The following is a 55892-nucleotide window of genomic DNA, read 5'->3' as shown; positions in this document are numbered from 1 at the left end:
CGCGATCTATCCCGGCGGCATTTCCTCTGGCACGAGCTTTTACGACCGCGCCTCGACGGTGTACTACCCGTTCGATCTGGAAGGCGCCAAGGCGCTGCTGGAGAAGGTCGGGTTGAAGGACACGGATGGCAACGGCGCCGTCAACTTCCCGGCCGGTACAGCTGGCGGCTCGGACGTACAGATCGTGCTTCTGGTGAATTCCGACTACAGCACCGATCGCAATCTCGCGGAAGGTCTGGTCGGCCAGATGGAACAGCTTGGCCTCAAGGTCGTGCTCAACACAATCGATGGCGCGAAGCGCGACGCAACCCAGTATGCCGGGCGCTTCGACTGGCTTGTTCGCCGCAACGAGCAGGAACAGACCTCAGTTGTGCAGAACACGACCCAGCTTGCCCCGACCGGTCCGCGCACGAGTTGGCATCACAGGGCAGGAACGGACGGCACGGTCGATCTGATGCCGTTCGAACAGGAACTCGTGGACGTCGTCAATAAGTTCATCTCCAGCAACGACAATGACGAGCGGGCTGATCTGATGAAGCAGTTCCAGAAGGTCTCGACGACGAATCTCGATACGATCGGCCTGACAGAATATCCGGGTGCGCTCATCATCAACAAGCGCTTCTCCAACATTCCGGAAGGCGTGCCGATCTTCATGTTCAATTGGGCGGAGGACACGATCATCCGTGAACGGGTCTTCGTCGCGGCCGACAAGCAGGGCGACTACGAGCTGTTCCCCGAGCAGCTTCCGGGCAAGCCCGGTGAAGGCGGTCCGATCAACTGACCGCAGTCGATTTCCCTCCGGCGAGCATCCGCCGGAGGGGGAGGTTGCGAACTGAACCGTGGAGATACCGCGCCTCGTGAAGGAGCAGATCGCCACGAGCCACAAGAGAAGCAAACACGATCATGTTCAGATTTCTGCTTGTGCGTATCGCCTCGGCGATTCCTGTCCTCTTCGTCCTGAGCGTCGTGACGTTCGCGATCATCCAGGCCCCGCCGGGCGACTACAGCGACTATGTGCGCTCGCAACTGATCAACCAGGGTGGCGCATCCTTCGAAAAGGCCGACGCCCAGGCGCAGGCCTACAAGATCGCGCATGGCCTCGATAAGCCCTTGCCCCTCCAGTACGTCAACTGGATCACCGGCATCGTCACCCGCGGCGATTTCGGCCACAGTCTCTTCTACAACAAGCCTGTCGCCGATGTGGTCGGCGAACGTTTGCCCCGTACGCTGGCGCTGGCGCTCGTCTGCCATATCCTGGCTTCGGTGATCGGCATCACCTTCGGCGTTTTGGCGGCAACCCGGCAATATTCCTGGGTGGACAGCGTGCTGTCGGGGATCTCGTTTCTCGGCATGACGGTACCGCGATTCCTGATGGCGCTGATCATCGTCTATATCCTGGTGTTCCACTTCAATGTCACTGAGATCAACAGTTTCCATTCCGCCCGCTACGGCGGGGCGCCCTGGTCGTGGGGCAAGTTCGTCGATCTGGTCAAGCATGTCTGGCCGGTCATCGCGATCGCTACTTTGGGCGGGCTCGCCTACAACATGCGCGTCATGCGGGGCAATCTTCTCGATACGCTGAACGCCCAATATGTCGAAACGGCTCGGGCCAAGGGCTTGAGCGAGCACACGGTGGTCATGCGCCACGCTGTGCCGAACGCGCTGCATCCGCTCGTTATGTATCAGGGCGTCGTGCTGCCCTACATGCTGACCGGCGAGATCGAAACCGCGATCATCTTCGCCCTGCCGACGGTCGGCCCGGCCATCGTCGGCTCGATGTGGATCGGCGACGTCTATGTCACGGCGACCTTCATGTTGGTTCTGTCGGTGACCCTGATCGTCGGCAACATCATCGCCGACATGCTGCTTGCAGCGCTCGACCCGCGGGTTCGCCTTGGGGGAGGGGCCGACGCATGAAAGCCGACGTCCAATCCATAATCTGCGCCTCCGTGCCGCCGGCCAAAGGCAATGGCAACGAAACCTATACCGCGCTTGTCTGGCGCCGTCTGAAGCGATCCTGGACCGGCATGATAGAGCTGATCCTTGTCTGCCTCCTGATGATCATGACGATATTCGCGGAGTTCTTCGCACCCGTCGATCCGAAGCTGACCGGCGTCGGTTTCGCGCCGCCTCAGACAATCATCATGACGGATCGGGGCGGGAACTTCGTCTTTCCGCCGCGCAGCTATCCGATTCGTGAAACAGATGAATTCGACCCCGTCACGTTCCAGCCGATCGTAGGCCCCGACTACGAAAACCCGCAGACGCTCGGCTTTTTCGTCGAAGGGTTCGGCTACAGGCTTTTCGGACTGATCCCGGCGCAGCGGCATTTCTTCGGCGCCACCGACGGAAGCCCGGTCAATTTCCTCGGCACCGACAAATTCGGCCGCGATGTGCTGTCGCGCATCATCTACGGCTCGCGCATTTCGCTGATGATCGCCCTGACCGTGGTGTTCATCATCACGGTAGTCGGCACGACGGTCGGCATGGTGTCCGGATATTTCGGCGGAAGGTTCGACGCGTGGGTACAGCGCTTCGTCGAACTGGTGCTCGCCTTTCCGCAACTGCCGCTTTATCTCGCGCTCACCTCGCTGATTCCGGTGACGGCGCCGACCAATGTCTTCCTCGCGTTCGTCATCGTCGTCATGTCGGCGCTCGGCTGGGCACAGCTGTCGCGCGAAGTTCGAGGCAAGACGCTGGCGCTGGCGCGGATCGACTATGTGCGGGCGGCGATGGCGATCGGCGCGACCGACCGCCGGATCATCTTTCAGCATATTTTCCCCAACGTCATGAGCCACGTCATCGTCGCCGTCACGCTGGCGATCCCCAATGTCGTGCTGCTTGAATCCTTCCTCGGCTTCCTCGGTTTCGCGGTGAAGCCGCCGCTGATCTCCTGGGGGCTGATGCTGCAGGATACCGCGACATACTCCGTCATTGGGTCCTATCCCTGGATCCTTGCCCCCGTGGGTGTCGTGCTGGTCACCGTCTTTGCGTTCAATGCGCTGGGCGATGGTCTTCGCGACGCCGTCGATCCCTATTGAGAAGGCCGGCACCATGGCTCTGACGGAAAAAACCTCGATTGCGCCGGACGAACGTCACGATCATGCGGTGAGGACCGGCAGTCCGATCATCGACGCCCGCAATGTCGCGGTGACCTTCAAGGTAGAAGGCGGAACCGTCGACGCGGTCAAGGATGTCTCGTTTCAGCTCTATCGCGGCGAGACCATCGCTGTGGTGGGAGAATCCGGCTCCGGCAAGTCGGTGACGGCGCGCACGGTCATGGGCCTGCTCACCAAGCGCGCCACCGTGGCCGTGCACTCGCGGATCGAATATGATGGGAAGAATGTGCTGAAATTCTCCGACCGGCAGCGCCGGGCGCTGCGCGGCGACCGCATTTCGATGATATTCCAGGAGCCGATGAGCTCGCTCAATCCGGTCTACACGGTCGGCGCCCAGATCATCGAGGCGATCCGCGTTCATCAGAAGATGAGCCGCAGGCAAGCAGCGGAGCGTACGCTGGAGCTGTTGCGGCAGGTGCAGATTCCGGACCCGGAAAGCCGCTTCAACCAATATCCGCACCAGCTTTCAGGCGGTCAGCGCCAGCGCGTCATGATCGCCATGGCGCTCGCCAATAATCCGGATGTACTCATCGCCGACGAACCCACGACGGCACTCGACGTCACCGTGCAGGCGCAGATCCTCAACCTCATCCGTGATCTGCAGCAGAAGCTCGGTATGGCGGTAATCCTGATCACTCACGATCTGACGGTCGTTCGCCAGTTTTCCGACTACGTCTATGTCATGAGCCAGGGCGAGGTGAAGGAGCACAACACCACTGAAGCGCTCTTCAAGAACCCGCAGCATCCCTATACGCGCCATCTTCTGGCGTCCGAACCAAAGGGCATGGCCAATCCGACGCCGGTGGACTCAGCCGTCATTCTCGAGGGCAGCAATGTGCGGGTGTCGTTCATGCTGAAGCATGGCGGGTTCTTCAAGCCGCGGCTCAAGGAACTCGTCGCCGTCGACAGCCTCAGCCTAAAGCTTCACCGGTACGAAACGCTGGGGCTGGTCGGCGAATCCGGGTCCGGCAAGACGACGTTCGGGCAGGCGCTGGTGAAGCTCCTGACGGCCGACGGCGGCGAAATCTTCTTCGACGGCGAACCGATCCACGCAAGGACACGTGACCAGATGCGGCCGCTCAGATCGCGGATGCAGGTTGTCTTTCAGGATCCGTTCTCCTCGCTCAATCCGCGCATGTCGGTCGGCCAGATCATCGAGGAGGGGCTGATCGTCAATCGGCTCGGCGACAACAAAAGTGATCGGTTGCAGCGCGTGGAGCAGGCGCTTGTCAGCGCCGGGCTTCCGCACAACATCCTGTCGCGCTTTCCGCACGAGTTTTCCGGCGGACAGCGCCAGCGCATCGCTATTGCGCGGGCAATCGCACTCGAACCGGAATTCATCCTGCTCGATGAGCCGACATCGGCGCTCGATCTCTCCGTTCAGGCCCAGATCATCGACCTCCTGCGCAAACTGCAGGACGAGCGCGGCCTGAGCTATCTCTTCATTTCCCACGATCTCAAGGTCGTACGCGCGCTTTGTCATCGGGTCGTGGTGATGCAGCACGGTAAAATCGTCGAGGAGGGACCCGTCGACGAGGTTCTTTCCCATCCGAGGACCGCCTACACCGAACGGCTCGTCAAGGCCGCGTTCGAGGTAGCCGCGTAAATCGCAGACAAGAGGCGCAATTCATGACGAGACAACCCAAAATCACGTTCATCGGGGCCGGTTCCACCGTCTTCATGAAGAATGTCATCGGCGATGTGCTGCAGCGGCCGTCTCTTTCGGGCGCTACCATCGCGCTGATGGACGTCAATCCGCAGCGCCTGGAAGAAAGCGAGATCGTCGCCGGAAAGCTGGTCAAGACGCTTGGCGCTGCGGCGACCATCGAGACGCATTCCAGCCAGCGCAAGGCCCTGGAAGGCGCGGATTTCGTCGTCGTTGCCTTCCAGATTGGCGGCTACGAGCCCTGCACGGTCACTGATTTCGAGGTGCCGAAGAAATACGGCCTGCGCCAGACGATCGCCGATACGCTCGGTGTTGGCGGCATCATGCGGGGTTTGCGCACCGTGCCGCATCTCTGGAAAATTTGCGAAGACATGATGGCAATCTGCCCCGACGCCATCCTCCTGCAATACGTCAACCCGATGGCGATCAACACCTGGGCGATTGCGGAAAAGTATCCGCTCATCAAGCAGGTCGGTCTCTGCCATTCGGTGCAGGGAACGGCTTTCGAACTCGCCCGAGATCTCGAAATCCCGCTCGAGGAAATCCGTTACCGTGCCGCCGGCATCAACCACATGGCCTTCTACCTGAAATTCGAGCATCGGCAGGCCGATGGCAGCTACCGCGACCTTTATCCGGATCTCGTGCGCGGCTACCGCGACGGGCGATTTCCGAAACCCAGCCACTGGAATCCGCGCTGCCCGAACAAGGTGCGTTACGAGGTGCTGACCCGCCTCGGCTATTTCGTCACCGAAAGCTCGGAGCATTTCGCCGAATACACGCCCTATTTCATCAAGGACGGCAGGCCCGATCTGATCGAGAAGTTCGGCATTCCGCTCGATGAATATCCCAAGCGCTGCATCGAGCAGATCGAGCGTTGGAAAGGGCAGGCGGCCGCCTACCGGAGCGCCGAGAACATCGAGATCGAGGAGAGCCATGAATATGCTTCCTCGATCATGAACTCGGTCTGGACCGGCGAGCCCTCGGTTATTTACGGCAATGTCCGCAACAATGGCTGCATCACCTCGCTGCCGGAAAATTGCGCGGCGGAAGTGCCGTGCCTGGTCGATGCGTCCGGCATCCAGCCGACCTTCATCGGCACCTTGCCGCCGCAACTGACGGCGCTCATTCGCACCAATGTCAATGTGCAGGAACTGACTGTCGCGGCCTTGGTGACGGAAAACCGCGAGCATCTTTATCACGCGGCGATGATGGATCCGCATACCGCCGCCGAACTCGATCTCGACCAGATCTGGTCGCTGGTCGATGACCTGCTCGCCGCGCACCGCGACTGGATTCCGGAGTGGGCGCGGATCTCGAAAAACGTGCAGGCAGCGTAAGGACGGAACGGTCCTGGTTTGGAGCCTCGATTCTCATCTCAAAAGGCAGACGTCCGGAAAGTGTAGCCGAATGGTCTTTGGCGCCTGGATAAACCGCCTGTCAGCCAACGAAGAGTACCATCGCAGGATGTAGTTTTTTGAGATTTGGGAGCGATTTCGACTGCCAAGGTATTTCCGAGCTTCCCCGGACAATGAGTTGGATCTCTGGATGCTTTCTGACCTCTATGGTAAATTTGGCCAATAAATTGATGCCCGACGAGTTAAGAAACTCCAAGTCTGATACATGTATCGTTATAGTAGTAGGATTGGAGGTAAGGACATTCATCATTAGCTGCAAAATAGGCGCATAGGCCTCAGAACTGGACAACCTCATTACGCCGTCAAAATAAACATCGCTTCCTTCGTTCCACACGCGATAATTTGTCGTTGTTATGTCCACGATTTTGTCTTCATTTCGTTTTAGTTATAAGTTTCTGATGATACCACAATTGAAGCATATGTTTCCAGGCGAACCTGATCCCTTTCGTCGGCGGGGCTGAAGACCCAAGCCAGGCTCGCGCCATAGTCGCTCATCAACGTCAGCAATCCAAGACCGGAATTTGTTGTCTGAGGGTCCGCGGCATTCTCTTCGATTCGCTGGATCAGGAGCTCACCCGGATCGCCGGCTGTGATCTCCGACAGAAGATTTTGAAATTTAGCCGTCGTTTCGACGTCAACAACATTCGAAACCTTGATTTTAAAACTTTCCGATTCTATGGCCGCCTCGATCGTGATCTCGCCTGGCGCACGAAACTTGACCGCATTTTCAATCAGTTCGTTGACTAGATAGCCAATGCTGTGTCGCACTTCCCTGTAGTCGTTGCGAGAAGACTGGAAGCGCAGGGCAAAAACGTCCGCGATGAAGTCCGAAGTAGTAGCGCAATGATGCCAACTCAGGTCGAGAGGTCCATCGAACAATCGCACGCGGCTGACGCTCTCTCTCATTCCAATTGCAAAGTCGGCTGTTCCGAACAGTGTTGTCATTCCTACTTGTGCCTCATGATCACGAGCGTGATGTCGTCGTGGATTTTCTGTGTTCCGATATGCGCCATCAGGTCCTCAATAATTCCAGTTTTGATCTCCTCGGCGCTCCTGCGATGATAGTGGCGCGCACTGTTGGAGAGGCGTATCAAACCGAACAATTTTCCCTCCTGATCTTCCGCCTCGGTCACACCATCCGTGTGGAGCACGATCACATCGCCGCTGTTGAACGGAATGTCGCGCGTTGCGATAAACGGCAAGATGTTGCGTTCGAGGCCGATCGGCAGACCAAGATTGGCGGTATCGATACGCTCGATCTCTCCATTTGCACGAACGACGAGAACCTCCTCATGCTGCCCTGACAGGGTCACCCTCCCATTCTCAAAGTCAAGAAAGGCCAGCGAGAGATGCTTGTCGGTGTTGGTCCGTTCGATATTTTTATAGATGGCTCTGTTCAGTCGATCGAGAAACTGACGTGGATTGTCCTCGCCAGTCTCCTGCAGTGCGCGTGCAACGGATTGAACCATCAGCATCAGCACACCGCTTTCGAGCCCGTGGCCTGTGACATCGCCGATCCCGATCTTGACCCGCGATCCCTCTTGCAAGACGTCGTAGTAGTCGCCGCCGACCTCGTCGGCCGGCCGCATATAAGCGGCGATTTCGACCCCGTGGATGGCTTCGAGTTCGCTGGCTCTCGGCAGAACCATCATCTGGATATGTTTGGCAACTGCAAGCTCTGCACCAAGGCGGAGGTTCTCATCTCGCAATTTGCTGTTGAGGGCGGAAATCTCCTGATTTGCGTCTTCAAGCTCCTTCGTTCTTTCATCGACGATTTGCTCGAGATTTTCCGTATGGAAGCTGATCTCCTCCGCCATCCGGTTGAACGCGATCCCCACCTCTCCCACTTCGTCATGCGTCGGAATGCTTACTCGAACTGAATAGTCTTGTGCCTGGAGCCGCTTTGCGGCTGCTGCAAGCGCGCTGAGGCCTGCGGTGATCCGCTTTGAGATTCCGAAGACAGCCGCAAAGACAATCAGGAGCGAAATGATAATTGCGATGATCTGGGAGACCAGGATCCGGTTGGTCGCGCTGGAAATGCTCTGTTGCGCTGCAAGCAGAGAAGCATAGATTTCCCGCTCCGGGACGACGAAGCCGAGCATCTGGTTTTCGGCTGTGATGGACCCCGTGCTATTCCAGAGATTGACTGCCTCCAGTCGGCGAAGCGCGACGATGTGAGGTTCGGCTTCGCCATCCTCCCAAATCGAAATATGCTTGATGACCGTCTTGTCGTCGGCAGGAAGTTCGAGCGCCGCAACGGCCGAATGCGTACTCTTTTTGAGCGAGCGATCGAGTCCGGTAACGCCTTGACCCGCCGCACCGCTTGCAATCTTGAGCCCCAGCGTTTTCTCGCCTTCGGGCTTGATCGCGAGCACATTGCCATTCGACATGGTGAGAAAACCGAAGCCCGTCTCAGCGACCTTCACGCTTTCGACGATTTCAGCGAGTTGATCGAGCGTTACGTCGGAAGCGACCATGCCGGCGACATCCTTGCGGTCCTTCGTCCAGAGCGGATGGAAGAAACTCACTATGAGCTTGCCGGTAATCGCATCGATATATGGGGCAGTCGCCGTGATGTCATCGCCTTTTACGGGGCGCGAATTCGGGTCCCTGATCCACCCCTGCCAGCGCTCATAGACGCCAGGAAAGAAGAAATCCCAGAAATTTGCGTTGTTGTGGCCCGGATAGAGCTTGTCGAAGGTTTGCGCCTGATCGGAGTAAGGAGTCGTGCGCATGATAGGTGCTGCCTTCGGTCCAACGTAATAGACCTGCAACTTCCTGGCGCCTGTTGCCATTTGGCTTGGGCCAAAAATGTCGAACGCCGCACTCTCCTGAATTTTGTGGAGAATTTCGGGCTTCGGTCGGCCATCGGGGGAGAGAAGATATCCCCAGATACTCAAGACCGAAGGCGACCCTTGTGGGCTCTGCATCCAGTTTCCCTTGGGGTCATGTATAAGCGGCGCATTGAAATAGGAGTCCGTCGCCAGCGCGTTGCCGATTGCCTCCTTCGCCTCTGGATGATCGATCAGTCTCTGCATGGAGCCTGCAAGTGCGGTAACCTCGGAGTGCATTTGGTCGAAGAGGAGATCGGCGCGCAGAGCAGTCGTCTCGATATAATTCTGGAGGTATTCCTGGCTCGCCTTGGTGAGGCCGCTCTCGATCTGGTACGTCGCGTCGCGGGAAAGCCGGTTGACGTTCCACAGGGCGACGCTCCCACCGACCAGGAGGTCGAAGAGCACCGCCCCGCCTACAACGATTATGAATTTCGCGCGGAAGCTGTTAGGCCGGAAAACGGACCAGGGTTTGGGGGAAATGGCATGCGACTCGCTCACAGTGGCTTACGTCCCGATGCAACCCAGATTGGCCAGCCGGCATATCCCTTGGGGTGGAGCGCAGCGAAAATGTGATCCTGGAAACCCTGTCGGAACCGCCTGATGAACGCCGGCGGGTCACCTCGCTTTGTCGCCATCTCGCCTGCATAGACGTTCTCCCATGCCGCGACGACATCTGCGAAGTCCTGCGGATCGCCGTCGTGGTTGGTGACCACGAAAGACTCGACTCGAATGTCTTCGAACCCCGCTTCGACCAGGTATCGACGGCTTTTGGGGCCGAGCTCGATATCCATCTGGAAGTGCGCCCAAAGCTTGGCGACTTCATTATAGGTCCACTGGATGCTATCGGCGCGCGGTTCGCCCAGACAGTGCGAGTTCTTTTCATTCGTGATGTAGACGCGTCCGCCCGGCTTGCAGATGCGAAAGAGTTCCTTGAGAATCAGTTCGGGCTTGTTGAACACCTGCAGGGAGTGTCGGCATGTGACCAAGTCAAACTGATCTTGGTCGAGCAGCATTTCTGACGCGTCGCCATAGGTATATTCGATTCCTCCGATATCGAACGCCGCAGCCACGCTTCGCGCATAAGCAAGGCTTGATCTGGAATGGTCGAGAGCGACAATCCGTGACGGCTGAAATTCTTTCTGCACGAGCACGGCGAAGTCACCAATTCCGCAACAGATGTCGGCCATGATGATACCGGATTGCATGCCGTGTCGCGGCAAGATTGTGCGCTCGTGGCGCCAAGTCATCTTCGTCTGTGTGCGGAGGATCGGAATGAAGCCGCCTTCTTCGAGGAAGCTCTGCCCCGGATAGAAATCACTGTCATACTCTTGAACCGTGATGTTCGCTTCGATTCCGTTCAAGCGCCCGAATTTTGTGGTCGTCCACCCGACAACGCTTGACGTTACGAGTACGAACCTGAGATCTGGTCGAGCACGACAGGCGTCAATAATGACCCGCGAGAAAGCATGAAATGCGGTGTTGTTCATTTGCGTCAATCGTTTGACGTTTACGTACAGGGTACCGCGTACACGAGCGATTGATTCCTTCAACAGGGCAATGCTGGGCGCAAGCTCATCGATCGACTGGGGCCGCAGTATTCCCGATATCGAGAACTCCTGATCGTTTACATCGTATTGCGCTCTGAAACGCGGGAAAAGGTTGTACGCGCTCAACTTGGCATGCCCTCAAGCGGAAGATCGACGACAAGAGTGATGATGTCAGCGCCGACTTGCTCGACTCGAAGGGTCGCGTTGTAGTCGATGGCGAGTTCCAAGAGAACGACTTCACGACTGGGCGCGAGGTCTCCGGACACTGAGTTGAGATAGCGCTCCATTGCCTCGGATCCCGTAATTTGAAACACCGCTTCTTCAAAGAATTGTCGTTCTTCGGGCATGCAAGGGAATGTCAGTTCGATCCTGTCCGTCTCACCCCGGCGGGACACCCTACAGGCTATTTCACCGCCGTAATGCCGCGTACGAAAGGCGACCTCCAATAATTCGTTCAACGCAGAGGAAAAGAGGTTTGAATGCCGTACGGAGTCAGGTCTGTTATGGCTGATCATTCGCGCCGAGTAGGTCGAGAGTTGATCGCAGAGTATCCAATCAGACATAAAGGTTTTGACGTCCAAATCGATCTGGATCATTGTCTCAAAGACTGCTTCGCCATCTTCGTCATGAGAAGCAATATTCATCGGCGTTCCTCACTCGTTTCTGGCTGCATTTTAGTCGAGCGATGCGACCCCTCAATTTCGTCCACGCCGCTATGCATGGGGCCGGACGCTGGATCGCCAGATTTCGTCCCCGCTTTCGCGTATTAGTTCCTTGGAAGATCGCCTGATGAAATCGCGCGTTGCCTCGGCTCCGAGTGGCCGTCCCAGGAAGTCGCCCTGGAGGTAATCACAGTCTTCCCTGATCAGCCACTGTGCCTGTCCCGGCGTTTCAACTCCCTCCGCGGTGACGCTTATTCCCAAGCCGTGCGCCATGCCTATGATCGATCGCACGATCGTCTGACTTTTTCGATCGGTTTCTATGTCTTTTATGAAGTATCGGTCTATCTTCAATGTGTCGAACGGGAAGTTCTTAAGGTAACTCAACGAGGAGTAGTAGGTGCCGAAATCGTCTAGCGCGATCCTTATCCCGAGGACATTCAGGGTATTCAGTGTGTCAATGTTGTCGACGGTTTGCTCGAGAAGAACGGTTTCGGTAATCTCGAGCTCAAGCCGGTCGGCGCGGATTCCGACTGCGTCGACGATCTGAGCAACCGTGTCCGTGAGCGAACCGCTCAGGAACTGCGCCGGCGACAGGTTCACGGCGACCGTCAGTGAAGACGGCCATCTCGTTGCTTGGCGGCAGGCTTCTTCGATCACCCATCGTCCAATCTCGTCCATGAGGCCGTCGGCTTCGGCGATCGGTATGAACACGCTCGGAGGAATGGTCCCGACTTCGGGATGCCGCCATCGCAGCAGCGCTTCGAAGCCCACGACCGATGCGGGAGCCCGAATGAGCGGTTGATATTCAAGATAAAGCTCGTTCCGGTCCAGCGCCATTCGAAGACTGCGCCTCAGGTTTTCACGCTGTTCGAGCAGGAGCTGCATCGAGCGATTGAAAATTCGCGCACAGCCGCGTCCGTCTCTTTTGGCTGCATAAAGGGCGATATCCGCGGCCTTCATCAACTGCTCGCCCTCGGTCGCGTGTCCCGGTCCGAATGCAATTCCGATGCTCGCGCCGACGAAGACGGGGATGTCGTTGATCATAAACGGCGCCTTGAATGCTTCAATTAACGCCCCCGCGAGGCGTTCCGCTTCGGCGGGCTGTCCCGTACGCGATTGAATGACGGCGAACTCGTCTCCAGCTAACCGGTATGCGAGTTCGCCGTCCTGCAGCGTGTCCCGGATCCGGCCTGCTGCCAGTTGAAGCAACGTATCGCCCGTGCCATGGCCGAGTGTGTCATTGACCGCTTTGAAACCGTCAAGGTCGATTTGCAGCAGGGCAGTGGCATTTGGCTCATCGACCACCGACAGAGCTTGTTGCAGGTTTTCGCTGAACCGCCGCCGGTTCTGCAATCCGGTTAATGCGTCGTGCGTCGCCTGATGAAGGAGCATCATACGCTCTTGCTCTTCCGGTGAGCCTCGCCCGCCCTGCTCCCTTTCTCTGGATTCAATGATTCCAATTCCATTCGCAGCGCCGAAAACGACAGCGGAACGGGGCGCCTCCCCCAGCGATCGCTGGAGATTGACATTTATTGGAGTGCCGCCGCGCAGCACGCGAACAAATTTTTCGATGAGCTCAGTGTCGACGTTCGGATAAATCTCCCTCAGAGCGACGCCCGCAACTAGCGGGCGGCTGTGGATGCTTTTGAGGTTGGTTGCGTAGTGCGTCAGGCGGAAGTCCTGATCATAGAACGACACACCATCAGTCGTGTTCGCCAAAAAGTCCAGGAGACGTGCTTCGCTGATGGAGGACGGATGACTCGGTGAAAGCTCTTCCCTGTTCGCTCCGGCACCCAGTGCTTTCGGACGTAAGAGCCACTTCCAAAGGCGGTACAAAATCCGCATCTCCTCATCCCTACGGTGAAGCTAGCAAACCATAAGGCTAGTTGCAAACCTATAGGTTGCGGCGGTGCTTGCGGGCAAGTCATAGAAACGCCATTGGCGGAACCGTTGGCGGAAACGCAAAGATTGTGCCCGCGGATGGGCTGGACCGAAGATCCAAAAGGCTCCCCAGCTTCGGAGAATGATGGACATTCGGAGAGCAGATTGAATGGGAAGGTTGTTTCCGCTCTCCCCAGCTTTCGGCCGCACATCCCGCAAACGCTGGGCTTCCGGGAGCCATGAAGGCCGGAGAATTGTTGGGCAATTTTGAAGCTGGTAGCGGGAGGGCGCTACCGCCTTTCCCCACATTCAGAGAACGGCCAGTTCAGGCTTCGCTGCACTGGCTGAGCAATTTGCGCCGTTCATTCTAAGGCAGCCGTTGGCCTTGCGCTGCAATGCGCGAGGCCGACGGTGTCCTGAAATGGACTTGGCGCACGCGTGATCATGCTGGCCGCGGCAGGGCTGCACTATCCCGGCGACTATGAGTTTGCCCTGGCCGGCATTCACACCAAGCGGTGGGAGGCGCTGCAGGCAGGCGAAATCGACTGCGCTCCGCAGCCCGCACCATGGAATTTCCTCGCGCAGAACCAGGGCTACAATCTGCTCGGGGAAGTCAGCGCCGCAATCCCCGAGATCGTCTTCACCGCTGTCATCGGCAAGGCATCCTGGCTCGCAGCGAACCGGGATCTCGTGGCCCGCTTCCTCAAGACGCTGATCGAGGCGCATTCGGTTACGAATGAAGCGGCCAACCATGGCATCACCCTGCCGATCTTCCAGCGCATTACCACACCCGAAAGCGAATCCCTGGCGCGACGGGGCCTGGAATATATGCGTGGCATGGGCATGTGGCCGCAGGGCCTGGCCATGCCAGACAAGGCGCTCAAGACGACGATCGACCTGATGGTCAGGGCGAACCTGCTCGACAAGTCGAAGTGCGATGTTGCCGAAGGCGTCTTCGACAGGCGCTATCTGGAAGGCGCCGCCTGATCACCAGCGGCCGGCGAAAATCTTCCACCGGCAGGCGCACGATGTTGTCTTTTATCGTGCAGCCCTTGCTGATCGGATCAAGCGCGCTTTCAGGGAGGAGTAAAACGCGTGCTGCTCTTCCTCGACTCTGAAATCACCTGGCGCTTGAAAACGAGGGCGCCACGTTACTTCTTGATCAGTTTCAAACGGAGGCGCTACCATTTTGCATAGATTTTTTCGATATATCAATGATTTAAGGAGTTTTGGTAGAGGGAGAGGACCTGAAATCCAACCTTCTCCGCGGATTTGCGATCACCTTCGTAATCGGGGTGTTCGGCTGATGCTGTTCAGTCGACGTGTTCAATCTGCGGACCTGGGTCAACCGGCGGAGCCGGCGTGCAACCTTGCCCCTTGCATTCCTCGACTGGGTCGTCGGCTGGTGGGAGGCAGTTTAGCCCCTCGCAATGAACTGGCGGCTGCTCAGGCGCTGCGTCGCCGTTTGGCGGAACAGGCTGATCCTCAGCGCGAACGGCCGGCATTACCAAGCCGATCAAGGCCGTGCACAAAAGCGCAACCCGAAGAAAATTCATTTCCGCCTCCTCGACTTGAGATCGGGCGGCACAGTACACTTTCGACCTGTGGCCGACATCCTTTCAGCCGCCAACGGCGTTAACACCGAGTTTCGGGGCTGGCCGGAAGGGCGGGCCGAATGATCAGCTCGTCACATGTTGGACCGAGGCCGGAGAGGAGCGCCGATCACGCTCTAGATCGGCGCGTCATCGCTATGCGATCGACGAGACTGCCGCACTCGGCGATTCGGATGAAGGTGCGCAAGCGCTTAGTATGATGTCCGAATTAATCCATAATCTGCCCCTCGGTTTCGATCGGCCTGTTAAGCGCTTATCAGCGCAGCGCGCCGGTCCCGGTCGTGCGTCATCATCGAGAAAGGGCGCACGTTCAAAACCTCCGAAAACGCCTCGTGAGGCCCGGACGTCCGGTTCGAATACCTATTGCGAGAAATCAACCCGCTCCTTCCGATTCCGCAATCGATAAAAATAACCGCATGTCGCCTTACGCCCCCATCATTGTTTCTGGCGTTTTAGATGGCAGAAATGCATAATCACCGTGATGATTGACTGGAACGACTTACGCTTTTTTCTTGCGGTTGCGTCGGCCGGGAATACGGCGGCCGCAGGGCGCCACCTTGGCGTAAATCAATCCACAGTGGTCCGCCGCATAACCGCCATGGAGGAGGCGCTCCGGCTTCGGCTCTTCAACAGGAAGCGGGACGGCTATCGCCTTACGCCGGAAGGCGAAGCGTTGTTGCAAGAGGCAACCGCCGTGGAGGCGGCTGTGCAGGCATTGACCCGGCGCGCCGCCGCTTTGGACAGCGCCTTCACGGGATCCCTGCGAGTGACGACAGCAGAGGGGATGGCTTTGGGTCTCGTGCCGCAACTGCTCAACGAGTTCCACCGCCAGTATCCGGGAATAAGGGTGCATCTGCTGATTGAGGACCGCTACAATGACCTCAGTGATGGGCAGGCCGAGATAGCGCTGCGCGCCGGTCCCCCTGGCAACGGTTCGCTGGTAGGGCGCAAATTGTCAGACCAATCCTGGGCGATCTACGGGAGCCGCAGCTATGTGGAACGGTGGGGTAGCCCGACGAAACCCCACGATCTCAATGTTCATCGGCTGATCGGTTTCGAAGGCTCGATCGAGGACATTACTCCGGCGCGCTGGTTGCGTGCCGTGGCTCCTGATTGCGAGATCGCCTGCCGAAGCAATAGTGTTCTCGGCTTGCTGTTGGCCGTACAATCGGGGTTTGGGCTGGCGCTGTTGCCCTGTCAGATCGGCGATGCGGAAGCGGACCTCGTCCGCGTCATCGATCCGCAGCCAGAGCTTACCAGCGGCTTCTGGATCCTCACGCATCCAGACCTACACACGCGGCCGAAGATCCGGGCGTTCTTTGATTTCATGGTGGAGGAGATCGCGAAGCATCGAGCTCTTCTACTTGGCCAGACGCGGCCCTCGCGCGCCAGTGCGGAGCAACCAGTGATGGCCGGCAGAACCTCTGCCGACGCAGACTCAGCAGGGTCCATCCGATCCGTTGACGCGGACCGCCTCACTTGAGCAGCATAACTGCCCGGATAGCTGATCGTGAGGACCGCTTATCCTGCTCGCTCAGGTGGCAACCGTGCCTAGCGATTGTTGATGAGGGCCGAGCGTCCTGCCCTATTGGGTAGTTGGCATTGGCCGGGCCCTGATTCCAACGTGTGGAGGTACGACAAACCGCGGTCGATTGACGGGTCATCGGACGCTTCCACGACGACTATACCCTGCGCTGACTGCGTTTCAGCCTGCGGTGGCCGGACGGCTTCGTGTGCCGAAGAAAGCTTGGCGTCCGGCATCCCGGCCGCCTGCTGCTGGTGTGCGGATCATATCGGAACCTCAACTTGGACGCAGCCCAGATATCGGGCTTCGTGGCCGTTTATCCATTCGTCAGCTTTGGCACCGAGCTGCCTTCCCGGTCAGTAGAAGACGGAGGGCATATAGGTTCCGATTGGCGCACGGTATTTGCCGATCGACATGAGCGTCATCGGCTTCACCGTTTGCATGCGGTGTTGGAGACACCACCGAAACAGTCCCGTTTGCCGGATCGGCAGCAGGAAGGAGAGGGGTTCGGAGTGCGCGGCCACAGCGCCGAGGAGGAGGTCCGTCATCCCGGCTTCGCTCTCTGCAACGCCGTGATTGGCAATCCAGAATGTCGGCGCCGTCATGTATGCCGCGATGCGACCCGCACGCTCAGCGACGAGAGGCGTGAGAGATCGCAACGCCTCCACCAACTCGCCGTGCCGAGAGATGCCGTGCACCTGACGAGAGAGTGCGTCGCAGGCGTCCAGGTCGTGCTCGCGCATCCGGCGGACGATGACGTCGGCTGTCGGCTTCCCGGCCGGACGGCCGGTCATCACAAGCACAGGTTCCCGAACTTCGAAGCCGATCGAGGCATAGAGCGCGATCGAACGCATATTGAAGGCGTCCTGAAGCAGGCGGATGCCCGTCGCGCCGTTTGCATGGTCAAGAACGGCCTGCATCAGCTGCCGTCCGATGCCGGCGCCCTGGGCAGTCGGATCGACGGTGATCGGGCCGACGCCGCGGATCGCGTCCGCCTCCGAGAGGAAATTGGAGCCGACCACGCGACCCTCCTCTTCGGCGACGACCCCGAATACCGATGGGTTCGTGGTGAGTCTTCGGGCCAGTTCAATACCGGCCTCAACGGCTGGGAAATCAGGCGGGAAGCCGTGCCGCGCTGCAATGCCTTGAAAAGCCTTGTAAATGATGTGGCCGCATGCCTCCGCGTCGGAGGGTGCAGCCAGGCGAATTTGTACGGTCATGATTGTTTCTCCACGGTGCCACGTCCTGTTGCTGCCGATGGGCCAAGAATCACTGCAGCGGGCGCCGCAGTTGGCGCCGCGGCTCGGTTGCGCCCGGCGCAGCCGGGCCAGCGCAAACCGTGAAGTCCTTAAGGCCGGCCGTGACTTGCCCGCCGCTGGGTTTGGTGCGGATGCTCGGCGCCGTTCCGGTGGTGCTTGCACGTCACCGCAGGGTTAAACGGAGCGAAGACGCCGTTCGGGTTTTCGCGATAGATCCAGACATGCCGGTCGTGGTGCGGCTCGAAGAGGTGCGCCTCATCCGCCGGCGTGGCGGGATCGTCCGCCATGGTGTCATACGGCACGCCTTGGAACGTCGGCGGAGCGTCGTGCCCAGCCTCCTTCCAAGCGCGCGCGAAGACCAGGTTCTCAACCGCCACGAGTTCGAGCGAGCCGTCGGCCTGTGGTTCGTAGATCAAAATCGACGGTATTAGAAAATTGGTGTGTATGCCGTTTCCATCCACGCGGGGATTGGGCGGGGCTGAGACCCCGAGCAGATCGAAACGGGCAAAGTGAATGCCCATGGCTCCGAGCTCGGCGGTATAGCCCATCATCTCCGCCGTGTCGCACAAGTTCAGCGGATCTCGGACGTAGCCCTCTGCTAGGGCTACTTTCACGTCTCTAAACCGTTCCGTTGCCGCCTTGACCTCGGCGACACTTGGTTCACCGGGTCCAGGCGATGATGCGGCGGGTTCGGCGGCGATCTCATAGCCACCCGCCGCGGCGGTGGCCGAAATGGCCGCCGCCGTGATTGCAGCGACCAAGCGCGCGGCAGTACCCGCGCCACGAATGTGACGTCCGTACATTGTCTTATCCTCTGGTGTGGTGGCACCGTGGGCGCTGCGCCCCGGTGGCGGTTTGCCGATCGCAGCGGGGCTGGCCGCACCATAGTCTGGAGCGGGCAGATGCCCGCCCATCAGATTTTCACACCGCTGCTCTCGATAACACAAAGTATACGGCTCGACCGCCGCGCAATCCATCAGCGCCTTTGGCCGTTTGATCGGCAAAAATGCATAATGGCAGCGCGATCGACCGGAACACCTTCGCCGCCAATGTGAAGCATTTAAGGGGCGAGGAAGACCGGGGGCAGGGTGACGGAAAAAATAACGTCAACCTCAAGAACCTAGCGCCTCGGTGTCATGCTCGGTCGAAGCGGACGGGTTGCCAGTGTCGATCGCCAGCGGTGAGGGGCAGCGCAGTCTGTCGCATGCACGGTGCGGGCGGTGGCGCACCTGGGGGCAAGTGGAACGGCAACTATCGCAACGGAGGCAGGACCAAACGCACATTGGCAGCCTTGGCGGTGGTCCAGGCAATGACGCGGATATGTCGGCAGACGATCGATGATCTATCGGATTAAATGGGAACTAGTCGCCATCCTGCTCGCCGCAGGAAGCCATACCGGACACCCACCACCGATTAGCAAATCAGCATCGACGAGTGGGTGAAATGCTTCGCGCCGAGCGCGTCGACCCCGGTTCGAACTATCGGTTTGCATAACACCTGCTATCCGTGCAGCCGATGTCCGCAACTGCGCCGCTACTGACCAACGTGCGACGCTGCCGACATTAGCTCCTGCATATTCGGAGCGCCGAACAGGCCGCCATCGAGAACCTCGGTGGAGGTCCAGCGAACGACACCGTCGCGGTCGAGCAGGAACTGGCCGACGAGCTGCCCCATGCCGGTGGCCATCATCTGTTGATCCGCTTCCGTGATATCGTAGCTGTCCTTCTTGTTCAGATACTCGAGCGCCGCAAACGGGTCCATCGGCTCCGGCATCTCGCCCGGCAAGTCGACCCGCATCGACTTCGCATCGCTCATCGAAACCTTTTGCGGCCATGCGCTCTCGTCTTCGGTGATCTGCATATTCGGCAATCCAAAGGCGCGATGTGAAGTCCGCTCCGGATCGGATGCCGCGAGCAGGCCGAGCATCGGGTGGTACCGCAGATAGAGGCGCGCCCGCTCGATGGGCGTGTTGACCACTGTCAGGCTTTCGATGCCCTTCTCGTTGAGGGCTGGGGTGAGCTGCGAAATCGTCGCGATATGACGCCTGCAAAAAGGACAATGGAGACCTCAACCAGCACTGGTTTCTCGCCACGGAAATCGTCGATAGCGATTGTGCCCTCGCGGGTAATCGCGTCGAGGACGAAATTGGGCGCCGTTTCGCCCAGATGCAGAGGGCCTACGTCGGTGCGGTCAGACATGCTTGATCCTCCTCGCGGGTCAATCCACTAACGGAAGCACGGCGGCAGTTCCGGCTCCAGCCCGTGTTCGGCACACACTTCCTGTGCGTGTTGAAATTGCAATGTAGCACAGAACTGGGCGGCGTTGGCGCGCTACCTTAGTGTCGCCACTTTCCGAGCTTGATTTCCGGTCATTTTCGCGCCTCGAGCCATCTCTATGGCATTGGTATCGTTTGACGTTATCGCCTTGCCTTACGCCAGCCGGCCGCGCGCGCCTCGGCATCGCTGCGAAACCAGCGCTCGCCCTTCGAAGGGCTGATGCGGGTTTCCGCATAATACTCCTGACCGGGGACGTGATAGATCTTGTCGCCGGTTTGACTGGCGAGGAATATGTTCCTTACTTCTGACTGGATCGACCAGGAAAAGGGCCATGAAAAAGCGCCAAAACGAGCCGGCCGGCGAAGATATGTCCGAATTGGAACTGTTTGCTCAGGACGCCATAGCTGCGGCAGGTGGCGATGCCGTGATTGCCCTGCTGAACGTGCTCGTCAAAAATGTCGAACTTGAGCGCGAACTTGCCTTGTCGCGGGCAGCAGTCTCGAATGGCTTTTCTCGCGGCTGGCACAAGGCCCGACCCTAGCCATGGCAAACACGGGGGAAGACAATTTCCGGATCGAAGTTTGGGATCGGGAGGAGAAGACGCTGATCGAGACCATCTGTCGATCGCCGGACTCATTTGTCAGCCAAGCGGCCTGGCAAACCGCCATCCGGCGTCGACCCGGCCTGCTCCTGATCCACTACAACAGCGGCATGTGATGGAAAAGATCATCACGCCCGGCGAGCCGACAGTGCCGCCGCAGACCATCGTAGAGGGCAGCATACATGCCGGGCTGGACGTATCGCTGAGCGATCTCCGCAAATGGCACATGTTACGGGCCTGGTGCAGAAATTGCTCGCACCATGCGAGGTCAAGGCGCCGGCCCTCATCAGGCGCTATGGCAGGGACGCGCTCTTCAGCACGGTCGCTGATATCAGCGTCCGATGAGGCGCCTGATTTTGGTTGCGCGGGTCACCGTTAGTGCACTCGCGGGAACAAAGGTCGTGTCCGCCTGTTAGATCACACCTCGAACAACAGGAGACTGCGATGCTCACGAAATCTCTATTAGCCCTCATGCTGGCTATCAGCTTAACTGCAACAGCAGTACCTGCCCTTTCGCAAGAGACGCCAACACCTACACCGCCTGCCGCAGCCGATGACGCTCGCGACGACTTCGACTGGGGTTGGTTGGGCCTTATCGGCCTACTGGGTCTGGCAGGTCTAACAGGCCGCAGGAGGCGGGACGACACTCTCGGTCGGACGAACGTCAGGTAATGAGATACGGCGGGAGCGCCGACCGCCGCTCCGCCATCCTCGCCGCCCCTATGTAGCGCTCTGCCTCAGATGTGAGATGCTGAGCACCTCACGTGCGACTACTTCTTACGCTGAGTCGTCTCGCCCGCGAGGCGAAATGTGCGGCGGGCTTCGGCTCAAGAGGGAGGGCGACTCGGAACATCTACGTGAGGCTCTCGCGTCCCGGACCCTTGCAAATCATACGGCCTAAGTTGACGCACACAACTTCGATCCCGGGCCAATGGGAGGGCTCATTCAAGCTTGGAACTGTGCGGAACCGTACGAAGCGGATTGCAAGCAACCAACCCGGTTGCCAGGCATTAATTTGGAAGCATTGGGAGGAAGGCCATGCTCCACGTTAACATGCCTCGGGAATTTGAGGTCGGCGATGAGGTTGCGCTGCCAAGTACCGTTATCACGATTCTCCCTAGCGGCCGCGCCAAAGTGAGCATTCCATCATATGACCATCCGTATTCGATTGATCCGCCGCCCAAAGCCCGGGCCGGAGACCGAGTGGTTCTTGTTGGGGACGTCACCCGCATAGATCGCGGAGCGAATAAACTCACTGTGCGGATTGACTGCGGCGGGGCAATTACGGTCGACAAGTCGGCGATCACTCGGCTGAGAAGGCACCGCAGGACTTCAGCGGGTTGACGCTACGGCGATACAACAGCCGCGCTTGCGTTGCGCAGAGCCTGGCGTTTCTCGAGGAAAAGTTCGTGAAGGCTGGCCGCACTGTTACTAGATCGCCCGCGGTCGCGGATCACCGCAGTGCCCCGGTGAACGCTCTGAGCTACGGGCCTTGATGCCCGACTTCACTCACTGTGTGGCTTGCCATGATGCGCGCAGGAAAGGCGTTCTAGGCACAGGATCGGAGAAACAAATCCGCTTGGCCCACGTTGCGCTTGATACGATCGCGCAGCCAGGAGGATCAAATGGGCACGCCGGAACGGGATTTTTCCGAGAAGCTCTGCGAGCGCATTAGGGAGAATGCTCCTAACGATCGCGGTGAACGGGCCGGTCTACAGCTAGTTCGCATGGCTATTGAAATGACGTGTCCCGCCGGCGTTCTGCCGAGCGAGGAAGCCGTCCTGCTGCTCTACGGGCCTGAACCCGTCCACGAGGGCGAAGCCCTGGCCAAGGCGATTATTGAGATTGTCGAGCGGCTAACCGAACGCCCAGACGTGGCTACTCCTCGTCACTGAAACCCAGCAGTGAAGCATGGCGTATGAGGCTGTGATCGCCACGGAGATGCTTGACCCGCAGCTTCACGCCGGGCCCGACCCACTGCGTCGCCGGCCGTTTCTTCATGCCCTCCGGCGGCGGTCCAGCGTGCTCTCGAACCCGCTTCAACAGCCTCTCCTTCATGTCGCGGCCCAGGGTGATGAACGCCGAACCGACATACTTCCCGGTGCCTGGCTCAGCCAAAAGGGCGAAGGCTGCCTTGCCAAGGCTCGCGCTCGACTCCCATCAATTCGAACTCGTCGACCGTTCTTCAGCCAGTTCGACGTCGGGCCGCTGCGATATCGACTACCGAGACGCTTCGACACAATGCCCTCATGCCCTGCCTGGTCGGCCACGGGGGCCGGAAATCAAAGAGACGGCTCGAAGAAGAAGTGATCAACGCGCAGGAAAGCGAAAACTGCATGACCTCCGGCAAGTAAGCCTTAACCACGCCGGCAAGGTACCTTTTTCAGACAGTCGACCTAAGCCCATAGTGCGCTTGAATACAAAGATCGCAGATCAGACATGGGTCATATTCGTCTCGGGAACCTGCCCACCACAAAGAAGTGGAAAGAAGTCGTAGCGCTCCTCGACGAAAGCGACTCCCGCATCGCTTGTATTGCCCAGGCCGTGGAGCGAGCGGCCGACAGGTCACTTGCGGAAGCGGTGAAGGACCCTGCTTTCGTTGAAGGGTTCTGGCTCCTGCTCAAAATTCCGCAGGCAGCCAAGGACCCAGATTTCCAGGCCGCTCTCGCGGAGATCGGTATTCAGGTTCCTCCTGATCCGTCCCTGACAGATCTCCTTTCCGGATTTAACGACGCTGTGGAGCGGGCGCGTCGCAACAGGGGGCGAGACATCACCGATTCAGTCTTATTGCCCGCAATGCCGCGATCTCCGCACTGAATAGCCACCGTAACGCGCCCCGGTGGCAGTCATTCCTGCAGTCGCGTCCACTCGCCCAAAGCAGACACACACTTGATAGCTGCTGGGTTAAACGCGATTTCCGCCGGGCACCAATCACAGTGAAATCAGTTCGCGGAAGCAGCGCCTTTTAGATAGCCCTCAAGAGCCGCCGCATTTGCCGAACCTTTGCGTATGAACAAAGCCGGTTTACCCAGAGGCGCAGGCATACGCGCCCATTCTCCTGAATACGCTATGTCGCTGCCGGTCCACGCATCAATCCACGCGCTGCCCTGAGGAAAATAAGCGTCGACCTCATCGGCACCCTTGTCGAGAACCGGCGCGACCATGAGGTCTTCGCCCAAAAGGAACTGATAGCGAATATCATGCGTGTTGGCGTCGTCCGGATAGTGAAGGAACAGATGCCGGACAAGCGGCAGACCCCGGGTATTTGCGTCGACTTCGAGTGCCTTGCGATAGGGAGCGAGCGCTTGGTAGATCCGTCCAAAACGGCTAAGATGAGCCAGCATCTCCGGGTTGCTGTCGGCCTGGACCGCGAGTTCGGGAACGATCCCTTCTTGAGTACGCATAACTGCTGTGAACGCGTTAAGCTCCATCCAACGCATCATCAACTCGGCCGTGCGATTGATGACGGGGATTTCCGTTCCGGCGATGTCGATCTTGAGGAGCACGTAACCGCCGACATCGCTATGCATCAGACTAAATCCGGAAATGCCTCCGGACAGGATACCGACGACGGCGGTCTTGATGCCGTCATACTCATCCCAACTCATCAATTGATCACCAAGCCAGAACAGCGTGGAGATTCCGGGGCTCTGCGTAAAGCCAGACCGGGCAAAGAAGACCATCCCATCGCCGTGACCTGTTTCGTCGATCACTTCGCGGCTTAGGCGCTGCCATTCTTCCGGATATTTGTTGTGCCAGACCCATGGATCAGCACCGTCATAGAGTTTGGCGTCAAGCGGCAATGCTTCGCCGAAGTCAAGCATCCATCCCCCGACATTCAGGGGCACCATATTCAATTTCATTACGCCTTTGATCCAGGATCTTGCGTCGGGATTGCTCAAATCGATCATGCCAACTTGGAAATTGGCGTTTTGGATGAGGTATGGTGATCCGTCAGCGCGCTGGACAAGATAGCCCTTGGTCTTTGCTTCCTGGTACAGCTGATCGTGCCCGGGAACCGTGGCGAGAAACGGATTGATGTAGATCAGTATCTTGCCGCCGTTCTTCCCAATGTCGTCGACCAGCTGCTGCCAATGAGGGTAATAGCTGCTGTCGAAAAACCAATTCCACCAGAGCTGGGTTCCGGCACTGGTTGGGTGAGTACCCTCCCAATCTTGCAACCAAAGACCTGCAACGGGAACGCCCGCGTCCCTTGTGCGAGCCAGACGTTCCCGAACCTTCTCTGTGCCACCCATGATGCCAAGAATGACACCGTTGTGCACCCAGTCCGGCAACTTACGCATGCGACCGGTGTATTCGGTGTAGGCTCCGAGCAAGTCGACCGGGGTTTCGCCGTAGAGGATGCGACCGGTCATAATGTTCGACCACAGCTTGATTTCGATCGCATCAGCCTTTCGCATGTCGAAAGCGCTATATTCGTAATTCTCCAGGAACATGGAGCGAACCCGGCTTGTCATGATATAGGGCGCGGGATTGCCTGTATGATAAGGGTTACCCCCGCTATTTCGATCTAAAATATCGACCAGTTCCGTCACGATCGGCTTGCCCCGTCCGATACCATGCTCTTCAACAAGGATCGGGATAAGCTTGCCCTTCTGGTTGAAATGGGTGAGTTGCGAACCGCAGCCGAAAATAGCTTCGTCCTTGGCGGAATCGACAGTAAGCAAAATTCGATTGAGCGAAGGCGCCTGAGCTCCGAAAAATTTGATCACGAAGCGTAGATGCGTTTCTGAAAGTGCTTCGAATGCGAACGCATAGGCAACCTTGCCTGCTTCGCCGGTAAGACTTCCTGAAACGGTGGCTCTGTTGCCATTGACTTCAATATTGTCGATGGTCGGCGAATCGTAGCGTGCAGCTATCGTGTCGCTGATTTCGAACGTTCCCTCCGGGGACCCAAATTCCTTTGTCTGTACAAACGCTTCCTGCGCCGCGAGGAAATCGCCATTCGATGGCGTTGCCCAGATCACGCGATCCAAGTTTTTTTTATGCGAAACGCTCAGTCGATTTTTGGTGTGGGATAACATGAAATCGCCGACCGGATAAGTTGTCGCACCAGGAGTTGCTGCTGCGCCTTGTCTTGACATTGCGGGCACTGCTACGACTGCAAGCCCAATGGCAAACAGATCTCTGCGCTTCATATCCATCGCTCGTTGCCTCATGTGGTAGGCGAATGACCGCCCATTACAGGCGCCGGCAAAGGACGGCCATGAGCCATTGCCGGCTCTACAATATCACCGCAGAATACAAACTGAACTGGCGAAAAAGCGCTCGCAGCGTGCTTCGATATACGCGTTTGCTTCGGAACCCTCGTGTTAGACAATGTCCGGTTGTCGAGATCTGGAGCCAGGAACTGACATTCCGTTTTCGTGAAGAGTTTCGGGCGCCGGCAGGCGTACGAAAGTCCCCGAGGAAGGAACCCGCGGGCCACGGGCGGTGGGCTATGGGGATTTCGATTTGCGACCGGTGTCGGCGATGGTGCGACTGCCGCGAGGAAGCGCCACGATGGATGCGGACAGACCGCTTCGTTGCGCCTCCGTGCGGTGTTGTCGGCCCGGCGCGCGGCTGGGCGCGGCTCTGTCGGCCTCGATGATCACGATGGGCACATGTGGATCCTTGCCAACTACTTGGCTGGTATCACCAATGAGGACGAGCTTGTCTCGGTTTCCAAACTGCCGCTGGGGCGGTGAGCTAGTTGTGAGCTTTCAATAGGTTGTCCATCCGGTCCGAAGCGAGGATGCTGAGGTTGTCGAAGCTTCAGAGTCCAAGGAGGGACCGGATGAACATCCACAAAAACGCGTGAAACACCTCAGGGGCGAGGCAAACCTCCGGAACGCCTCGCTGCAGGATTTCTGGGATGAGAGCTAACATGGCCGAGCGCTGATGGAACCGAATTGATCCGGTGCGACTTATCTGGCCCATGAGCACACGCGGAACAAACTTTCTTCATCAATGGCTTGCGAACACCGTGCCCGAGGCGGTGGGGGCGGATATTATCTCGGTTAGCGAATTGGCCCAAAAACTATTCGCCGACGCCAAGGCCCTCGGAATCAGCACCACGGAGATAGAGGAAGATACCGGCAGCGCCTATGAGACGATCCTGGACGCGATCGTTCATCATGACGCCGGTGTAGCTAGCTGATTATGGTCATGCAATCAGAGCATCAGACCGACCCTCGAGACGAAGGCCTCGACGCCTATTGCCTAGGCATGCCGCGCTCAGCGTGCCCATATCCACCATGGAAGCCGCAGCGCTATGCATGGCTGCTTCGATGGGATGAAGCCAAAGAGATAGACGAGCACGAAGAAGAGTAATTCAACCACGCCCAAACCCGCTGGCGTTGGAGGGTAGGGTGCGGGATGCCATCTTGATACTCTAGCAGATCATAGCTTCAGCCGCGCGAACTCGAGCTCCCGCTCGATGTAGACGCGGTTGGCCGTGCGGGTGGAGCCTCGCCGCGTGGGGCTGATTGAAACGAATCCTTTGGCCTGCAATCTCTACTGTGTCGCCATCGAGCACGGAGGCGCGGCCTTTCATGGGGCCGGGCAATGGTTCTGTCCAGTTTGTTATCGTGCTTTGGAGCCCAGAGGTGTTCTGTTGGCCGGCGGTGCTGGATCGCGAATTGGGTGACTGCGGCGGCAAGCGTGCCGACACCGAGGAAGATCAGCCCTAAGAGCGGTCGCGGCAGCCGTCGTGACGGCATTCTTCTGCCGGCGCGCTTTCGCCAGCTGTCAGCCTGATTGGCGCCTTGATAACGGTGGCCTTTGCCCACGCCCGCTCTCCCCGAAGAGAGAATGCGTCCATTGCGGAGCAGAGTCCAGCTTTGCGGCGTGGCTTATGCGGCCTGTGTCTGTCCGACAGTCTTTCTGCCTGGCATCGCTATCAGATAAGCCTAATGTAATTCATGATCTGGCCATTTAGGGGGCGCGGCTGCGCATTCGGGTTAGGCGCTAGCATCGCCGCAGCCTGCGCTTTCGGAATTCCTTTGGCATCGGCACATGATGACTGGTACGAAAAACAGTGCTGCCATGACCAGCATTGCGAGCCGATGGCAGACGGTGCCGTTCGGGAAACAAGCGAGGGCTTCAAGGTGCCGTCAGGCGAATTGCTGCCTTACGCCGACGGCAGGGTGCGTCAGTCGCACGACATGCGTTTTCATTGGTGCCATGCCCAAAAAGTAACGGGAGGCCGGCATCGTGAATTCCCATCTGGCAACCCTGACATTACGATCTGCCTGTACGTGCCGCCTAGGTCATTCTGACGTTCGGTCACGGGCTCGCTGCTGCTCCGCGTGTGTAGCGCAGGTTATCCTGGTTGGAGACGCACAATCCAGCCAGCTTCCCGAAGTAGTGATGCACGATCGGTGCCGATCAACTCGATCAGTTCGCGCGCTTGAGCTTCAGTTATTCCGGCTTCCTTGGCGAGGAACTGCGCCTGGAAATCCGTCATTTGGTCGCGCTCGGACTTTTCTTCGCCCATGGTGAGCCTTTTGCACTTGGATTGAACCGGAACGCCGGCGGGAGGGTTTTGTTGCGATCAATGGCTCCACTTTCCAGGCATTTTTCGCTTTCTCTGGAACACATGCTTGAGATGAAAGTTCGGGCAGTGCAGCAATCTTGTTCCCTCCCAACGATGGGCTGCAGATCGGCGATGCACCGATCGGCCCGCGTCCTTTCCTCATGGGGCGCGGGCTTTATTGCCCGCACGGAACATCAGGCGCGGGTGTGCGTTTCGCCGGCATGAAGCAACTTCTCAGCGAAATGGCCGTTTTGGCAGATCCAGGCTTTTGGGTCGCGCTGGCGCTTGTTCTGGTACCCTACGCCATCGGCGTCGCACTGCTGGTCTGGGTGGCTGGTTGACGGTTGATTGTGTCGCTCCCCGACAGCCGCCCTTTCCCTTCCCGCGCCGTTGGGGTCGGGTCTTGGTCAAAATTTACATTAGAAGCTTGGAACATAAGTGAGGCAGAGAACATTGTTGGCGCCATGGACAAGAACGATGGCGACAAACTTCCTGAGTGGTTTCCGGGCAAACCTGCCCGAGGATCCAGTGATCCTAGCCGATATCAAGAAAAGAATTTCGAGAGAGACCGAAGGTAAAATTGGGCCGGACGGTTTGGCGGTCACGGAGGCCAGGCGGGATCGCAATCTGGTTGAGGAATGGGAAGAAGCTGACGCCGCCCTCGACAGCCATCCGTCTGTGGTTCCGTCCGTGGTGCCGTTCCTGGTTCTGTATGTGCTCTCAATGTTGGGCTTGGCATGGTACGCCCTCGCTGGCAGGTATTTTCTATAGCGCCTTGAGTTTGCTTCTTTCATTTAACTTAGAGGCGGCAGCTCCCTGAGGGAGCTGATTTTCCTTCTTGGTCAGCCTCGCCATGGAACAAGCCCCGCTGCCTCACGGTGGCGGGCTACTACCTTGCAGGTCGCTAGTCAGAACTCTAACGCGGCCGATCTCGTCCAACTGCCCTTCATCGTATTTTTTAGATGCCATTTCACGGACGGCATCCAAGCCGAAGTCTTCGATCGCTTCGGTCGATGTCACTACCAGGACACGCTCTGTTCCATCAAAGGCTTCAAGCCACAGCTCGAACCGCTCAGTGGTTCCATCTTCGCCCGTAAAAGCTAAACCCATATGCCTCTCCCTAGCAAGCTAGCGATTCAGCCATGTGCCATGTTGCGGAGTTTGGAGGCGCGCGCTCCTGCGAGTTGCCCAATTAAGCGGCTGATGTAGCGGCTTGGCATGATGGAACACTTGCCATCGCGCGCATCGAACGCCTGCAGGCAGACCAGTAGATGAAGTGTTCCGATTCATCGTCTGCGGGGCTAGCGTGCGGCTTGCCTTTGCAGCCGGTCCCGATGTTGTCGGTCCTGATCCGCTTCATCCGTCCCATCTGGCGCCGGCTTGGCTACCGTCAAGGCCGGCGGTGCGCATCTTGGCGCGTGCTAACGCAATCTGCGCCTCGACCTTGGCGATTCCTTTTGCGTCATGTCTTCGGCGGCGATCAGCCGGCGTAGGGAGCGCATGATCTCCCCACGCGCCCAGCCGGCCTCCAGCATGCAATCGACGATCGCCTGAGGGACAAAATCACTGGGCGAAGGGGGCTTATAATGCCGACCCATCAGCAAGCTGAGAGAGCGGGTGTTGTGTTCCTCCCTTTGAGTTGGCGTTGTTGGGCCGCGTGTTCGATCGGCTGAAGGTCGGGGCTCAATCTGACAACCAACGTGGAGCGCTCGCATCTCGGAACATCGCAAACTACATGGCCGGCGTGTGGGACGAGCAAGAACTTCGGGTGCAGTCTTCTGTCCGGCCTGTTCATGCAGCCGTCGAAGCTGCTGGCCCTGATGGATCGGCGAACAAGGCCTCAATCTGCTTTGCAGAGAAGATCCGCGCGAGGTCGACTTCCTGTTTCAGGACCGCCGGTAGGCGACAAGCTTTCAGCTTCATCTGAGCGCATACAAATAGGCCGCGACGTCGCGAGCCTCCTGCTCCGAAAGGCCGGTCGAAGGCATTGCCGTATGTGGAACGATCTGTCTGGCGGCGCGAATCCAGCGGATCAGGTTCTCCGGATTGTTGGGCAAAAGCCCGCCGACATAGACCTTGGTGGCCAGGGTGGCGTCCAGGCTCGGGCCAACCAGCCCATGTGCGCCGGGGACGCCGGTGATCGTATGGCAACCGGCGCAACCATTGGCCATCATGATCGGTATGGCACGGGCAGCGATGCCACCGGTTGCATTGTTCGCTTCCCGTTCGACCCTGTCGGTGCGTTGCGACCACCATGTCAGCGCCGCTAAAATTGCAAGTGCAACAACGGTGCTCGTGGCGAAAATCAGCCTAGACAGGTTGGAATGCAAGCGACGCCTCCCGGCTTCTCTGTCCGCTCGAGCGGATCCACAAGCCCGCCAACAACAAGGCAGCTCCGCCGTAGATCAGGCCGGCCGGAACCCACATTACCAGGCCGGCGAGTTGCTGGTCTTCGAGCGGACTGAGGTGCCACAGTTTCGCGCCGGCGGCATTTTCGGGGTACCAAAGTCTCGTCGAGACCAGGAGCAGCACACCGAGCAGACCGGTGTGCAGCGAGGTGAAGAAGAGGTGCAAAACTGCGCTGCCATAGGCTTGTTCATGGCCTGGGCGCGGCCGCATCGCCCACCAGAACAAGACGCCGGTGCCGAAGAAGCTGGCATGCTGGGCATAATGGAGGAAACTGTGTTTGAGCGCAGCCTCGAACAGCGCCGGCACGTGCCACGCCCAAATCGCGATGGCGTGCAGGATGGTGGCGGCGATGGGACTGCTGGTCGAGGCCCAGACGGCCCGAAGCATTTTCGCGTGCCCGGCTGCGCCAAGCGTGTGCCGTAGCCAGATCGGCAGTGCCCACACCATTGCAGCCCCCGGACGGGAAGCGACCAGCAGAGGCGCTGCGACCGCCATCAGCAACTCGTGCTCGATCATATGTGCGGTGAACATGCGCTCAGCCAAAGCATGAAGCGGGCTGACGAGCGCAGACACCAATACGGCCCAGCCGGCAGCGAACAGCAGGGCCTGTCGCAATCGCAACGGGCGGCTGCGCCGGCTCCTACGCCACAGTCGAACGGAGCCTGCCGCATAGAACAATGCGATGGTCGCCAACGGCAGCGTGATCGGCAGCGCCAGCGTCCATCCTGGGGCGGTGCCGCCATAGCAGATCGAGGCCGAGAAGGGCGCATCAAAGCTCATCGCAGGCACTCGTCGAGAATGAGCGAGGCGGCGCCTTGCATGATTATGACCAGCGCAAACAGCACAGCGACCAGCATGCCCAGATTGGCGACAAACGCCTCAGTGTCGCGCGTGCGCTCTGGTTTGAAGGATGCCCCGCCCTGTTGCCGCGCCCGCCACGATAGCGCTCCGCCAACCAGAGACATTACGGCAAGCACCAGTGCTATGAAGGGTATGACAGGAATCCGGTGGGCGCACTGCCATTCCACAACGGCGTAGTTCAGTTGCGTCGACACGGCCCAGGCCAACGGCCCCGACAAGAGACCGCCCCATGAGGTCCCTGACTGAAGCGCGCGCATCTCAATCAAGCCTCGGCATCCAATAAATCAAGAGATAGATCGGAATCCAGGTCACGACGACGAAGTCCCAGTAGAAGACGTTGTCACCGACGTCAGCGAAACGACGGCCACTGTTGGCGTGGCGCGTGAACATCAAGACGGTCAACACCAGCGTGTCGGCGACATCGGTGATCAGGTGCGCGGTGTGCAGGCCGAGCAAGACCCAGAGCATCGAGCCGTAGGCGTTGGTGTCCCAATAGATGTTGAGGGCTGGGAACTCGAACCAGCGCACGACAAGCGGCGCGATCCCGAGCAGCGACATGGTTACGAGGCCAATGCGCACTGGCAGCATCGCGCACGCCTCGGCTTGGCGCTTCAACACGTGGTTGGGGACCAGGCTGGCGAGCAGCAAAAGCGTCACGATCGTGCCCGGCCAGTGGTTCGGCGCCGGAGCGCTCAACGGCCATTGCGGTGATAGATAGGCGAGGTAGAGACAACTCCCCGCCGCAAGCGCGAATCCCATGCCTTCGAGCGCCATGAAGGCGAGAGTGCCCCACCAGGTCGGGGTACGCGGCCCGTGCCCGAAGGTCGGGAGCTCGGAAAGATCCATGGCGGGACGCTGCTTCATTCCTCGTCCTCCGCATCGCCTTTCGGCCAAAACCAGCCGATCAAAGCGACGGCGATCGGTCCCGCTCCCCAAACCACTGCCCATGGGCTGAAGATCGAGTAGAGAAAGGTAGCCCCGACTGCGAGTGCGGCGAGCAGCGGCCAGACTGACGGCGTTGCCGATTTCTCGCGCACGTCGGGATGCGCCTCCGCCACTGTCGAGGTGACCAGTTCGCGTGCGTCGACCCGAAGCCCCGTCGCCACCGCAAGCGTTCCGCGTTCGGCCCATAGCGGCTCGACATGCATCACGACCGGAATGCGGAGGAAATTGTAACTCGGCGGCGGCGATGACGTTGCCCATTCCAATGTGCCTGCATTCCAGGGGTTGTCGCCGGCCGGGGCGCCCCTCAAGGCGCTGTGCACCAGATTGATGGTGAAAAGCGCGAAGCTCACGAACAGAACGACCGCGCCAGCGGTGATGAACAGGTTGATGTCACCCCAGCCGAGCTCCGCCGGATAGGTGTATACCCGTCGCGGCATGCCCCAGATGCCGACAATGTGCATCGGGAAGAACGCTGTATTGAAGCCGAAGAAGGCAAGCCAGAAATGCCAGCGCCCGATGCGCTCGTTCATCATCCGGCCGGTGATCTTGGGAAACCAGAAATAGGCGGCACCCAGCAAGGGAAATACCGACCCGCCGATGAGCACATAATGGAAATGCGCCACCACGAAATAGGTGTCGTGAACTTGCAGGTCCAACGGCACCGAAGCCAGCATTACACCAGTCAGGCCACCGGCGACGAAAATAAAGAAGAAGCCGAACACGAACAACATTGGCGTCCTGATGACCGGCCGTCCGTCCCAGAGCGTCGCCAGCCAGCAGAATATCTGCAGTCCGTTCGGAATGGCGATCAGCATGCTCGATGCGGTGAAGAAGCTTGCGCCGAGCTTAGGCAGGCCGGTGGTGAACATGTGGTGGACCCAAAGGCCGAACGACAGGAATCCAATGGCAATCAGCGACAGCACCAGCCCCAAATATCCAAACACCGGGCGCCGCGCGAAGGCGGCGATGATCGAGGACACCATCCCGGTCGCCGGCAGGAAAATGATGTAGACCTCCGGATGGCCGAAGAACCAGAAAAGATGCTGGAAGAGCAATGCGTCTCCGCCTTCGGCGGGGTTGAAGATGTGGGTGCCGACCAGCCGGTCCAGGATCAGGAATGTCGAGGCGATCATGACCGCGGGCATCGCGAACACGACGACGAAGGAGGTGACCAGCATCGCCCAGACGTAGAGCGGGATCTTGTCAAGCGACATGCCAGGGGCACGCTGTTTCAGAACCGTCACTATGGTTGCGACCGCGACGGCGAGTGCAGAGATCTCGGTGTAGGTAATCATCTGCGCCCAGACGTCGGCGCGCTTGCCTGGCCCGAATTCGGGACCGGACAGCGGCACATAGGCGAACCATCCGACATCAGGCGCCATATTGAGCGCGAACGAAACCCAGGCGAACATGCCTCCCGACAGAAAGATCCAGAAGCTGAAGGCGACAAGGCGCGGAAACGCGATATTGCGGGTGCCAACCATCAGCGGCACAAGGTAGATGCCGCTCGCCTGCACGATAGGCACGGCAAACAGGAACATCATTGTCGCGCCATGCATCGTGAACAACTGGTTGTAGAGGTCTGGCCCGATCAGCCCGCGCTCGGGGCCCGACAGTTGAATGCGCATGGCGACCGCGTTCAGCCCACCGAGGCACAGGAACACGAACGCGGTGATCAGGTAGTGCCGCGCGACGATTTTGTGATCGACGGTCGAAAGGGCGCCGATGATGCCAGGTGCGGTTTGCCACGTTCGCGCAAGCCAGCGGTCAAGGCTGGCATCGTCGAGGTCGGTGTCGCGCGGGCCGTCGCGCTCAGGGGGCAAATCCCCTTTTGAGGCCACGTCACGGTTTGGGGTCGCGTCACCCTCGTGAGCGAGGTCGGCGCCGCTCATCGCAAGCCCTCTAGATAGGCGACGATCGCATTCAACTCGTCGCCGTTCAGATCCACCACCGGCATATGGGCGCCCGGCTTGATCCCCTGCGGATCGGCGACCCATGCCGCAATGTTGCCGCGGCTCATCGTCAGCGTCCCGGCTGCAAGCGTTTGCCTGCTGGCGACATGGGTCAGGTCTGGGGCGACCGTGCCGCCGGCGATGGTGCCGCCGATCTTGTGGCACATCACGCAGGGCCGCTTGATGAACAAGTCGTGCCCCGCTTTCGCCTCAGGCGAGGCAGGCGGGGCGGCGGGCTTCAACTGGTCGTTCAGCCAGGCGTCGAAGACGGGCCGGTGCTCGGCGATAACGAAGGTGCTCATATTGGCGTGCTGAGCACCGCAGAATTCGGCACATTGGCCCCGATAAACGCCGGGTTTGTCCGCCTTGAGATCAAGAACATTCTCGACGCCCGGAACGAGGTCCAGTTTGCCGGCCAGGTTCGGCACCCAGAAGGAATGGATGACGTCGGTCGAGGTCAGAATGAGCCGCACCGGCTCGCCTGCCGGGATATGGATCTCGTTGGCGGTGGTCAGAATGCGGTTCGGCTGGCCGTTTTCATAGCGCACCTCCCACCACCACTGATGCCCGGTCACGCGGATTGTCAGCGCAGTATCCGAGCCGATCGCAGCGAGCGTCCTGTTGGCGAAGAAGCTCAACAGCGTTAGCCCGATCAGGATCACCGTGGTGGCCCCGAGCGCCGCAAAAACAATGTGTGCCTTGTGGCGCTCGGAAGCAGCGTCGAGGACAAGCGGATCGCCGAGCGGTCGTGCTTGCCGGATCAGGGCCATGGTCAGCACGATCATCACCAGCAGCCAGACCACGGTGCAGAGGGCGGTGAAGAACCAGATCAGCCACGCGAGCTCGCTCGCCGCCGGCCCCTTCGGATCAAGGGCGGATTGCCAGCCGCTGCATCCTGCGAGGGGCAGAATGGCGCCGCACACCACCCAAACCAGCCGTCTCACGGCGACTTCCCCAGCGTCGCGGCATTTGGCAGGCGATTTTCGGATGGGCGCACCATCATGTCGTCGTTGCGCCCGGGCGCGGCGGAAGAGGGTACGTTGCCGCTCAGCGAGCGGACAAACGCGGCAAGTTCCCAGATCTGATCGTCGGGGACCCTGTCACGGAAGCTCGGCATCCCGTTCGGGCGCCCGTCTCTGATAGTGGCGTGAATACTTTCGATCGAACCGCCGTAAATCCACTTTTCGTCCATGAGCGCTGGTCCCATGCCGCCACCGCCATGGGCATGGCAGCCGGAACAGTTGAACCAGTTGAACAGACGTTTGCCCTGGCTAAGATGAAACGCGTTTGCCTGGAACGCTGCTGCCTTGGTGTCGGACAGAGACGGCCGCTCGCCGCCTGGCACAAGGGAAGTGACCGGCGTCGGTTGCTTGCCGGAGCCGAGCGCCGACTGAGGGCGGGAGTCGCGTTCCTCGCGCTGGCATCCGACAATGGTGAGCAGTGCGAACAACAGCAAGGGAAATCCGCGGTTCATTTCAAGGCGCTCCGGCAGTATCGAGCCGGGGCGTGCCATACTGCGCCAGAATCGCCTTGATCTCGGCGCGGTGCTTTGCGAGGGCAGCGTCCACTTCGCCGCGCAGCGCATTATCCTCGTGACGCACGCCCATTGAGATGTCGTAGACCATCGGCAATTGCGGACCGTCCATCCGCGGTTCAACCGGCGTAATTCTCAGCGCTACCTTCTGTCTGGCGGCAAAGTAGCCGGCCAGCGGTCCCCAGACGACGGCCATATCGATATCGCCGCTCGCGACCGCTTCGATGATGCGCGCCGGAGGGTTCGGCGCAGAATAGTCGCCGTAGACCGGGAAGCCGATGAGATGGCCGACGATCCCGCGGCGCCCGAGCGCCTGGGCGGGTGGGGAGTTGGCGCCGTCGTCACCGATCAGCTGGACGCCGATGCGCAGATCGCGCAGGCGGGGATCGTTGAACGAACTGACTTCCGGCGCCTCCTTGCGCGTCACGAAGACGTAGGACGAGCGGTAGTATGGCGCGGTGGTGCGCAGAATTTCGAGGTTGGCGGGAGTGCCGGGCACGAGATCGCACAGGTTGGCTTTCAACGTGTTGCGGATGAAGCCACGGCGCTGCGCCCACCAGGTATAGGAAAGGGTTGCGCCAAGTTCCTTGGCGACAATCCCCGCGATCTTGTTTTCGAAGCCTTCACGGCGGGCGTTGGAGAAGGGCATGTTGTTGGGATCGGCGCACACCCGCAGCTCGCGCGCATTCGCCAGGGCGGGAACAAGACACAGGGCCAGTACGCAGATTGTCGCGACAAAATGTCGGGAACGCATGCTCCCCCGTCGCGCAGGCCCGTCGATCGCTTCAAGGCAGCCGGAATACATACAGCGTACCTCCCGGCGTGGTTACGTCCTTCAGATCCTTCATGACGTTGGCAAAGCCGAGCGCCGCGGTGGCGTCGCGCGGGTCGAGATCTCCCGACACGATGGCACCTGCCCAGCCACCGACACCCGACAGGATCGCGACATATTGGCGCCCGTCGGGACCGCGATAGGTGATCGGCTGGCCGATGATGCCGGAAGAGGTCTTGAACTGCCAAAGCAGTTTCCCGGTCGTGGCACTCACCGCCTTGAACCAGCCTTCCATGGTTCCATAGAATACGACATTGCCGGCTGTAGCGACGGCGCCGCTCCAAACCGGAAAGTTCTCCTTCAGGACCCACGCCGGCTTCGCGGCGGCGACATCCCAGGCGGTGAACGCACCGCGATGTCCGCCTGGCCCCGGGATCATGCGGACATTCATGCCCACATACGGCGTGCCGGCGATGTAGTTGACCTCTACGCCTTCTTCGTCCATGCACAGATTGTTGTGCGGGAGGTAGAGCAAGCCGGTCTTGGGCGAGAACGCCGAGGGCTGCCAATCCTTCAGGCCGGATGCGGTCGGGCAGATGTTACGCACGACCTTGCCGGTGCCGGTCTCTTTCTCGGGATTTACAATCAGCCGGCCCGTCTTGAGGTCGACACCCTTGCTGGAATTGACTGGCCCGAATGGCACCGCGGACAGGACCTCGCCCGTCGTGCGATCCAGCAAGTAGACATAGCCGTTGCGTTCCGGCCGGACGAGCACCTTGCGAGGCTTGCCCTGCCAGGTCATATCCAGCAGCACCTGCTCGTTGACGCCATCGTAATCGTGCAAATCGTGCGGAGTCCACTGATAGAACCATTTCGCAGTGCCGGTGTCGGGATCCCGGGCAAAGATCCCGGACGTCCACTTGTTGTCGCCCGGTCGCAGGTCGGGATTCCACGGACCGGGGTTGCCCGTGCCATGGAAGATAAGGTCCTGATCGGGGTCATAGGAAATCCAGCCCCACACATTGCCGCCGCCAATTTTCCAAGCGTCCGGCGGCCATGATGTGACGCCGAGATCCTTGCCCTTGTCCATATCGTAATGCGGCTTGAAGTCGGGGCCGATCAGCACCTCGGCATCCGGGCCGGTGCTGTAGGCAGTCCAGACGACATGCCCGTCACCGGCGTCAAGCGCCTTGATCCAGCCTCGCACGCCCAGTTCGCCGCCGGAATTGCCCACCAGAACCTTGCCCTCTACCACCAGTGGCGCCATGGTAATGGTCTCGCCGATGTTGATGTTGCCGATAGGGGTGTTCCAGATGGCTTTGCCGGTCGCCGCGTCGACCGCGATGGCGCGTCCGTCGAGCGTGTTGAAGAAGATTCGCCCGTTGGAGAAAGCCGCACCCCGGTTAACCACGTCGCAGCAGGCAACGCCCTGCGCAGCAGGTTCGGGATTGGGCTCGAACTTCCACTTCATCGGTGCGCCGGGTCTGGCGAGATCAAGCGCGTAGAGGATATTGGGAAAAGGCGTCACGATATACATCGTGTCGCCGACAACCAGCGGCGCAGCCTCCTGGCCCTTGTTAACGCCGGTTGAGAAGGTGAAGGCCACCTGCAGGGTCTTGACGTTGTCTTCAGTGATTTCAGCCAGTTCGCTGTAGCGGGTCGAGGCATAGTTCTTCGCCGGCATCGTCCACTGGCCATCGTCGGATGGGGCGGCTGCAGCGGGCGGCCTAATTGCAGGCTCCGCCGGCTGGGCAACGGCTCCGGCCGCGAGCGAGAAGCTCGCCAGCAAGGTCCAGCCGATCACCCTCGATTTGGTCCGACCATCTATCCTCGCCATCGCCCGGTCCTCCCTCCGGCAGGCGCCCAAACCTTGGCCGCCGCCTGTTGCACCTGTCTCATTCGTGCATCGAGCCGCCGACCCCGGCGCCGAGCTCCGCTGCAACGTCCGCCTCGCTTCCGGCACATAATGGGTGGCCCCAGCCGGAAGCGCTTTTCCCACCGGGGTCGAGATCATGGACGATGGCGTCTTTGCGATTTGGATTGACGCCGGCCGGCACCTTGTCCAGTCCAAGCGCAGCGCGTGTGCGCCAGGCGACATTGTGATCGGCACAGGAGGAATCGCCGCTCACGCCAAGTCCCCCGACGATCCCTTTTCCATCGTAAAGCGGCAAGCCGCCGCCGAATGCGACTATTCCCCCGACGGGCTTTCCCATCAGCGGGTCATCGGGACTTCCAAATGTCGACGGATTTCCGGCATAAGCGGCCGCCTGGTTGACAGGATTGGTGGCCTGCAGGCCGAACAGAGATCCCCCCGGCTGGACCGCCGCGTAGAGGTTGGCGGTCGAAAGGGCCATATCGGCAAGGCTGATGCCGTTGGCCGTACTGGCCTTTTCGGCTGCAATCAGCCGGCTGCCCGGCCATTGGGCATCAGGTGTGGGACCGCTGAAGGCGACGGCGCAGACTGCGCCGTCGCGAGCCACGACCGCCGCCCATTCATGGGTGTCGAAACCCCCATTGCCGGGGCCGCCGCTCGCCTTGACGCTCCCCTTGAGCGCGCTCAGCAGTTTGCTGTGGTCGACAGGACAGGCCGCCTGAGCCCAGGCTTTTTGTTCGACGTAGCCGATCGTCAGCAGGAACAGACCCGATGCTACTGAGGCAGTCCAATGACGATCCATCGCCCGCGCCGCGCTTATTGAACTCCCCCTAACGCATGAGAGGCGCAGAAGTGCCAAACATCATGAAATAAAATAGCAGATTGGTTCGGCTCAGAATCATCGCGATTGCGTTCAGACAGTGAAACAGTTCTGAGCGCTCGCGGTTGTGAGAGATAGAGGATGTTCCACAGCGAAAACTTTACCTCTCGCACGGGCCAGTCTGGCAGGCGATGAACCGGTTGAGTGGGCAGCAGGGTCATTGATAAACTGGTAATCAAAAACACGATCCGTATCGGCAACATTCACCGGCGGCACTTCTTATTCCTGTCCAGGTTCAAGACCAGGGCAGATGGCCGGCGGGTTTTCCCAGATGGGTACGCGGCAGTGAGCTTGGCTAATCCCCAATAGAGATTGTCGAAAGTACGGCAACTGCTAGTTACTCCCGCCTATAAAAGCAAATTCGCGGAAGCGTGCCGCGCCAAAATGTTGCGTACGTTAGAGACTTGCCACTGGCCATTGCGCGCTGTGCAAACGCCGCGGTTGTTTAGGGCGATTGCCAGTCCACGTAGGCTGGTGATGCCCGACCGCTTTATGGAAGCGATGATTGGCAGCACGGTCTGGGCAAACCGGTCGGCTTCTTCGATCGACATCTTCCGACCTTTCGCCGCAGCTTCAGCGGTGTTGGTCGGATTGCCGAGCTTCATGCCGGTCGTCTTGCGCGAGGCGAGGGCGGCTTTGGTGCGTTCCGAGATCAATCGACGCTCCTTCTCTGCCAACGCGGCGTAAAGGTGCAACATGAACGGATCGGCATCGGCGCCAAGTTCGGCGACGATAAACGGGACCCGCTGGACCATCAGTCCGGCAACGAAGGCGACATCTCGCGACAGGCGGTCGAGCTTGGCCACGACGACCGGGCATTTTGTCTGGCGGGCCAGGGCGAGGGCGGCGGCAAGTTGCGGACGGCGATCCAGGGCGTCCGAGCCCTTGCCGGTTTCGACCTCGGTGAACTCCTGGATGATGGCAATTCCCTCGGCTTCAGCAAAGCGGGCGACCGCGGCACGCTGGGCCTCAATGCCGAGACCTGATCGTCCTTGCCGCTGTGTGGAGACCCGATAGTAGGCGACCGCGCTCGTCATGGTGCTGTTTCCGGGGTGTTCAAACTGCAAACCACCGTTTGCAGTGTGCTCGCCGGCCCCATCAGGCAAGTTCTTTCTGGTCTTAGCCGGGTAGGCTTTCTCGCCGCGCAACGTCTGGCTTTGCGACTGCGGCGGTGAAACTTCGCCGACCCCTCCAGCGTTACTGCGTCTCTGTTCAACACAAGGGGCATCATGATCAATCCGGGGACGAGCACGCTTCTTCTCATTCTGGCGGCTATCGTGCCGGTCGCGGCGGCGGCAATTGCCGGCAATCTCGCTACCATTCCCAATGTACCGACATGGTACGCCCACCTGACCAAACCCTCTTTCAACCCACCGAATTGGGTATTTGCCCCGGTGTGGACGACGCTGTACCTGATGATGGCCTATGCTTTCTATCGCGTGCTGAAAGCTAACGCCGACTGGATCAGCTTTGCGGTGGCGATCTTTCTAATTCAGATCACGCTCAACGCGGCCTGGTCGTGGGTGTTCTTTTCCTTCCACAGCCCGCGAGGTGGCCTCGTGGTCATCACGCTTCTCTGGCTTGCGATCGTCCTGACCATCCTGGCGTTCTGGCAGATCGATCCGACGGCCTCGATGCTACTTTGGCCCTACCTGTTGTGGGTCAGCTTCGCGGCAGCATTGAACTGGGAAATCGATCGACTCAACTGACGCTAGTTTGGAATGTGCGACGACCACCTTGCACCGAGGGTTTGGGGGTCTTGAAGTTTAGGCTTAGTACCCGGTGACCTCGGAGCGCGACTGATGTGCCTCGAGCAAGGCATCCTGATCGTCTTCGTCGTGATCGGCATCGGGTGCCTAGTAGGCGGCGCACATCAGCAACTCATGCGTGGCCTACTGGGGAATAACCAGCGCTCCGTTCAGGCGCGCTGACGCGCGGTCTTGAGTGTGCTTAGCCGGCGTCCTATAGGCCACTCTGACTAATGGGTTCAACATGCACGAAAAACTGACAGCGCTCTCAAAACGTCTCAAGGACGAGCAGCGCGATCTACTTCTCGCCGCCCCCGAGCAAAACACAATACCGAGCGCCAGCACGATTCGACGAGTGGCCATGCTTGAGCTCAATATCGCTGCCATTGAGAATACCCTCGCCGACGGAAAATGATCCGAGCTGGGAAATGAGCTGACCAGCCGTCCGACGAGTCGGGCGTGCCACCTACAGGAGCTTCATGTCTTCATAGGTGGTCACGAAGGTCACTGATGTGTCCAGTTTTCCTTCTAGCTCATGGATGGAGGTCTCCGTCCAGCGCGCCCTGGTCTTCAGCCAGAAGATCGCTGCAGTGAGGGGACAGGTAACCGCCTCGCAGAGCTTCACCTCAGCCACATTTGCTGGCCTGAGCAGTCCAGGCACTTCCGTCGGATCGCCTTGGTTTCGCTTGCAAAGCGCGCCGCGTGTGAGGACTATGAACGGACTTTGCGTGAGGGCTATCAGGCTGGAGCGAGACCTAGCGTCAAATAAGCGCCAGATGGACCGCATCATCGGGCATCTTCGCGATGGCGTTGTGGAGGCCGATGAGGTGGCCGAAGAGATCAAGGCATTACGCGAGAGCCGAAAGGCGATGGAAGCCGAACTGGCGGTGCAGCCGGAGCCGGAGAAAGCCGTGTCGTTTCTTCCGGCTGCACAAATGCGTTTTGAGCGCGCAATGCGCGATTTGCATGAAGCATTCAGGACCGGAGGACTTGCCGGCATCGCGGAAAGCGCTGACTTCCTTCGAGAGATTATTTCGACCGCGACGCTCTTCCGCAAGGGAGACGGGACAGGTGTTGAGGTGGAAGTCAAAGGCCATCTGAATGGCCTACTTACTACGCGACCCGCTGACGATAGGTTCGTCAGTGGGAGCGCTGGTAGCGGGAGAGGGACTTGAACCCCCGACCCCAGGATTATGATTCCCGTGCTCTAACCAACTGAGCTACCCCGCCAGGGCGGCGAAAGGCCCGAAATCCGCCTCAAATCAGAGGGCATGTCGAAGCGTTCGCCAAGGTCGGGCGGATATAAGGTTGGGACGCCAAGCCTGTCAAGCATCGATGCAGCCGGTGTCGATGCAGCCGGTCTGGCGCCACACTCTATCGCATCCTGTCGCGTCGCCAAGCTTCACGGTCTTGAGACGCACTTTGTGTGTCCAGGCGGACGCACCTCGCTCTGATGGCCGAAAAGCTTTGCCGGGCAGACAATCGGGCACAGAAATGCCGGGTTGAGTTCGGCGGGGCGCGCCGCTATGTCTCGGCCACGAAATTCTAGAGTTGGAATGATGAAACCGCGCATTGCAGTCCTCGGTTGCGGATACTGGGGCAGCAACCACATCCGCACCCTCAAGGCGCTCGGCGCGCTGCACGCGGTCTCGGACGTCAACCCTGCCCGCGCCGAAGGCTTCGCCAGTGAGCAGGATTGCCTGGCGATCGAGCCGGAGGCGCTGTTTGTGCGCAGCGACATCGACGCCATCGTGATGGCGCTGCCGCCGCAGTTCCACGCCGATATGGCGGTGCGCGCCGTCCAGGGCGGCAAGGACGTGCTGGTGGAGAAGCCGATCGCACTGACGGTGGCCGATGCCGAGCGTTCGGTGAAGGCGGCGGTCGACAATGGCCGCGTCTTCATGGTCGGTCATGTGCTGCGCTTTCATCCCGCCTTCGAGACGTTGAAGGCGCTGATCGACAATGGCGAGCTCGGCGAGGTCCGCTATATCCATTCGCACCGGCTCGGGCTCGGCAAATTCCACACTGAGAACGATGCGCTGTGGGACCTGGCGCCGCACGATCTGTCGATGATCCTGGCCATCACCGGCACGGAACCGATCGAGGTGCGTGGAGAAGGGGCAGCGCTCCTCGACAATCTCAGCGATTTCGCGCATCTGCACATGCGCTTTCCCAACGGTCTGCGCAGCCACCTATTCGCGTCGCGGCTCAATCCCTACCGCGAACGGCGGCTGACCGTGGTCGGCACCAAGGCGATGGCGGTGTTCGACGATGTCGAGCCGTGGGAGCGCAAGCTCGCCGTCTACCGCCACGCGGTCTGGCAAGACAGCGGCCAATGGGCCTTCACCACCAACGAGCCGTCCTATGTTGCAGTGGGCGAGGGCATGCCGCTGACGCGAGAGCTCGAGCATTTCATCCACTGCATCGAGACGCGGGCAGAACCGCGTACCAGCGGCGAGGAAGCCATCAGGGTGCTGCGTATCCTGACCGCCGGCACGGTTGCCCACACCGGATCGTCTTCCTGAGAGAAGTGCGGCTGTATCAGAGCCTGATCGATCCCGATAGATCGGGATTATCGTCTATTCGGCGGGAATCTGCGCCGGCCGGGCCGCCAGCCGCGTCAGCATCGCCTCGGCCTCGGCGCCGCGTTCGGAACGCTCGATGAAACCGCCGCCGAACACGCGAACCTCGTTGCCGTCGTCGGAATAGAGCACGCAGGCCTGGCCGGGCGCGATACCGGACTCGCCGTCGACCAGTTCCACCGAAGTGATGCCGGCGTTGTGACGCAGCACGGCCGGGCGTGGCGGGCGTGTCGAGCGGACCTTGGCGAAAAGCTCTAGTCCGGCGGCCGGGATATCTGACAGCGCAGCATCGCCCAGCCAGTTCATGTCGCGCAAATAGATCTTGTGCGTTTCCAGCGCCTCGCGCGGGCCAACGACGACGCGGGCCCGGTCGGCGTCGAGATGGACGACGTAGAGCGGCTCGCCCGAGGCAATGCCGATGCCGCGGCGCTGACCGATCGTGTAGCGCAAAATGCCTTCATGGCGGCCGAGCACGCGGCCGTCGATATGGACGATGTCGCCCGGATTGGCAGCAGTCGGCTTCAGCTTGGCGATGATATCGGAGTACTTGCCGTGCGGCACGAAGCAGATGTCCTGGCTGTCCTGCTTGGCAGCGACCGTCAGCCCCATTTCCTCGGCGATGGCGCGAACCTGCGGCTTCGACAGGCCGCCGAGCGGAAAGCGCAGGTAGTCGATCTGCGCCTGTGTGGTGGCGAACAGGAAATAGCTCTGGTCGCGATCTGCGTCGACCGGCCGGTACAGCGCGCGATGGGCGCCGTTGGCGCCGGAGCGGATGTAATGGCCGGTGGCCAGCGCCTCGGCGCCGAGTTCCTTGGCGGTCGCCAGGAGGTCGGCGAATTTCACCGTCTGGTTGCAGGAAACGCAAGGGATCGGCGTTTCGCCGGCCACATAGCTCTCGGCGAAGGGGTCGATCACCGCCTTGCGGAAACGCTCCTCGTAATTAAGCACATAATGCGGAATGCCGAGCGTTTCGGAGACGCGGCGGGCATCGTCGATGTCCTGGCCGGCGCAGCACGAGCCGGCCCGGTGCGTTGCCGCGCCATGGTCGTAGAGCTGCAGCGTGACGCCGACGACATCATAGCCTTCATGCTTCAAAAGGCCGGCAACAACCGACGAATCGACGCCGCCCGACATGGCGACAACGATGCGGGTATCTTCGGGGCGTCCGGGAAGGTCGAGGCTGTTCATGGTTCTTTCGTTCTGCACGGCGCCTGGATGACGGCGCCTGAATGCCAATGGCCGGAATATAGGTCAAGCTTTCCGGGTGCGCCAGCTTCGCGAACCGGCCGATTTTTTTGAACGGATTCGGGCGCTTGCTGGGCAGATGCCTCAAATGCCGACGAAAAGACTAACGCGGCGTTCATGATCCTTACCTAGCTATTAGGGATCGCTTAGGCAAATTTTAAAGCTGTGGCGGTAATGTGGTGGGGATTGGGTCTTTGAGTTTTTAGTAGAGAGTACGATGACCGATCTTGTTAGACCGCGCGTGAAATATGTTATCGGGCCTGACGGCAGCCCCCTTACGATTGCCGATCTGCCGCCGACGAACACACGTCGCTGGGTTATCCGGCGCAAGGCGGAAGTGGTGGCGGCTGTACGGGGCGGGCTGCTGAGTCTCGAAGAGGCATGCCAGCGCTACAAGCTGACCACCGAGGAATTCCTGTCCTGGCAGGCGTCGATCGATGAATATGGCCTTGCCGGCCTGCGCACGACGCGCATCCAGCAATATCGGCATTAGGGCTGGTTCAAGGATGTCAAAAGGCGCGGCAATCCGCGCCCTTTTTGCTTTGCCGACAGGGTTTTCTCTGCTTCAGACGGTCAGCACCACCTGCCGATCGGGCTGACAAAAGGCATGAGCAGCGCCTGCTTCTTGGAGCAAGCATTTTCGCGTCGACCTTGCCGAGTTCCACAAGCCTGCGCGGTCGGCCCCGAGCCGAACTCGGCCGGAACCTGGTGGGCTGCTCAATCAGATAAGGTCCTGGCCGGAATCGCCTGCGCCCGACATCAGGATACCCAGGTGCGGGCGGTCGCGGAGCATCAAGGGGATTTGGCAGCGTAGGCCTGAAACTGGCAGTTGCTCGACCAATGAGCGGCGACATTCCAGATGGGCAACGACCTGATCGCTGGGTGCTGACCGGCCTTAAAGCCTTGTTTTCAGCCGATCATGGCGCTGCGGCCGCCGGTCTCGGCGTCTCGGATCTTGGTGTCGCGTGATTCGAGCATTTCTGCTTTGGAAAGCTCCGCTTCGGCTTCGCCGAGCAGTGAGTCGGCAACGCTACGCTGCTGGGCGAGGTCGCTTTGCGAATTTCTGAGATTGTCGCGGCGCAAGCGTGCTGCCTTGGCGAAGGTCGGATAGGCAAAATGGTTGATGTCGGTGATGCCGGCTTTCTTTTCTTCGGCAGTGATCTGGAGTTCCAGTTCGACAGCCATGCGCTCGAATTCGGCGATCATCATGTCGAGTTGCAGCAACTGCCGCCGCTTCTCGCTCACCTGAAACTGCTTCAGCCGAACGAGGTTTTCACGTGACTTCATGATTCGGTACTCCTGGAAACGCACACCTGCACATATCGTCTAATCCGCCTGGCAAACTCAGGCTTCGACCCGCTTCCACCGACTTTACCAGAACTATGGGAAACAAATTCCTAAAGTTTTTTGCCGGCGGTAACCATTCGTTTACGGGCATTGTTAATCATACGGCTCAGGACTTAAGGCCGGGTAAAAATTCCGGCCCCATCCGGAAGCACGGCTAGCGAGTCCCTGGAGTCACTTAGTCTGGCTTATTAATGTTTTGCATTAGCGGTTTGGTTCTTAGATTCACTATTAGATTCAACAAGGTGTAGAAAAGGGTTAAAAAATCTGGTACCGTCAACGGCACGGAATTAGGTTTTGTTAACCATTCGATGGCAGCCTCTGCTCAGGCAATCACTGCTCCGGTCCTGGACGGGTCGTGAAATGGTCCGGCAGCAGAAAAGGGGAATGAAATGCGTGTTCTGCTGATAGAAGATGACAGTGCGACCGCACAGAGCATCGAGCTGATGCTGAAATCGGAAAGTTTCAATGTCTATACAACCGATCTTGGCGAAGAAGGGGTCGATCTAGGTAAGCTCTACGACTACGACATCATCCTTCTCGACCTTAATCTCCCCGACATGTCGGGATACGAGGTGTTGAGAACACTTCGCCTTTCCAAAGTGAAGACGCCGATCCTTATCCTCTCCGGCATGGCCGGCATCGAGGACAAGGTACGTGGCCTCGGCTTCGGCGCAGACGACTATATGACCAAGCCGTTCCACAAGGACGAACTGGTCGCCCGCATCCACGCCATCGTGCGGCGTTCCAAGGGCCATGCCCAGTCGGTCATCACCACCGGCGACCTGGTGGTCAACCTTGATGCCAAGACCGTCGAGGTCGGTGGCCAGCGCGTGCATCTGACCGGCAAGGAATACCAGATGCTGGAGCTGCTCTCGCTGCGCAAGGGCACCACGCTCACGAAGGAAATGTTCCTCAACCACCTTTACGGCGGCATGGACGAACCGGAACTGAAGATCATCGACGTCTTTATCTGCAAGCTGCGCAAGAAGCTCGACGCTGCTTCCGGCGGCCAGAACTACATCGAGACGGTTTGGGGTCGCGGCTACGTGCTTCGCGAGCCGGAAGACATCCGCGTCAGCGCCTGAGCTGACGACGCCGATCCGATCGATTTTTCCGACTAAAATCCGGCTTCGGCCGGATTTTGCGTTTTTATGTCGCAGATATTGGAGCGCCGATTTCCGCGGCCATGCGCCAGCGGCGGTGAATCAGGCGGCAAATCTCAAGCTGCGGAAGCGCTCGAGAAGTTGCGGCCGAGTGAACGGCTTCAGCAGATAGCCTTGGGCGCCGGCGCGCTTTGCCCGCATGATCGACGCGACGTCGACCTCAACCAGCAAAATCAGGATCTGGGGTTGTATCGGACTTTCCATGGCGCGTACGCGGCGAATGACGTCCTCGGCCTGCATGTCCGGCAAGGCGCCGTCGACAATGATGATATCCGGCATGTCGGCAGTGCACATCTCAACCGCATCAAGCCCGCTGGCAGCTTCGATGACCAGCATGTCGGAACCACCCAGGATGCGCTTTGCAACCCTCCTGATGACGCTCGAATCGTCGATGAACATGCAGCGTTTCATTTTCCGGGCCCTCTTTGCCATGCGGCAATCCGGCAGCGTCGCGGTACTGAAAGGCACCGTAGGATCAATCCGGTAAAGAAGCTGAAAAGCCGATAGGTAAAATTTTTGCAAGAACAGCTTTTACGGAAACTTCTTGACCGATGCTTCGGCCGAACTAGCCTGGATGGCTCATTTCATTCCACCGTGATGGCGTAGTAAATATTGTCTAAAAACTCTTATCTGTTCTTTTCAATCATTTCTTAGTAACTTCAAGCAGCCGAGAGAACGATTTCTTCTGCGGTCGCGTGGATCGATATTGTCATGTTCGCCTCGCGCGCCAAAAGCAGTGTGTAGTAGGGCTGCACCGAATGCGCGTCGATCGGTTCTTCAGGCTTGTTGCCGGAATGGAGCTCCAGGAATTTGGGCGGCACGCGCAGCATCGGACCGCTCGCGGCGAGCGCAAAGCGTGGTTCCGTGTCGAGGTTTTCAAGCGTGACCGTAAGCTTGCCGCCACGCGGAATGGCAGCGTTGGCGACGAGAATGAGGTTGAGCAGCAGCTTTACCTTGTTCTTGGGCAGCAGCGCACGGGTTCCATTCCAGATCAGTTCCGGCTTCTCGTTCTTCAAGAAGGCGATCGCAACGGCCTCGGCATCGCCGGTGTCGATCATCATGCCGGCAGAACCGGCTGCGCCGAAGGCGATGCGGGCGAATTGCAGGCGGGCCGAAGCGTTTCTGGCGCTCTGGCGAATCAATTTCATGGCGTCTTCGTCGGCGCCGCCTTCGTCGAGCAGTTCAAGCCCGTTGTTTATGGCGCCGACCGGCGAAATGATGTCGTGGCAGACCCGGCTGCACAAAAGCGCGGCGAGATCGGGTGCGGAAAGGGTGAAAAGCTCGGCCATCGGCGAAAGTCCCTGCAAAATTTCACTGGAAATGGCCGGGCGATCAACGATCACGCCTGTCCATACGAATCACGCTCGCTCTCCCAAGGCCTACTGAATACACAGCGCCTGAGCGTGCAGCAACAAATCCGGAATTGTCGCTATCGAAAATGGTGTGTTCACGCAGGGTGCGGATACTGCGGGTCGACGCGAAATCAGCGCGAAACCAGCCTACGAACCGCCATCTTCATGTGAAAGCTTAATGGTTGAAAAAGGATTACGGCATAGTTTGTCCTTAACAGTCATCCTTAACGGCCACCAAAGAGCCGCACGGATGCGAGGCGTCGGCGAAAGTGCTCCCTGACGGAGATTGGAAGCATGTTTTCCCGATACTACGACCGGAGTTTTCTCCGTGTCTTCACAGACCGGAGTTTTCTCCGTGTCTTCTCAATGGCGATCGCTCTCATGGGCCTTGTCGTTTTTTCAACCTCGCCTTCGCGGGCCCAGGAATACACCGCTCAGGAGATCGTCGATTCCGGTCATAAATTCTTCGGTGCGACGTCGGGCGGGCTCGCCACCGTCGTGGAGAAGATTTTCTCCTCCTATGGCCTGCCCAATGGCTATTTGCTTGGCGAGGAGGGCTCGGGCGCCCTGATCGGTGGCCTGACCTATGGTGAAGGCACACTCTACACCAAGAATGCCGGCGATCACAAAGTGTTCTGGCAGGGCCCATCGCTCGGCTGGGATTTTGGCGGCGAGGGCTCGCGGGTGATGATGCTGGTCTATAATCTCGACGATGTGAACAGCCTCTACAATCGTTTCGGCGGCCTTGCCGGCTCCGCCTACCTCGTGGCTGGCGTCGGCTTCAACGTGATGAAGAACAACAATGTGCTGCTGGTGCCGATCCGTACCGGCGTCGGCGCCCGGCTTGGCGTCAATCTCGGCTACCTCAAGCTTACCCAGCGCGCCACCTGGAATCCATTCTGAGCAAGCGGTTGCCTCGTCACCGCGATTGTTTCCAGGATCGACGGTCTGAACAATGCTGCGGCAGACCCTTGCCGCGGCGCTGGAATTCCGTCATGCGAACGTGGCACAGTCCCTTACGGTTGTTTGCCGTTCATAACGGATAGTCACCTTGGTTCAGTCGGTCCTGTTCTTTGTCCTCGGCTTTCTCTGCGCCGGCTTTCTGGCGCTGATGATCGCCCCGGCCATCTGGCGGCGGGCCGTGATGCTGACGCGTAAACGCATCGAGGGCTCGATGCCGCTGACGCTGGCCGAGATCCAGGCGGAGAAGGATCGCATCCGCGCCGAGTTCGCCATGGCGACACGTCGGCTTGAGATGAGCGTCAAGGCGTTGCGCGAGAAATCGGCCGAACAGCTTGTCGAGATCGGCCGCGGCCGCGAAGCACTGAAGGAGCTGGCGCTCGAGCGGAAGGACAAGGAACAGGCCCTTTCCGCGCTCGAGGCCAAGGGCGAAGACCTTCGGCAGCGCAAAGACCAGTTGCAGCTTTTGTCGGATCGGCTTGCTCAAAGCGAGCATGCCCTGGAAAAGCGTGTGCTCGAGCTGAAAAAACTGGAGCACATGTATGACGACGCCAGCTTTTCTTCCAGCAGCCGTCAGATCGAACTTGTGGCGCGCGAATCCGAATTGCAGAAGCTGGCCGATGATATTTCAGTGCTGCGCGGCCAGCGCAAGGAGGCGGACAGGCGCCAACAGGAGATCGCGGCCGAGAGCAAGGCCGCGCGAGACGCGTTGAAAGCCGAGAAGAAAAGGACCGGCGAACTGGACAAGAAGATCGAGCGCCTGCTCGCCACGCTTGCCGATCGCGAGGACAAGCTTGAACGCCGCGAAAAGGAAATCGCGCGGCTTCGCGAAAAGCTGAAAAGCGAAAGCGTGGAAAATGCGTCGGCAGCGGTGCGTCTCGTCGGACCGCAAGGCGGTCAGGCCGATGTGGCCGTCAAGGGCGATATGGAAAAAGCTATCGCCAAGCTCGACAGCGACCGGGAGCAGTTGGAGGCGAGATTGACGGCACTGGCCAGCGAGAACAAGAGGCTGAAAACGGATCTTGCCGCCGACGCGGCATCCAGATCCGAGGGCGCCAGCGCTGCGTTGCGCGAGCAGATGAGCGACCTGGCGGCGCAGGTCGTAGCCCTGACGGCGAAGCTCGACGGGCCGGAATCGCCGATCGCAAAGGTTCTTGCGGCACCCAACCCACCGGGAAGCGGTGAACGCAGCCTTGCCGATCGCGTGCGGGCGCTGCAGCAGGCCGAATCGGCGCATTGAGCCCAGGCAGTGATGCTGACTTCTGCGGCTCAGGTCCTGCTTGCCGAGAAATGATGCAAGGCGATGGCTGACGCGGCGGCGACATTCAGGCTGTCGAAGCCTTCTGTCATATCGATCCGCACCGTCCGCAGGCGGGCGAGCAGCATCTCGGGCAGGCCTTCGCCTTCAGTGCCGAGATAGAGTGCCAGCCGTTCGGTCCTTTTCGCATCGCGGATGTCGGTTTGTCCGCGCGGCGACAATGCGAATTGGCCGAAGCCCAGCCGATCGAGCGCCGCGGTAAAGCCGACGGTCTCAGCGAAGGAGGCAAAAGGAATTTTCAGCGCGGCGCCGACCGAAACGCGGATCGCCTTGCGGTACAGGGGATCGCAGCAGGTCGCGTCCAGAAACACGGCATCGGCGCCGAAGGCGGCGGCGTTGCGAAAGATCGAGCCCATATTGTCATGGTTGGCGATGCCGACCAGCACGACGATCAACGCGCGGGCGGGCAGCGCATCCAGCAAGGCCTCTGCAGGCTGCGCCTCGCCCTTGCGGCCGATCGCCAATATGCCGCGATGCATGTGAAAGCCGGCAATCCTGTCCATGACCTCGCTGGCCGCCGCGTAGACCGGAAGGTCCGCGGGCGCCTTGCGCAGGGTTGCGTCGAGGCCTGCCAGCCGGTTTTCGAGCACCAGCACCGATTCGGCGGTAAAGCGTTTGGCTGCGAGCAGCATTTCGAGCACCACCTTGCCTTCGGCAACGAAACGACCCTGCCGGCCGGCAAGATCGCGCTCGCGAATGTCGAGATAGGCGGCGACGCGCGGGTCTTGCGGGTCGTCGATACGAATGCTGCGCATGCTTGCCTCAACTGACCCGCATCGGCCCGATCGTGGTGGGTTTTGCGACAGCACGACGCGTGGATCCAAAGTGTCAGAACGTACCTTCTGCGTCCAAGTGGACGCAAGTCGCTCAAAAGCGCGTCGCGTTCGACCGACCTCAACCGACCTCGCGACGCGCTTTAGGTTGTTGTTTTATGCATGTCGTTATCGCAAAACCGCTGCACGGGCATGCTTTTGCGCGACATGCATCAGGAGTCGTCAGCCAGGCAAGGGGCGCTCGGACCAGTTATGCATGTTGCCGGCTTTGGGCGACATGCATTGGCCGGTCAAGTCCCCGAGCGACGCAGGCGGTATGCCATCTGCGATAGCTCACCCTCGCCGAAAATCCCGTCCAGCGTGTTGAGAAGTTCGCGCACGGCATCGGATTTGCAGGAATAGTAGATCATCTGCCGGTCGCGCCGGGTCTCGACGAGATCGAGCGCCCGCAGTTTGGCCAGATGCTGTGACAGGGCGGATTGGCTGAGCAGAACCTTTTCGGCGATAGCGCCGACCGACATTTCACCGTCGGCTAGGTAGATCATGATCAACAGTCGTTTCTCGTTGCCCATCAGCGTCAGAAACGAAGCCGCTGATTCGGCATTGGCGATTAGCTTTTTCGAGACCATCGATCCCCCATACCTTCCTGCTCGTCCGGCGCTATGGGGGCAATAGCGTCTGATTCCATAGGCTCACTTGCGAATGTGCGCTGGCGATTCAACGCTACCGGGAAAGCGTAGAACATCTCGCACAAACCTCAAGACTTGCTTTCGACCCGACGCGATTAACAGTCGGACTGTGTTTAATCCGCCACTCGGCCGGTTTTTGCCATGTCGACCAGAACATGCCTGAGCTCGCGCGCCGTCCTCAATGGCTCGGGAAAGAACACCCGGCAGATATCGTCGCCCAATGCCAGGTCCATGCCGTCGGCGTCAAAGCCGGTGACGACCCAGCCGTCGCCCGCCGCCTTGGCGAAGTGGCGCGCGTAGACGACAATTGCGTCGCTATGGTCGGCATTCATATGGTCGAGGGCGGATTGTTCGCCAGCGGCAAGCTCTTCGACGATCGGCGCGGTCGTGACCAGATCGGCGCGTTCGAGCAGGTAGGCCTTGCCAAAGCCGCCGTTGAGACTGGCGCGCTCCAGCTCAAGGCGAAAGATCGAGAAGTCGCCAAGACCGGCATAGAGCTTCGCCTTGGGGTTGCGGTTGAGATAGCGCCGTTCGGCGCGGGCGTGCTCGTCGGATCCAGGCTCAAGCCGTGCCGCCCGACTGACGAGCGTCAACCGTGGGTGCGCCAGCGGGTCGCCCTTGCCGGGCTCGCCGACAAGCAGCGAACAGCGCGGGTCGGAAAGGATCGCGCCGGTATGGGCGGACAGCATCGATACAAGGATCAGCGGCGTGCCGTCGATATCGGTGGCGACACCAACCCTGCTGGCCAGCGGCGAACCGGTCCCGGGCTCTATCACCGCCAGCGCGCCGAAACGGGCACTGCGGATCAGCGTCTTCGCCAGCCTGATCGCTTCGGCGTCGGTCTCGCGGATCACGTCCTTCTTTCGATCGTTCAAATCCACACCGTCTTAAGCTGATCTTTGCTCTCCAGTTATCAACCTATCACACCGGATTTGACAAGGGCCCCAGATTTGAAAAGGGCCCCAGATTTGAAAAGGGCCTCAGTCTCGCTTTCCGAAAGGCCGAAGCGTGCCAGCACCGTCGCCGCCTGACAATCGTGATCGGCCGGCATGGCGGCAAGTGTCGGCCGGGAGCGCGAAAAGCGCGGCGCCGGGGCGGGGCGCTCAAGCGCACCCGACTTCAAGAAGGCGTTGCGAACGCGATTGTGCGGATGATCCCTGGCTTCCCGCAGCGACAAGACCGGTGCGACGCAAGCATCGGTTGCAGCGAAGAGACGGTCCCATTCGTCCCGTGTTTTCTGCCCGACCCGATCGACAATGGCGGCCCGCATCTGCGGCCACAAATTCCTGTCGTATTGGCCGCGTACAAAAATCTGCTCGAGCGGCAGCAGTCTTGCGAATTCGGCGAAGAACCGGGGCTCAAGGCAGCCGACGGCGAGGTGCCGTTCGTCCGCGGTCTCATAGGTGTCGTAAAAGGGCGCGCCGGAATCGAGCAGGTTCGCGCCACGCGTGTCATTCCACAGGCCCGCCGCCATCAGGGCGTGCACAGGTGTCGTCAGCATTGAAGCGCCCTCGGTCATCGCGGCGTCGATCACCTGACCCTTGCCGGAGCGCGAGCGCTCAAACAGGGCGGCCAGTGCGCCGGCGACCAGCATCATGGCGCCGCCGCCGTAGTCGGCGACAAGGTTGAGCGGTGGGACCGGCTGGCCGCCTTGCTGGCCGATGGCATGCAGCACACCCGAATAGGCGAGGTAGGTGATGTCGTGGCCGGCACGTCCCGATAGCGGACCGTCCTGGCCGAACCCCGTCACGCGGCCGTAGATCAGGGCCGGATTGCGCGCCAGTACCGCATCCGGCCCGAGACCAAGCCGCTCCATGACATCGGGACGAAACCCTTCGACCAGCATGTCGGCCTTTTCGGCAAGGCGCAGCACCAGTTCGGCGCCTTCCCAGCGCTTCAGGTCAATCCGCAGGATGGAGCGGCCGTGACGGTCGATGTCGTATTCGTCCGGTAGCGCCAGAAACGGCTGGCTCGACCCGGCCCGCTCGATGCGCAGCACCTCGGCGCCCATCTCCGACAGCATCAGCCCGGCCAGCGGCACCGGTCCAAGCCCGGCCATCTCGATCACCGTCAGGCCGGCGAGCGGGCCGGTCTTCGCCTGAAGGGCGACTTCGGCACTCATGGTCGGCTACTTCGGCGCCATGCGGATGGCGCCATCGAGGCGGATGGTCTCGCCGTTGAGCATCTGATTTTCGATGATATGCAGCACAAGGGCTGCATATTCGGAAGGCTCGCCGAGACGGGACGGGAAGGGCACCGCGGCGCCGAGCGTATCCTGCACCTCTTGCGGCATGCCGGCCATCATCGGCGTCTTGAAGATGCCGGGCGCGATGGTGCAGACGCGAATGCCCGACCGGGCAAGGTCGCGCGCCACCGGCAGCGTCATGCCGACGACACCGCCCTTGGAGGCTGAATAGGCCGCCTGGCCGATTTGACCGTCATAGGCGGCGACCGATGCCGTGTTGACGATGACGCCGCGCTCGCCGCCGTCCAGCGGCTCAAGCTTCGCGGCCTGGTCGGCGACGAGGCGGATCATGTTGAAGGTGCCGATCAAATTGACCTCGATCACCTTGCGGTACTGGTCGAGCGGGTGCGGACCCTCCTTGCCGATCGTCTTCATGCCGATGGCGATGCCGGCGCAATTGACCAGGATACGGGGTTCGCCGAACTTTTTTACCACTTCTGCCACTGAAGCAGCACCGCCGTCGGCGCTGCTTACGTCGCATTGGATGGCGATGCCGCCGATATCGGCCGCAATCTTCGCCGCACGCTCGATGCCGAGGTCGAGGATGGCAACGCCGGCGCCCTTCGCGGCCAGTGCACGTGCCGTCGCCTTGCCGAGGCCGGAGCCGCCGCCGGTGACGATCGCAATCTGGCCGTTGGGGTTCATGTCGGCGTCCTCCATCCAAGCTGTGTTGATATTCAGGTGAGGCCGGCCTACAAACAGTGGTCCCCTGCGCTTCCGGTGCTCACGTACCCAAAAGTACGCTCCGCTCCGGTTCTCGAATACCACCGTTTTCGGCTCGGCCTGACCTGAATCTCAACACACCTTAGTCGGGCACATGCTACGAAGCCTGACAGTGTGGCGCAACAGCATCCGGATGGTCACGCCATCGCGGCGATTTGCGCGGCAATCCTTGCCTGATCGGCGTGGCAAACCTCCCCCACCAGTCGTGCCATCGCGCCCGGCACGATCTCATGCGACAACAGCCGGTCAGGATCGACCGGGCGCGGCATGGAGATTTGCCCACGCGGGATTCTCTTAAAGCCAAGCGGGCCGTAATAGGGCTCGTCGCCGACAAGCATCACCGCCGGCATGCCGGCCTTGGCGGTGGCCTCCAGCGCGATCGCCACCAGCCGGCGGCCAATGCCGAGATTCTTGTACGCCGGCCGCACGGCAAGCGGTCCGAGCATCAGCGCGGGGGCGGCGCCCGCCGCCCCGGGCGGCCGGGGCCCCCACGCGCCCACCAAAAATACAGACGCCGCCCCCCCCGGCAGCGCCGCGTGAAGGGGGCCGCCCCCCCCGCGCGTGTTTGCGGCCCCCCCCCAACCCC

General features: G+C 59.9%; 58 protein-coding genes, 1 tRNA gene and 2 pseudogenes (1 of these 61 running past the window's edge). 24 read left to right on the top strand and 37 right to left on the bottom strand.

Annotated elements, in window-relative coordinates; all coding sequences use genetic code 11:
- The 5 genes from AC0L18_RS05705 to melA all read left to right on the top strand — a co-directional run.
- On the top strand, positions 1–781 hold the 3' end of the coding sequence (locus AC0L18_RS05705) for an ABC transporter substrate-binding protein (RefSeq protein ID WP_473490983.1). 1304 nt of this gene lie to the left of the window's left edge; the window shows 781 of its 2085 coding nt (coding positions 1305–2085); its start codon lies off the left edge, out of view; its stop codon occupies positions 779–781.
- Positions 782–903: 122 nt separating this feature from the next.
- Positions 904–1917 carry an ABC transporter permease gene (locus AC0L18_RS05700; RefSeq protein ID WP_473490982.1) on the top strand — a complete coding sequence of 338 codons (1014 nt, stop codon included), beginning with the start codon at positions 904–906 and terminating at the stop codon, positions 1915–1917.
- Positions 1914–3041: an ABC transporter permease gene (locus AC0L18_RS05695; protein ID WP_473490981.1), complete on the top strand. Its 1128-nt coding sequence runs from the start codon at positions 1914–1916 to the stop codon at positions 3039–3041. Before AC0L18_RS05700 ends, AC0L18_RS05695 begins: the two co-directional genes overlap by 4 nt.
- A 13-nt stretch (positions 3042–3054) precedes the next feature.
- Positions 3055–4725, top strand: coding sequence for an ABC transporter ATP-binding protein (locus AC0L18_RS05690; RefSeq protein ID WP_473490980.1), 1671 nt, complete (start codon positions 3055–3057; stop codon positions 4723–4725).
- A gap of 23 nt (positions 4726–4748) precedes the next feature.
- Positions 4749–6122 (top strand): alpha-galactosidase, encoded by a 1374-nt coding sequence (gene melA / locus AC0L18_RS05685; RefSeq protein WP_473490979.1) that lies wholly within the window; start codon positions 4749–4751, stop codon positions 6120–6122.
- Between the two features lie 100 nt (positions 6123–6222).
- Here the strand turns inward: melA and AC0L18_RS05680 are convergent, their stop codons facing one another.
- The 6 genes from AC0L18_RS05680 to AC0L18_RS05655 form a co-directional block, all read right to left on the bottom strand.
- Positions 6223–6561, bottom strand: coding sequence for a slr1659 superfamily regulator (locus AC0L18_RS05680; RefSeq protein ID WP_023797948.1), 339 nt, complete (start codon positions 6559–6561; stop codon positions 6223–6225).
- Between the two features lie 20 nt (positions 6562–6581).
- On the bottom strand, positions 6582–7145 hold the full coding sequence (locus AC0L18_RS05675) for a slr1658 superfamily regulator (RefSeq protein ID WP_023797947.1): 564 nt from the start codon (positions 7143–7145) through the stop codon (positions 6582–6584).
- A 2-nt stretch (positions 7146–7147) separates the two neighbouring features.
- Positions 7148–9514, bottom strand: a complete 2367-nt coding sequence (locus tag AC0L18_RS05670) for a SpoIIE family protein phosphatase (RefSeq protein WP_473491156.1) — start codon at positions 9512–9514, stop codon at positions 7148–7150.
- 14 nt (positions 9515–9528) lie between these two features.
- Complete coding sequence (locus AC0L18_RS05665) at positions 9529–10707, bottom strand: methyltransferase domain-containing protein (protein WP_473490978.1); 1179 nt, start codon at positions 10705–10707, stop codon at positions 9529–9531.
- Complete coding sequence (locus AC0L18_RS05660) at positions 10704–11225, bottom strand: ubiquinone biosynthesis methyltransferase UbiE (protein ID WP_236389247.1); 522 nt, start codon at positions 11223–11225, stop codon at positions 10704–10706. Before AC0L18_RS05660 ends, AC0L18_RS05665 begins: the two co-directional genes overlap by 4 nt.
- A 69-nt stretch (positions 11226–11294) precedes the next feature.
- Positions 11295–13088: a putative bifunctional diguanylate cyclase/phosphodiesterase gene (locus tag AC0L18_RS05655; protein ID WP_473490977.1), complete on the bottom strand. Its 1794-nt coding sequence runs from the start codon at positions 13086–13088 to the stop codon at positions 11295–11297.
- Between the two features lie 480 nt (positions 13089–13568).
- Here AC0L18_RS05655 and AC0L18_RS05650 point away from each other — a divergent pair, with 480 nt between their 5' ends.
- From AC0L18_RS05650 to AC0L18_RS05640, 3 genes are all read left to right on the top strand, one after another.
- Positions 13569–14111: an ABC transporter substrate-binding protein gene (locus AC0L18_RS05650; RefSeq protein ID WP_473491155.1), complete on the top strand. Its 543-nt coding sequence runs from the start codon at positions 13569–13571 to the stop codon at positions 14109–14111.
- A 443-nt stretch (positions 14112–14554) separates the two neighbouring features.
- Complete coding sequence (locus AC0L18_RS05645) at positions 14555–14803, top strand: hypothetical protein (RefSeq protein WP_473490976.1); 249 nt, start codon at positions 14555–14557, stop codon at positions 14801–14803.
- A gap of 415 nt (positions 14804–15218) precedes the next feature.
- Positions 15219–16220 (top strand): LysR family transcriptional regulator, encoded by a 1002-nt coding sequence (locus AC0L18_RS05640; RefSeq protein ID WP_473491153.1) that lies wholly within the window; start codon positions 15219–15221, stop codon positions 16218–16220.
- A gap of 398 nt (positions 16221–16618) precedes the next feature.
- On the opposite strand, the gene AC0L18_RS05635 is transcribed toward AC0L18_RS05640, so the two are convergent.
- The 4 genes and pseudogenes from AC0L18_RS05635 to AC0L18_RS05620 all read right to left on the bottom strand — a co-directional run bounded on the left by AC0L18_RS05635 (position 16619) and on the right by AC0L18_RS05620 (position 20060).
- Entirely contained in the window at positions 16619–17482 is an 864-nt protein-coding gene (locus AC0L18_RS05635; RefSeq protein ID WP_473490975.1) for a GNAT family N-acetyltransferase, read from the bottom strand.
- A gap of 128 nt (positions 17483–17610) precedes the next feature.
- Entirely contained in the window at positions 17611–18324 is a 714-nt protein-coding gene (locus AC0L18_RS05630; protein ID WP_473490974.1) for a hypothetical protein, read from the bottom strand.
- A gap of 730 nt (positions 18325–19054) precedes the next feature.
- A pseudogene (locus tag AC0L18_RS05625) lies at positions 19055–19719 on the bottom strand (peroxiredoxin-like family protein).
- A 218-nt stretch (positions 19720–19937) separates the two neighbouring features.
- Entirely contained in the window at positions 19938–20060 is a 123-nt protein-coding gene (locus tag AC0L18_RS05620) for a sunset domain-containing protein (RefSeq protein ID WP_473491152.1), read from the bottom strand.
- Between the two features lie 68 nt (positions 20061–20128).
- On the opposite strand from AC0L18_RS05620, the gene AC0L18_RS05615 reads away from it, so the two are divergent.
- The 4 genes from AC0L18_RS05615 to AC0L18_RS05600 all read left to right on the top strand — a co-directional run bounded on the left by AC0L18_RS05615 (position 20129) and on the right by AC0L18_RS05600 (position 22293).
- Positions 20129–20338, top strand: a complete 210-nt coding sequence (locus tag AC0L18_RS05615) for a hypothetical protein (RefSeq protein WP_473490973.1) — start codon at positions 20129–20131, stop codon at positions 20336–20338.
- 2 nt (positions 20339–20340) lie between these two features.
- Positions 20341–20514, top strand: coding sequence for a hypothetical protein (locus tag AC0L18_RS05610; RefSeq protein WP_473490972.1), 174 nt, complete (start codon positions 20341–20343; stop codon positions 20512–20514).
- 328 nt (positions 20515–20842) lie between these two features.
- The gene (locus tag AC0L18_RS05605) at positions 20843–21070 is read left to right on the top strand and encodes a WGxxGxxG family protein (RefSeq protein ID WP_473490971.1); all 228 of its coding nucleotides are present in this window, start codon (positions 20843–20845) and stop codon (positions 21068–21070) included.
- Positions 21071–22023: 953 nt separating this feature from the next.
- Positions 22024–22293, top strand: a complete 270-nt coding sequence (locus AC0L18_RS05600; protein WP_473490970.1) for a hypothetical protein — start codon at positions 22024–22026, stop codon at positions 22291–22293.
- Here AC0L18_RS05600 and AC0L18_RS05595 read toward each other — a convergent pair.
- A complete protein-coding gene (locus tag AC0L18_RS05595; protein ID WP_473490969.1) occupies positions 22277–22516 on the bottom strand; it encodes a hypothetical protein in 240 nt (79 codons plus the stop codon). The genes AC0L18_RS05600 and AC0L18_RS05595 overlap by 17 nt on opposite strands.
- A gap of 321 nt (positions 22517–22837) precedes the next feature.
- Between AC0L18_RS05595 and AC0L18_RS05590 the strand changes: the two genes are divergently transcribed.
- Positions 22838–23215, top strand: coding sequence for a hypothetical protein (locus AC0L18_RS05590; protein ID WP_473490968.1), 378 nt, complete (start codon positions 22838–22840; stop codon positions 23213–23215).
- A 125-nt stretch (positions 23216–23340) separates the two neighbouring features.
- Here the strand turns inward: AC0L18_RS05590 and AC0L18_RS05585 are convergent, their stop codons facing one another.
- Positions 23341–25563, bottom strand: a complete 2223-nt coding sequence (locus AC0L18_RS05585) for an alpha-glucosidase (protein ID WP_473490967.1) — start codon at positions 25561–25563, stop codon at positions 23341–23343.
- Between the two features lie 773 nt (positions 25564–26336).
- On the opposite strand from AC0L18_RS05585, the gene AC0L18_RS05580 reads away from it, so the two are divergent.
- Positions 26337–26558: a DUF768 domain-containing protein gene (locus AC0L18_RS05580; protein WP_473490966.1), complete on the top strand. Its 222-nt coding sequence runs from the start codon at positions 26337–26339 to the stop codon at positions 26556–26558.
- Between the two features lie 1164 nt (positions 26559–27722).
- On the opposite strand, the gene AC0L18_RS05575 is transcribed toward AC0L18_RS05580, so the two are convergent.
- Complete coding sequence (locus AC0L18_RS05575) at positions 27723–27896, bottom strand: hypothetical protein (protein WP_473490965.1); 174 nt, start codon at positions 27894–27896, stop codon at positions 27723–27725.
- A gap of 137 nt (positions 27897–28033) precedes the next feature.
- Here AC0L18_RS05575 and AC0L18_RS05570 point away from each other — a divergent pair, with 137 nt between their 5' ends.
- Both AC0L18_RS05570 and AC0L18_RS05565 read left to right on the top strand, forming a co-directional pair.
- A complete protein-coding gene (locus AC0L18_RS05570) occupies positions 28034–28276 on the top strand; it encodes a hypothetical protein (protein WP_473490964.1) in 243 nt (80 codons plus the stop codon).
- Positions 28277–28412: 136 nt separating this feature from the next.
- Entirely contained in the window at positions 28413–28706 is a 294-nt protein-coding gene (locus AC0L18_RS05565; protein ID WP_473490963.1) for a hypothetical protein, read from the top strand.
- 102 nt (positions 28707–28808) lie between these two features.
- Here AC0L18_RS05565 and AC0L18_RS05560 read toward each other — a convergent pair whose 3' ends face one another.
- From AC0L18_RS05560 to AC0L18_RS05505, 12 genes are all read right to left on the bottom strand, one after another.
- The gene (locus tag AC0L18_RS05560) at positions 28809–29045 is read right to left on the bottom strand and encodes a hypothetical protein (RefSeq protein WP_473490962.1); all 237 of its coding nucleotides are present in this window, start codon (positions 29043–29045) and stop codon (positions 28809–28811) included.
- Positions 29046–29854: 809 nt separating this feature from the next.
- On the bottom strand, positions 29855–30265 hold the full coding sequence (locus AC0L18_RS05555; RefSeq protein WP_473490961.1) for a c-type cytochrome: 411 nt from the start codon (positions 30263–30265) through the stop codon (positions 29855–29857).
- Positions 30246–31124 (bottom strand): cytochrome c oxidase assembly protein, encoded by an 879-nt coding sequence (locus tag AC0L18_RS05550; RefSeq protein WP_473490960.1) that lies wholly within the window; start codon positions 31122–31124, stop codon positions 30246–30248. The genes AC0L18_RS05555 and AC0L18_RS05550 overlap by 20 nt, the downstream gene beginning before the upstream one ends.
- Positions 31121–31462, bottom strand: a complete 342-nt coding sequence (locus AC0L18_RS05545) for a hypothetical protein (protein WP_473491151.1) — start codon at positions 31460–31462, stop codon at positions 31121–31123. Before AC0L18_RS05545 ends, AC0L18_RS05550 begins: the two co-directional genes overlap by 4 nt.
- A 1-nt stretch (position 31463) precedes the next feature.
- Positions 31464–32069, bottom strand: coding sequence for a cytochrome c oxidase subunit 3 (locus AC0L18_RS05540; protein ID WP_473490959.1), 606 nt, complete (start codon positions 32067–32069; stop codon positions 31464–31466).
- Positions 32066–34042 carry a cytochrome c oxidase subunit I gene (ctaD, locus tag AC0L18_RS05535; RefSeq protein ID WP_473490958.1) on the bottom strand — a complete coding sequence of 659 codons (1977 nt, stop codon included), beginning with the start codon at positions 34040–34042 and terminating at the stop codon, positions 32066–32068. Before ctaD ends, AC0L18_RS05540 begins: the two co-directional genes overlap by 4 nt.
- Positions 34039–35046 carry a cytochrome c oxidase subunit II gene (coxB, locus tag AC0L18_RS05530; RefSeq protein ID WP_473490957.1) on the bottom strand — a complete coding sequence of 336 codons (1008 nt, stop codon included), beginning with the start codon at positions 35044–35046 and terminating at the stop codon, positions 34039–34041. The genes ctaD and coxB overlap by 4 nt, the downstream gene beginning before the upstream one ends.
- Positions 35043–35576, bottom strand: coding sequence for a c-type cytochrome (locus tag AC0L18_RS05525; protein WP_473491150.1), 534 nt, complete (start codon positions 35574–35576; stop codon positions 35043–35045). Before AC0L18_RS05525 ends, coxB begins: the two co-directional genes overlap by 4 nt.
- 1 nt (position 35577) lies before the next feature.
- A complete protein-coding gene (locus AC0L18_RS05520; protein ID WP_473490956.1) occupies positions 35578–36441 on the bottom strand; it encodes a substrate-binding domain-containing protein in 864 nt (287 codons plus the stop codon).
- Complete coding sequence (locus AC0L18_RS05515; RefSeq protein WP_473490955.1) at positions 36422–38245, bottom strand: methanol/ethanol family PQQ-dependent dehydrogenase; 1824 nt, start codon at positions 38243–38245, stop codon at positions 36422–36424. The genes AC0L18_RS05520 and AC0L18_RS05515 overlap by 20 nt, the downstream gene beginning before the upstream one ends.
- 58 nt (positions 38246–38303) lie before the next feature.
- Positions 38304–39083 carry a GlcG/HbpS family heme-binding protein gene (locus AC0L18_RS05510; protein ID WP_473490954.1) on the bottom strand — a complete coding sequence of 260 codons (780 nt, stop codon included), beginning with the start codon at positions 39081–39083 and terminating at the stop codon, positions 38304–38306.
- A 425-nt stretch (positions 39084–39508) separates the two neighbouring features.
- The gene (locus AC0L18_RS05505; RefSeq protein ID WP_473490953.1) at positions 39509–40309 is read right to left on the bottom strand and encodes a recombinase family protein; all 801 of its coding nucleotides are present in this window, start codon (positions 40307–40309) and stop codon (positions 39509–39511) included.
- A gap of 81 nt (positions 40310–40390) precedes the next feature.
- Between AC0L18_RS05505 and AC0L18_RS05500 the strand changes: the two genes are divergently transcribed.
- Both AC0L18_RS05500 and AC0L18_RS05495 read left to right on the top strand, forming a co-directional pair.
- Positions 40391–40870 carry a TspO/MBR family protein gene (locus tag AC0L18_RS05500; protein WP_236372121.1) on the top strand — a complete coding sequence of 160 codons (480 nt, stop codon included), beginning with the start codon at positions 40391–40393 and terminating at the stop codon, positions 40868–40870.
- A 283-nt stretch (positions 40871–41153) separates the two neighbouring features.
- Complete coding sequence (locus tag AC0L18_RS05495) at positions 41154–41324, top strand: hypothetical protein (protein ID WP_473490952.1); 171 nt, start codon at positions 41154–41156, stop codon at positions 41322–41324.
- A 51-nt stretch (positions 41325–41375) separates the two neighbouring features.
- Here AC0L18_RS05495 and AC0L18_RS05490 read toward each other — a convergent pair whose 3' ends face one another.
- On the bottom strand, positions 41376–41543 hold the full coding sequence (locus AC0L18_RS05490) for a hypothetical protein (RefSeq protein WP_473490951.1): 168 nt from the start codon (positions 41541–41543) through the stop codon (positions 41376–41378).
- 142 nt (positions 41544–41685) lie between these two features.
- Between AC0L18_RS05490 and AC0L18_RS05485 the strand changes: the two genes are divergently transcribed.
- Complete coding sequence (locus tag AC0L18_RS05485; protein WP_473490950.1) at positions 41686–42084, top strand: hypothetical protein; 399 nt, start codon at positions 41686–41688, stop codon at positions 42082–42084.
- On the opposite strand, the gene AC0L18_RS05480 is transcribed toward AC0L18_RS05485, so the two are convergent.
- Positions 42063–42139: transfer RNA gene (locus AC0L18_RS05480), tRNA-Met, on the bottom strand. The genes AC0L18_RS05485 and AC0L18_RS05480 overlap by 22 nt on opposite strands.
- Before the next feature lie 329 nt (positions 42140–42468).
- Here AC0L18_RS05480 and AC0L18_RS05475 point away from each other — a divergent pair.
- Complete coding sequence (locus tag AC0L18_RS05475) at positions 42469–43434, top strand: Gfo/Idh/MocA family protein (protein WP_473491149.1); 966 nt, start codon at positions 42469–42471, stop codon at positions 43432–43434.
- Between the two features lie 54 nt (positions 43435–43488).
- Here AC0L18_RS05475 and mnmA read toward each other — a convergent pair whose 3' ends face one another.
- The gene (gene mnmA, locus AC0L18_RS05470; protein WP_473490949.1) at positions 43489–44679 is read right to left on the bottom strand and encodes a tRNA 2-thiouridine(34) synthase MnmA; all 1191 of its coding nucleotides are present in this window, start codon (positions 44677–44679) and stop codon (positions 43489–43491) included.
- A gap of 274 nt (positions 44680–44953) precedes the next feature.
- On the opposite strand from mnmA, the gene sciP reads away from it, so the two are divergent.
- Entirely contained in the window at positions 44954–45229 is a 276-nt protein-coding gene (sciP, locus tag AC0L18_RS05465) for a CtrA inhibitor SciP (protein ID WP_006203587.1), read from the top strand.
- A 416-nt stretch (positions 45230–45645) separates the two neighbouring features.
- On the opposite strand, the gene AC0L18_RS05460 is transcribed toward sciP, so the two are convergent.
- Positions 45646–46023, bottom strand: a complete 378-nt coding sequence (locus AC0L18_RS05460; RefSeq protein WP_473490948.1) for a flagellar export protein FliJ — start codon at positions 46021–46023, stop codon at positions 45646–45648.
- A gap of 449 nt (positions 46024–46472) precedes the next feature.
- On the opposite strand from AC0L18_RS05460, the gene ctrA reads away from it, so the two are divergent.
- Positions 46473–47168, top strand: a complete 696-nt coding sequence (ctrA, locus tag AC0L18_RS05455; protein WP_006203583.1) for a response regulator transcription factor CtrA — start codon at positions 46473–46475, stop codon at positions 47166–47168.
- Positions 47169–47288: 120 nt separating this feature from the next.
- On the opposite strand, the gene AC0L18_RS05450 is transcribed toward ctrA, so the two are convergent.
- Both AC0L18_RS05450 and chpT read right to left on the bottom strand, forming a co-directional pair.
- Complete coding sequence (locus AC0L18_RS05450; protein ID WP_091594643.1) at positions 47289–47657, bottom strand: response regulator; 369 nt, start codon at positions 47655–47657, stop codon at positions 47289–47291.
- Positions 47658–47905: 248 nt separating this feature from the next.
- Positions 47906–48535 (bottom strand): histidine phosphotransferase ChpT, encoded by a 630-nt coding sequence (chpT, locus tag AC0L18_RS05445; protein ID WP_077380165.1) that lies wholly within the window; start codon positions 48533–48535, stop codon positions 47906–47908.
- 357 nt (positions 48536–48892) lie between these two features.
- On the opposite strand from chpT, the gene AC0L18_RS05440 reads away from it, so the two are divergent.
- Positions 48893–49501: a DUF1134 domain-containing protein gene (locus tag AC0L18_RS05440; RefSeq protein WP_473490947.1), complete on the top strand. Its 609-nt coding sequence runs from the start codon at positions 48893–48895 to the stop codon at positions 49499–49501.
- Between the two features lie 148 nt (positions 49502–49649).
- Positions 49650–50798: a coiled-coil domain-containing protein gene (locus AC0L18_RS05435; RefSeq protein WP_473490946.1), complete on the top strand. Its 1149-nt coding sequence runs from the start codon at positions 49650–49652 to the stop codon at positions 50796–50798.
- Positions 50799–50827: 29 nt separating this feature from the next.
- Here the strand turns inward: AC0L18_RS05435 and AC0L18_RS05430 are convergent, their stop codons facing one another.
- The 6 genes and pseudogenes from AC0L18_RS05430 to AC0L18_RS05405 form a co-directional block, all read right to left on the bottom strand.
- Complete coding sequence (locus AC0L18_RS05430; protein WP_091594637.1) at positions 50828–51631, bottom strand: TrmH family RNA methyltransferase; 804 nt, start codon at positions 51629–51631, stop codon at positions 50828–50830.
- Between the two features lie 308 nt (positions 51632–51939).
- Positions 51940–52278, bottom strand: a complete 339-nt coding sequence (locus tag AC0L18_RS05425; protein ID WP_473490945.1) for an ArsR/SmtB family transcription factor — start codon at positions 52276–52278, stop codon at positions 51940–51942.
- A 173-nt stretch (positions 52279–52451) separates the two neighbouring features.
- On the bottom strand, positions 52452–53213 hold the full coding sequence (locus AC0L18_RS05420; protein ID WP_473490944.1) for a HugZ family pyridoxamine 5'-phosphate oxidase: 762 nt from the start codon (positions 53211–53213) through the stop codon (positions 52452–52454).
- 38 nt (positions 53214–53251) lie between these two features.
- Positions 53252–54460, bottom strand: a complete 1209-nt coding sequence (locus AC0L18_RS05415) for a CaiB/BaiF CoA transferase family protein (RefSeq protein WP_473490943.1) — start codon at positions 54458–54460, stop codon at positions 53252–53254.
- 6 nt (positions 54461–54466) lie between these two features.
- Positions 54467–55228, bottom strand: coding sequence for a 3-hydroxyacyl-CoA dehydrogenase (locus tag AC0L18_RS05410; protein WP_473490942.1), 762 nt, complete (start codon positions 55226–55228; stop codon positions 54467–54469).
- A gap of 215 nt (positions 55229–55443) precedes the next feature.
- A pseudogene (locus AC0L18_RS05405) lies at positions 55444–55776 on the bottom strand (GNAT family N-acetyltransferase); the annotation flags it as partial.
- Positions 55777–55892 lie beyond the last annotated feature (116 nt).

The sequence above is a fragment of the Mesorhizobium sp. WSM4819 genome, assembly GCF_055811215.1.
The sequence above is the reverse complement of the archived record's forward strand: the minus strand, read 5'-3'. Positions and strand labels throughout refer to the sequence as shown.

Bases quoted from the DNA above. Each gene is read 5' to 3' on its own strand.
- AC0L18_RS05610 (WP_473490972.1), top strand. From the start codon at position 20,341: ATGGCAAACACGGGGGAAGACAATTTCCGGATCGAAGTTTGGGATCGG.
- AC0L18_RS05650 (WP_473491155.1), top strand. From the start codon at position 13,569: ATGCTGGCCGCGGCAGGGCTGCACTATCCCGGCGACTATGAGTTTGCC.
- AC0L18_RS05450 (WP_091594643.1), bottom strand. From the start codon at position 47,657: ATGAAACGCTGCATGTTCATCGACGATTCGAGCGTCATCAGGAGGGTT.
- ctrA (WP_006203583.1), top strand. From the start codon at position 46,473: ATGCGTGTTCTGCTGATAGAAGATGACAGTGCGACCGCACAGAGCATC.
- AC0L18_RS05585 (WP_473490967.1), bottom strand. From the start codon at position 25,563: ATGGATATGAAGCGCAGAGATCTGTTTGCCATTGGGCTTGCAGTCGTA.
- AC0L18_RS05655 (WP_473490977.1), bottom strand. From the start codon at position 13,088: ATGCGGATTTTGTACCGCCTTTGGAAGTGGCTCTTACGTCCGAAAGCA.
- AC0L18_RS05560 (WP_473490962.1), bottom strand. From the start codon at position 29,045: ATGGGTTTAGCTTTTACGGGCGAAGATGGAACCACTGAGCGGTTCGAG.
- sciP (WP_006203587.1), top strand. From the start codon at position 44,954: ATGACCGATCTTGTTAGACCGCGCGTGAAATATGTTATCGGGCCTGAC.
- AC0L18_RS05410 (WP_473490942.1), bottom strand. From the start codon at position 55,228: ATGAACCCCAACGGCCAGATTGCGATCGTCACCGGCGGCGGCTCCGGC.
- AC0L18_RS05485 (WP_473490950.1), top strand. From the start codon at position 41,686: ATGGACCGCATCATCGGGCATCTTCGCGATGGCGTTGTGGAGGCCGAT.
- AC0L18_RS05545 (WP_473491151.1), bottom strand. From the start codon at position 31,462: ATGCGCGCGCTTCAGTCAGGGACCTCATGGGGCGGTCTCTTGTCGGGG.
- AC0L18_RS05550 (WP_473490960.1), bottom strand. From the start codon at position 31,124: ATGAGCTTTGATGCGCCCTTCTCGGCCTCGATCTGCTATGGCGGCACC.
- AC0L18_RS05600 (WP_473490970.1), top strand. From the start codon at position 22,024: ATGGGCACGCCGGAACGGGATTTTTCCGAGAAGCTCTGCGAGCGCATT.
- AC0L18_RS05565 (WP_473490963.1), top strand. From the start codon at position 28,413: ATGGCGACAAACTTCCTGAGTGGTTTCCGGGCAAACCTGCCCGAGGAT.
- AC0L18_RS05575 (WP_473490965.1), bottom strand. From the start codon at position 27,896: ATGGGCGAAGAAAAGTCCGAGCGCGACCAAATGACGGATTTCCAGGCG.
- ctaD (WP_473490958.1), bottom strand. From the start codon at position 34,042: ATGAGCGGCGCCGACCTCGCTCACGAGGGTGACGCGACCCCAAACCGT.
- AC0L18_RS05590 (WP_473490968.1), top strand. From the start codon at position 22,838: ATGGGTCATATTCGTCTCGGGAACCTGCCCACCACAAAGAAGTGGAAA.
- AC0L18_RS05525 (WP_473491150.1), bottom strand. From the start codon at position 35,576: ATGAACCGCGGATTTCCCTTGCTGTTGTTCGCACTGCTCACCATTGTC.
- AC0L18_RS05440 (WP_473490947.1), top strand. From the start codon at position 48,893: ATGTTTTCCCGATACTACGACCGGAGTTTTCTCCGTGTCTTCACAGAC.
- AC0L18_RS05520 (WP_473490956.1), bottom strand. From the start codon at position 36,441: ATGTATTCCGGCTGCCTTGAAGCGATCGACGGGCCTGCGCGACGGGGG.
- AC0L18_RS05615 (WP_473490973.1), top strand. From the start codon at position 20,129: ATGAAAAAGCGCCAAAACGAGCCGGCCGGCGAAGATATGTCCGAATTG.
- AC0L18_RS05605 (WP_473490971.1), top strand. From the start codon at position 20,843: ATGCTCACGAAATCTCTATTAGCCCTCATGCTGGCTATCAGCTTAACT.
- AC0L18_RS05515 (WP_473490955.1), bottom strand. From the start codon at position 38,245: ATGGCGAGGATAGATGGTCGGACCAAATCGAGGGTGATCGGCTGGACC.
- AC0L18_RS05630 (WP_473490974.1), bottom strand. From the start codon at position 18,324: ATGTACGGACGTCACATTCGTGGCGCGGGTACTGCCGCGCGCTTGGTC.
- AC0L18_RS05690 (WP_473490980.1), top strand. From the start codon at position 3,055: ATGGCTCTGACGGAAAAAACCTCGATTGCGCCGGACGAACGTCACGAT.
- AC0L18_RS05425 (WP_473490945.1), bottom strand. From the start codon at position 52,278: ATGGTCTCGAAAAAGCTAATCGCCAATGCCGAATCAGCGGCTTCGTTT.
- AC0L18_RS05635 (WP_473490975.1), bottom strand. From the start codon at position 17,482: ATGACCGTACAAATTCGCCTGGCTGCACCCTCCGACGCGGAGGCATGC.
- AC0L18_RS05700 (WP_473490982.1), top strand. From the start codon at position 904: ATGTTCAGATTTCTGCTTGTGCGTATCGCCTCGGCGATTCCTGTCCTC.
- AC0L18_RS05415 (WP_473490943.1), bottom strand. From the start codon at position 54,460: ATGAGTGCCGAAGTCGCCCTTCAGGCGAAGACCGGCCCGCTCGCCGGC.
- AC0L18_RS05695 (WP_473490981.1), top strand. From the start codon at position 1,914: ATGAAAGCCGACGTCCAATCCATAATCTGCGCCTCCGTGCCGCCGGCC.
- AC0L18_RS05460 (WP_473490948.1), bottom strand. From the start codon at position 46,023: ATGAAGTCACGTGAAAACCTCGTTCGGCTGAAGCAGTTTCAGGTGAGC.
- AC0L18_RS05540 (WP_473490959.1), bottom strand. From the start codon at position 32,069: ATGAAGCAGCGTCCCGCCATGGATCTTTCCGAGCTCCCGACCTTCGGG.
- chpT (WP_077380165.1), bottom strand. From the start codon at position 48,535: ATGGCCGAGCTTTTCACCCTTTCCGCACCCGATCTCGCCGCGCTTTTG.
- AC0L18_RS05495 (WP_473490952.1), top strand. From the start codon at position 41,154: ATGCACGAAAAACTGACAGCGCTCTCAAAACGTCTCAAGGACGAGCAG.
- AC0L18_RS05640 (WP_473491153.1), top strand. From the start codon at position 15,219: ATGATTGACTGGAACGACTTACGCTTTTTTCTTGCGGTTGCGTCGGCC.
- AC0L18_RS05580 (WP_473490966.1), top strand. From the start codon at position 26,337: ATGAGCACACGCGGAACAAACTTTCTTCATCAATGGCTTGCGAACACC.
- AC0L18_RS05510 (WP_473490954.1), bottom strand. From the start codon at position 39,083: ATGGATCGTCATTGGACTGCCTCAGTAGCATCGGGTCTGTTCCTGCTG.
- AC0L18_RS05430 (WP_091594637.1), bottom strand. From the start codon at position 51,631: ATGCGCAGCATTCGTATCGACGACCCGCAAGACCCGCGCGTCGCCGCC.
- AC0L18_RS05475 (WP_473491149.1), top strand. From the start codon at position 42,469: ATGAAACCGCGCATTGCAGTCCTCGGTTGCGGATACTGGGGCAGCAAC.
- AC0L18_RS05645 (WP_473490976.1), top strand. From the start codon at position 14,555: ATGAACTGGCGGCTGCTCAGGCGCTGCGTCGCCGTTTGGCGGAACAGG.
- melA (WP_473490979.1), top strand. From the start codon at position 4,749: ATGACGAGACAACCCAAAATCACGTTCATCGGGGCCGGTTCCACCGTC.
- mnmA (WP_473490949.1), bottom strand. From the start codon at position 44,679: ATGAACAGCCTCGACCTTCCCGGACGCCCCGAAGATACCCGCATCGTT.
- AC0L18_RS05675 (WP_023797947.1), bottom strand. From the start codon at position 7,145: ATGACAACACTGTTCGGAACAGCCGACTTTGCAATTGGAATGAGAGAG.
- AC0L18_RS05500 (WP_236372121.1), top strand. From the start codon at position 40,391: ATGATCAATCCGGGGACGAGCACGCTTCTTCTCATTCTGGCGGCTATC.
- AC0L18_RS05660 (WP_236389247.1), bottom strand. From the start codon at position 11,225: ATGAATATTGCTTCTCATGACGAAGATGGCGAAGCAGTCTTTGAGACA.